Origin of the sequence: Agromyces sp. NPDC127015, from assembly GCF_042725165.1 — a bacterium.
Taxonomy (GTDB): Bacteria; Actinomycetota; Actinomycetes; order Actinomycetales; family Microbacteriaceae; genus Agromyces; species Agromyces chromiiresistens.
In genome coordinates this window covers 359530-415231 of the sequence record NZ_JBHXDI010000003.1, presented here as the reverse complement: position 1 = coordinate 415231, position 55702 = coordinate 359530, and the positions used below count along the sequence as shown (strand labels likewise).

Below are 55702 nucleotides of genomic sequence, written 5' to 3'. Positions count from 1 at the left end.
ACGACCCGCTCATGCGACCGCCGCGCCGGTTCGCCGGCGCCGCGGTGCTCGTCACCGAGTCGACGTACGGCAACCGACGACACGCGCCGATCGATCCCGAGGCGCCGCTCGGCGAGATCATCCGCCGGGTGAGCGCCCGGGGCGGGGTCACGCTCATTCCGGCCTTCGCCGTCGGACGGACGGAGAGCATCCTCCTGCACCTCTCCCGCCTTCGCGATCGAGGCGAGCTCCCCGACGTGCCGATCTACCTCAACAGCCCGATGGCGGTCGACGTCAGCGCGGTCTACCAGCGCCATGCAGAGGAGCACCGGATGCCGCCCGACGAACTCGCGAGGATGTACGCGATCGCCACGCCGGTGCACGAGGTCGACGACTCGAAGCTGCTCAACCTGCGCGGCGGCCCGATGGTCATCATCTCGGCGAGCGGCATGCTGACCGGCGGCCGGATCCTGCACCACCTCGTCGCGTACGGCCCGGACCCCCGCAACGCCGTCGTGCTGACCGGCTTCCAGGCCGGCGGCACGCGCGGCGCCGCACTCGTCGCCGGCGAACGCTCGCTGCGGATCTTCGGCGAGGACGTCCCGATCCGGGCCGAGGTCGTGAACATCGACACGATGTCGGCCCACGCCGACGCCGATGGTGTGATCGCGTGGATGCGCCGGGGGCCGGCGGCCCCCGAGCAGGTGTACGTCACCCACGGCGAGCCGGCTGCGGCCGATGCACTGCGAGTGCGCATCGAGCGCGAACTCGGGTGGCCCGCCCGTGTGCCGGAGCACGGCGAGCTCGTCGGGCTCTGATCCGTGCGCCGACCGGTTCACCGTAACGGGGGCGCCGTGGCCGTTCACTCGACGCGGTGCGTCGTCTCGCCGCGCGCGAGCTGGTAGACGGCGGCCTGGGTGCGTCGCTCGAAGCCGAGCTTGCGCAGCAGCCCCGAGACGTAGTTCTTCACCGTCTTCTCGGCGAGCGACAGCCGGTCGCCGATCTGCCGGTTGGTGAGGCCCTCGGCGATGAGGCCCAGGACCTGGCGCTCGCGGAGGTTGAGCGAGCCGAATCGGGGGTCGTTCCGGTCGTCGGCTTCGACGGGAGGGCGCAGCCGGGCGGCGACGGTCGGGTGGATGAGCGACCTGCCGGCGGCAACCGCCCGGACGGCATCGACGAGGCCGGAGCCGGCGATCGTCTTCAGCACGTAGCCCGAGGCACCGGCCATCACGGCCGCCGCCGCCGCGGCGTCGTCGTCGTACGCCGTCAGCATGAGGCACTGGACCTCGGGATGCCTCGACCGGATCTCGCGGCAGAGCGCGATCCCGTCGTCGTCCTGGAGGCGCACGTCGAGGACTGCGACGTCGGGCAGGAGCGCGGCGATCCGCACGAGCGCCCGATCCGCGCTCGGCGCTTCGCCCACCACTTCGAGGTCGTGCTCGCGCTCGAGCAGCTGCGCCACCCCTCGGCGGACGATCTCGTGGTCGTCGACGAGGAACACCCGGGTCATGGGGCCTCCCGTTCGAAGGGCGCCCGCCAGGCGGCCGTCGTCCGTCCGGCGATCGAATCGATCGCGAATGTGCCCCCGCGTGCCCTCGCCCGGGCCGCGATGTTCTCGATGCCGCTTCGACGCCCGCCTTCCGGCAGGCCCACCCCGTCGTCCTCCACTTTCACGCCGACCCCGAGGTCGTCGGCCGCGACGGCGACGCTCACGCGATGGGCGGACGCGTGCCTGACCGCGTTCGTGAGCAGCTCGCGCACCGTGGCGGTGACGTCGTCGGCGAGCGCCCCGTCGACCGTCAGGTCGACCGGCCCGTCGAAACTCACGGTGATCGGCTGCGACAGCCCGGGCGAGCACTCGGAGGCGATGTCGAGGACTCGGTGCCGCAGCGACTCGTCCTGCCCGGGCCGCGGGGTCATCGCGAAGACGATCGTCCGGATCTGCATGATGTCCTCGTCCAGCGTCGCCACCGCCTTGCGGATGCGCTCGGAGAGACGGGCGTCGTTGATGGTCTCGGCGATCGACTGGAGCTCGAGCCCGGTGCCGAACAGCTGCTGGATCACGTGGTCGTGCAGGTCGCGCGCGATCCGCGAACGGTCCTCGACGAGGAGGGCGCGCTGCTGCCGCTCGCGAGCCCTGGCGAGTTCGAGCGCGAGGGCGACCCGGTCGACGAGGTCGGCGGCGATGTCGAGTTCCGCGGCGCTGAACGCCGGGCGGCTCGGATGCCTCGCGACCGCGAGCACGCCCCAGGTGCCGGAATCGCTGCGGAGCGGCAGGAACATGACGGCGCCCGCGCTCGAGCCGTCGAGGATGGCGAGCGCGTCGGGGGCGGGATCGTGCCGGCCGCCCGGTCGGACCGCCGGCTCGCCGCGTTCGAACACCTCGCCGGCGCCGGTGGTCGCGGCGGGGACGACCCGCCCGGTGACCTCCGCTGCGCCGTCGCCCCGTGCCTCCGCGACCCGAACCGTCGGCGGCTCGTCTCCATCGGGCAGGATGACGCAGACGCGGTTCGCCGTGGTGCGCGTGATGAGCTCGTCGGCGAGCATCGCCGGCGCCGACCCGTCGACGGACTCGAGGAGTGCAGCAGTGATGTGCGCCGACGCGGCCATCCACCGCTGCCGCTGGCGGGTCTCCTCGAGCAGGCGGGCATTCGCGATGACGAAGCCCGCTGTGGCTGCGAGCGCGGTCACGAGCTGCTCGTCCTCCTCGGTGAAGAGTCCGCGCCGCGGGTTCGAGAGATAGAGGTTGCCGTACACCTCCGCTCGCACGCGGATCGGCACACCGAGGAAGGCGTCCATGCTCGGATGCCCCGCCGGGAACCCGACCGACCGCGGGTGATCGGAGATGTGCTGCAGGCGGATCGGGCGCGGGTCGTCGATCAGGGCCCCGAGCACGCCCCGGCCTTCGGGGAGGTGCCCGATGGCCGCCGCCGCGTCGTCCGAGATCCCGACATGGATGAACGCCTCGAGCCCGTCGCCGTCGGCGGCGATCACGCCGAGCGCGCCGTACTCCGCGTCGACCAGCTCGACGGCCGACTGGGCGATGCGCTCGAGCACCACCGGGAGCTCGGCATGTTCGACGACGGCCTGCGTGGCACGGAGCAGCGCTTGGAGACGGCCCTGGGTGTGGACCATGGCATCGGCCCGCTCGGCCAACTCGCGCATGGCGCGATCCAACTCCGACCGCGGCCGGTCGGCGAAGGGCAACGACGACCGGTCCGACATGGCTCCTCCGTACGGATGGCGGCAGGTTACCACTCGGGCCCGACGACGGACACCGCGCGACGGGACCAATGGCCCGGCCGCGTACGACTCCCGTCCGCGAACCTGAGAGGGCCGGTCCCGGATGTGCGGGGCCGAGGAAGGGGCGGAGCGGGTGAAGCCGGTGCTGGTCGGAGTCGACGGCTCGATCGCGAGCCGGGCGGCCGTGAGCTGGGCCGTCGAACGCGCCCGCGCGGACGGCCGCGAGGTGGAGTTGCGCTTCGTCGTCGACGACGAATGGGGCGTCGTCGGGGCTCCTGCGCGCGATGAGCTGCGTGCGGGCGCCGAGGCCCTGGTCCAGCGCGAGCTGGCGTTCGCACGCGGCCCCGCCGGCGCGGTCCCCGTGCGGGCCGGATTCTCCGTCGGGCCGCCCATCCTCACCCTCGCCGATGCCGCTCGCGACGCCGACGTCGTCGTCGTCGGCACGCACAAGGTCGGTGTCTTCCACGGAATGGCGCTCGGATCCCGCTCACTGCAGCTCGCCGCGATCTCACCGGTGCCGGTCGCCATCGTGCCCGCACCGTCCGGCGAGTCCCGGAGCGGCATCGTCATGGGCGTCGGCGGCGGCATCGACGAAGACGTGGTCGTTCGAGCGGCGGTCGCCGAGTCGAATCGGTCGGGCGAGCCGTTGGTGCTCGTGCGCTCCTTCACCGACCGCGTGGCCCTCGGCGAGCAGGCGCTCGACCACGCGACGCGGCTCGCCGAGACGCTCGCACCGTCGGCGGGAGTGTCCCGGCGACGGTCGAGCACATCGGCCGGGGAAGCCCTCGCGGTCATGTCCGGCCAAGCGGTGCTCACGGTGGTCGGGCGGCCGACCGCACCGGGCCAGCACGGGTACCGGCCGCTCGGACGCGCCGTCTCCGACCTGCTCATGAACCTCCGCGGCCCCGCCCTCGTCGTCCCGTTCCCGCACACCGACGAACGGCGCGAGCGATCGACTTTCTCAGCGCACCACGATGAACGGAGACCCCATGCGATCCCTGGTCCTGTATGAATCGATGTTCGGCGTCACCCGTCGCGTCGGAGAGGCCATCGCCGACGGGCTGCGGGCCTTCGGCGACGCCGACGCCGTGCCCGTGTCGACGGGCGCCGGCGAGGCGGACGACGCGGATCTGGTCGTGATCGGGGTGCCGACCCATGCGCACTCCATCCCCGGGCCGAGATCGCGCGCGGAAGCCGCCGAGTGGGCGGCAGATCCCGAACGCGGTCTCGCACTCGAGCCCGGTGCGACCGGGCCGGGCGTCCGCGAATGGATCAAGGCGCTGGACGCACCGCCGCGGCACTGGGCCGCGTTCGCCACGCGCGCCGATCTCCCGCGGATCCTGGCCGGCGACGGTGCGGTCGGGATCGAGCGGCGCATGCGGCGCTTGGGCGTTCCCCCGCTGCACGACGGCGAGTGCTTCATCGTGTCCGTCGACAACGCGCTGCTGCCGGGCGAACTCGACCGCGCCCGAGCGTGGGGCGGCACCCTCGGTCGCGCGGCGGCCGAGGCGGATCGTGATCGCCGGACCGACGCCGGCTGAGCGGAAGGAAGAACGACATGTTCGACCGAATCGTGGTCGGTGCCGACGGCTCCCCCGCCTCGGCGGCGGCGGTCGACTGGGCGGCCGCCCGAGCCGGCGAGGCCCAGCTCGTCCTCGTCCACGTCGAACGCGACCGCGAGCGGGGCAGCGAGTACCTGAGCGCCACCTCGGAGCGCGCGGGAGCGAGAGTCCGGCTGATCGACGAGGCGGAACGCGTGCGCGAGGCCCACCCGGGCCTGCACGTCGTGACGTCGACCGAGACCGGACCGGTCGTCGACGTGCTGCGATCGTTCCTGCGACGAGGAACCCTCGTCGTGGTCGGCCGCGACTCCGATCGGCCCGGGCGCTGGTCGGCCGGCGTCCGACTCGCGGGCTCGCACGGCGGCGGCGGCGTCGCCGTCATCCCGCCCGGAGGTCGGCCCGGCGGCGGCGAGCTCGGCGTGGTCGTCGGCATCGACGGCTCCGCGCTCGGCGACGCGGTCGTCCGCGTCGCCGCCGACCTCGCGGCGATGACCGGCGAGCCGTTGACGCTCCTGCACGCGTGGACTGCACCGGCGATGTGGGAGGCGGACCTGAAGCAGTTCGCCGGCGAGTTCGGCGAGTACGAGCAGATGCATCGCGACACGCTCGCGGCCGCGATCGATGCGAGCATCGCCTCGGGCGCACAGCCGCATGGCCGGCTCGTGCACGGACGTCCCACCGACGAACTGCTCGAGGCGGCCGAGCGCGCATCACTGCTCGTCGTGGGCAGCCACAGCGGATCTTCGGTGGCCCGCTTCCTCCTGGGGTCGGTCAGTCACGAGCTCCTGCTCCGAGCCACGATCCCCGTGCTCGTCGTGCTCCCCGAATGACGTCTGCGCCACGCGCTCACGTGATGCATGCATCACGTGAGCGCACCGTCATGCGTCGTGCTCCGTTGCGGCAGTCGGCTCCGACTCCGCCGACGGAACGACCTCCGTCACGACGAGGACCGGGCACGGCGGGTCCAGCAGCAGCATCACGCTCACGGACCCGAGGAAGAAGCGCCGGATGCGTCCATAGCCGTGGCTCGCGACGACGACGGCCGATGCAGAAGCCCCGAGTTCGTCGAGCAGCTGCGCCGCATCGGCGCGGTGCAGGCGACCGCTGCACTCCGCACCGAGTTCTCGGGCGCGCCCGACCGCCTCGTCGAGCGCACGCCGATGCATCGACTCGAAGACCTCGAGGTCGTCGGTGACCTCGCCGAAGACCGGCGTCCACGTCGACGGCGGGTGCCAGGCATGGACGATCTCGAGGGGCGCTCCGCGCAGACGGGCCTCATCGGCGGCGACCTCGACCGCGGCGAGCGCCGCCGCCGACCCGTCGATGCCGATCACGACCGGTCGCCCGTCCTCGGGCGGCGGTCCGGGCGGCACGACCGCCACCGTCCCTCCCCCATGACGGCCCGCCAGCCGGGCGGCGAGGCTCCAGCGCGATCCGCGCTTGTGCGCAGGCGCTCCGACGACGACGAGCGACCCGGGTCGCACCTGTTCGGCGAGCACCTGCTCGGGCGCCCCTTCGACGACCCGCGTCTCGACGTTCCAGCGCTCGCGGGAGCCATGGCGGGCGAGGACCGCTTCGACGCGCTCCTCGTTGAATCGCGAGTCGGGGTCTTCGAGCACGTGGAGGAGCACGATCGGAAGCCGGTCTCCACGACGCAGCGCCCAGTCCAATGCCGCTTCGGCCTCGGGCGCCCCGTTCCAGCCGACGATGATCCTGGTGAACATGTGCCACAGCTTCGCGCGTCGCCGCGAGCGACGGCGGGTCGAAAGTCACATCGGATCAGGGACCGTTCCTCGCCGCGGGCGGTGCGGCGTGCTTTGATTCGGCTCATGGACGACATCGAGGGTGGCGGCCCCGCTCGGGCCGAACGCCCGCTCACGAACTGGCACGAAGAGAACGCCCGAGGGCTGTCGCGCGGGCAGCGGTCGGCCGACCTCCTCCGCAACGGCATGGGAAGCTGGCCGTTCGTCGCCGGCTTCCTGGCGTTCATGGGGGTGTGGGCGCTGCTCAACATCACGGCAGCGGCCTGGGATCCGTACCCCTACATCCTGCTCAACCTCTTCCTCAGCATGCTCGCCGGCCTGCAGGGCGCGATCCTGCTCATCGCCGCGAAACGGCAGGACGCCGTGGCGGCCGCGCTCGCCCAGCACGACTACGAGACCAATCTCGCCGCGAAGACCGAGATCGAGGAGCTCATGGCCCTCAACCGCACCCAGCTCGCGCTGATCGAGGAACTGCGCGAGCTCTCGCAGGAGCGCGTGGTGCCGGCGTCCCCCCGCCGTCGTCTCCGCCGGTCGCGCGGCTGATCCCGCGGGACCAAGGTCCCCGCGGTCGCCGGTCGGGTCGCCGCACGCTGGGCTCATGGAAGACCACCCTCGGATCCGTCTCGCTCTGGTGTGGACGCAGGTGTTCGTCGCCGTGACCGCGGTCGCGGGCGGCGTCGCCCTCGCGATCGGTTCGCTCTCCACCGAGCTCATGACGTTGTTGAGCCCACCCGCCGAGTACCTCGCCGGCTCGCCCTTCGGCAGCTATCTCGTCCCCGGTCTGATCCTCGCCGTCGTCCTGGGCGGCGTTCACGTCGCCGCATTCGTCGCCGTGCTGCGGCGCAGCGGCTCGGCGCTCGTGCTGTCGGCCGCCGCAGGCTACGCGACGCTCATCTGGATCTTCGTGCAGATGATGTTCATCCCGTTCAGCCCGTTGCAGCTCCTGTATTTCGCGGTCGGTTCGTTCGAGCTCGGCCTGGTGATGCTCCTGCTCGGCCTCCTCCCCACCCGTGGGACCCTCCATCGCGCGGCGGATGCCCGGGCGGACCGCGGACTCGGAGGGTCGGCCGCGTTCGAGCGGTAGGAACCGCGGGTCCGGCGTGTCGCCGCGACGATGCGGCGTTCTCCCAGCCGCATGCATTCGTATTGGTATCGGCGCCGGCGCACGGCACCGCCCCCGACGACCCCATCGAGAGAGGCCCCGCGTGAGCGCGACCCCGCCCGTTCCCCCGAAGGCGAAGCAGCAGGCACAGCAGCAGAGCGCGAAGCAGCAGCGCGCGGCCGAGCGGCAACGGCAGCTCAAGGAGTTCAAGAAGCGCGAGGCGCGCTCGAAGCGCAACCGCCGCATCCTCACCTGGGCGGGCGTCGCCGTCGGCGTCGCCGCGGTCGCGCTGCTCATCACCGCGATCGTGGTCGCCCCGAAGGACACGTCGCCCGCGGCGGGCGGTGAGGGCGGCTCCGGCACGGGCGCGATCGAAGGCGTGCAGACCTTCTCGTACCAGGGCGGCGGGCACGTCGAGGGCGAGGTCGACTACGCCGAGACGCCGCCGGCGGGCGGCGACCACAACGCGGTGTGGCTCAACTGCGGCGTGTACGGCGAGCCGGTGCCGAACGAGAACGCCGTGCACTCGCTCGAGCACGGCGCCGTGTGGGTGACGGTCGACCCCGACCTGCCGGCCGACGAGCTCGGCAAGCTCACCGCCGAACTTCCGACGTCGTACGTCGTGCTGTCGCCGTACGACGGCCTGCCCTCCCCCATCGTGCTCAGCGCCTGGAACGCGCAGCTGCAGGTCGACGACGCCGCCGACCCGCGCATCGCGCAGTTCATCGAGCAGTACTGGCAGAGCTCGGCGGCCCCCGAACCGGGCGCTCCCTGCTCGGGCGCCTACGACGCGCCCGGCAAGCTGTCGTGAGCGCGCCGGCCGACGCTCCCGCCGGCTCGGTCGCGTCGGCCGACGCCTTTCCCTCGGCCGACCGTGCCGGGCTCGACGGCGAGCGACGCGGCAGCCGGATCGCGGCGGTGGTCGCGGCATCCGTCGCCGTCGTGGTGGTCGCGATCGCCGCGTTCTCGATCGGGCGGCTCTCGGCCCTCGGCGACCCGACGCCGACCGGCACGAGCGCCGAAGCCGGCTTCGCGCGCGACATGCAGGTGCACCACCAGCAGGGCGTCGAGCTCGCGATGATCGTTCGCGACGCGACCGACGACGACGAGGTGCGCCTGCTCGCGTACGACATGGCGACGACGCAGGCGCAGCAGGCCGGCCAGATGTACGGCTGGCTGAGCGCGTGGGGCCTCCCGCAGGCGGGCGACGAGCCGTCGATGACGTGGATGACGCGTGCCGCGCCCGGCGGCGTGCACGACGGGCACTCGGCCGGGGCGGACCACGAGCCGGGCGCGCCGATGCCCGGCCTCGCGACGAGCGAGCAGGTGGCCGAACTCCGTACGCTGTCCGGCGCGGCGGCGGAGCGGCGGTTCCTCGAACTCATGATCGCGCACCATCAGGGCGCCGTCGAGATGGCCGACGCGCTGCTCGAGCGATCGTCGAACGAGGCGGCGACCGCACTCGCGCGCTCGATCGTCACGAGCCAGACGAGCGAGATCGAACTCATGCAGCAGATGCTCGCCGACCGCTCCTGACCCTCAACCCGCTCGCGTCGCGCGGCGCTTCGCCGAACCCTTCGGCGGGAACAGGGTCTCGGACTGCTCGAGCGACATGCCGTTCGTCTCGGGCACCTTCGCGAGCACGAAGAAGAACGAGAGCGCGGCGAACGTCGCGTACATGCCGTAGGTGAACACGAGCGAGTAGTCGCTCAGCACGGGGAACGTGACCGTCACGAGGAAGTTCGCGATCCATTGCGCGGCCGCGGCCAGCCCGAGGGCGCGCGCCCGGATGCTGTTCGGGAAGATCTCGCCGAGCAGCACCCACACGAGCGGACCCCACGAGAACCCGAAGGCGACGACGAACACGTTCGCCGCGACGAGCGCCGTCGGACCCCACCCGCCCGGCAGCGACAACGCCCCGTCGACCGTCACGGCGTTGCCGAACGCGACGGCCATGACTGCGAGCGCGACCGTCATGCCGACCGAGCCGGCGAGCAGCAGCGGCCGCCGCCCCACCCGGTCGACGAGCGCGATCGCCACGAACGTGACGGCGATGTTCGTCACCGAGGTGAGCACGCTGATCAGCAGCGAGTTCGACTCGTCGAAGCCGACGGCGCTCCACAGCGTCGTCGAGTAGTAGAAGATCACGTTGATGCCGACGAACTGCTGGAACACCGACAGCAGGATGCCGATCCACACGATCGGCCGGAGCCCGAGCACTGGGCCGCGGAGCGCGCCCTTGCGGGTCGAGAGCTTGTCGTTCGCGATCGAGTCGTGGATCTCGCGAACCGACCGGTCGATCTCATCGGCGGGCTGGATCTGCGCGAGCACGCCGCGCGCGACCTCCTCCTTGCCCTGCTTCACCAGGAACCGGGGCGACTCGGGCAATCGCAGCGCGAGCAGTCCGTAGACGACCGACGGCACGATGCACGCGAGGAACATCCAGCGCCACGCCTCGAGCCCGAACCAGAACGGCTCGCTCGCTCCGCCCGCGGCGGTCGCGAAGAGCGCGTCCGACAGCAGCGCCGCGAAGATGCCGAAGACGATCGCGAGCTGCTGCAGGGAGGCGAGCCGCCCGCGCACCTTGCGCGGCGAGATCTCGGCGATGTAGGCGGGCGCCACGACCGAGGCGATGCCGATGCCGACACCGCCGATGATCCGCCAGATCGTGAGGTCCCAGCCCGAGAACGCGAAGCCCGAGCCGATCGACGAGATGAAGAACAGCGCCGCCCCGAGCAGCATCACGGGGATACGGCCGAACCGGTCGGCGAGCCGACCGGCGAGCTCCGACCCGAGCGCGCAGCCGAGCAGCGCGCTCGCGATCGCGAAGCCGGTCGCCGCCGCCGAGAGCCCGAACTGCTGCTCGATCGCGTCCACCGCGCCGTTGACGACCGACGAGTCGAATCCGAAGAGGAACCCGCCGACGGCTCCCGACGCCGCGAGTGCGACGACCCTGCGGTTCAGGGCCCGTGCGGTCGGAGAGGTCGCGGTCGCCGACCCCGTCGCGGTGCTCGCCGCGGCATCCATGCCCGTGCTCTCGGCCCCGGTCGGCTGGCGCCCTCCGGTGCTCGAATTCTGCTCCGCCCGATCGTCCATGATCTCCCCCTCGGCGTCGTGCGACCACGCTACTGCGCGGGTCGACCGACGGTCGAGAGGCGGTGAGGTCAGTCGGCGGCCTCGCCGACCTGCACCGGCCGCTCCTCCTGCTGCCGGTAGAGCGATGCGTAGACGCCGCCCGCCTCGACGAGCTCGGCGTGCGTCCCGCGCTCGACGACGCGGCCCGCGACGACGACGAAGATGACGTCGGCGGCGACCACGGTCGAGAGCCGGTGCGCGATCGCGATCGTCGTGCGGCCGCGCGCGGCATCGTCGAGCGCCTGCTGCACGACCCGCTCGGAGATCGTGTCGAGCGCGCTCGTCGCCTCGTCGAGCACGAGCACCGCCGGGTCCTTCAGCAGCACCCGCGCGATGGCGATGCGCTGCTTCTCGCCGCCCGAGAGCCGGTACCCCCGCTCGCCGACGACGGTGTCGTACCCCTCGGGGAAGGAGGCGATCGTCTCGTGGATGTTGGCGGCCCGGGCCGCGGCCTCGAGCTCGGCGTCCGAGGCATCGGGGTTCGCGTACCGCAGGTTGTCGGCGATGGAGGCGTGGAAGAGGTAGGTCTCCTGGCTGACGATGCCGATGTGCGACATCAGGGAGTCGCGGCGGAGGTCGCGCACGTCGACGCCCGCGAACCGCACCGCACCGCTCGTCGCCTCGTAGAGCCGTGGCACGAGGTACGACACCGTCGTCTTGCCGGCGCCGCTCGGCCCGACGAACGCCGCGAACTGGCCCGGCTCGATCGTGAAGCTCACTCCGTCGAGCGTGGGACGGGGCTCGTCGCCCTCCGTGCGCACGGCATCGGGGTAGTGGAACGAGACGTCGTCGAACTCGACCCGGCCGAGCGCCCCGTCGGTCGGCACGTCGCGCGCATCGGGCGCGTCGGTGATCGCCGGTCGCAGGTCGAGGTACTCGAAGATACGGGCGAACAGTGCGCTCGAGGTCTGCAGGTCGAGCGCGACGCGCATGAGCCCCATGAGCGGGAACAGGAGGCGAGCCTGCACCGTCGTGAAGGCGACGATCGTGCCCGCGGTGACGTCGGTGTTGCCGCCCGCGATGAGCCAGCCCGAGACGAGGTAGACGATCGCGGGGATCGACGACATGAAGATGTTCACCATCGCGAAGAACCACTGGCCGGTCATCTGCTGCCTGACCTGCAGGCCGATCTGGTTGCGGTTCTCGTCGGAGTACCGCTCGATCTCGCTCTGCTGGCGGCTGAAGCTCTTCGACAGCAGGATGCCCGAGACCGAGAGCGTCTCCTGCGTGATCGCCGTCATCTCCGACAGCGACTCCTGCGTCCGCCCGGCCAGCCGCGCCCGCACCTGGCCGACCCGCCGCTGCGCGATGACCATGAACGGCATGAGCACGAGGGCGACCACCGTGAGCTGCCAGTTGAGCAGCAGCATCGCGACGAACGCGCTGATCACGGTGACCGTGTTGCCGAGCACGCTCGACACCGTGTTCGTCAGCACGCCGGCGACGCCGCCGACGTCGTTCTGCAGGCGCGACTGGATGATGCCCGTCTTCGTGCGGGTGAAGAAGCTCAGCTCCATCGCCTGCAGGTGGCTGAACAGCCGCACCCGCAGCGCGCCCATGACCTTGTTGCCGATGGTCGAGGTGAGCCAGGTCTGCCAGACGCCGAGCAGGGCGGCGACGACGAAGACCGCGATCATGGCGAGCACGAGGGTCGTCAGCACGGGCAGGTTCGGCGGGGATGCCTCGCCGCCGGCGCCCGTCGGGAAGAGGCCGTCGTCGAAGGCCCGCTGGGTGAGCAGCGGGGGGATGACGCTGAGCGCGGCGCCGATGAGCACGAGCACGACCGTCGTCACGAGGGCCGCCTTGTGCGGGGCGAACAGTTCGGAGATGCGGCGCAGGAGGTGCGGGATCTTCGGAGCGTCGGCGTTCTCGGCCCGCTGGGCCGCCTCGTCGGCCGAGGCGATGCGCGTGCGCGCCTTGCCGTAGCGGCCGACCTGCGCGCCGCCGCCTCCCCCGCCGTGCATGGTCATGGGTTCACCCTACGGCGGCGCGCCGACGAGCCCGCGGGCGTTCGCCCCGGGCGCATCGGGTACTGCGCGCCGGTCAGCCCTTCGTCGAGCCGGCGAGCAGGCCGCGAACGAAGTACCGCTGCAGGCTGAAGAAGACGATCAACGGGACGATGAGCGAGATGAACGCGGCCGCGGTCAGCCGCTGCCACGTCTGTCCGCGCTGGCCCGCGAGTTCTGCGAGGCGCTGCGTGAGCGGCGCGACGTCGGCGGTGCCGCCCGAGAACACGAGGGCGACGAGCAGGTCGTTCCACACCCAGAGGAACTCGAAGATCGCGAACGAGGCGAGGATCGGCACCGAGAGCGGCACGACGATGCGCATGAAGATCTGCCCGTGCGTCGCCCCGTCGACGCGCGCCGCCTCCATGAGCTCACGCGGAATCTCGGAGATGAAGTTGTGCAGCAGGAAGATCGCGAGCGGCAGGCCGAAGATCACGTGGGCGATCCAGACCTGCACGTACGTCTCGTCGGGGATGATCGGCACGAGGCCGTGGACCCATTCCTGCGCCGGCTTGAGGGTCGAGGTGAAGATCTGCAGCAGCGGGATGAGCGCCATCTGCAGCGGCACGATCTGCAGCGCGAAGATGCCGATGAACACCCAGTCGACGAAGGGGAACTTGATCCACGCGAGCGCGTAGGCCGCCATGGCCGCGAGCACCGTGCAGAACACGACGACGGGGATGGTGATCGCGAGGGAGTTCACGAAGTACGACCCGAGCTGCGGTGCGCTGGACGACGCCGAGAGCAGCACCTCGCTGTAGTTGTCGAGGGTCCAGCCCCAGTTCTGGAAGACCGTCCACCAACCGGTGGTGTTGATGAGCTCGGCCGGCCGGAACGAGGAGATGAGCAGCCCGAAGGTCGGGAGCGTCCACAACACGGCGATGAGCAGCGCGAAGACCGTCGCCGGGCGCGAGGTCAGGCGCCGTTTGACCCTCATCGCCTTGGTGCCGTCGAGGTTGTAGCCGCGACGCGCGGCCGCGTCGAGCTCTTTCACGATCGCCTTGTCGGTCGAGCCGGTGGCCTGGCTCATCGGATCTCCCTCTGCTTGCGGAGCACGCGGATGTTGTAGACCACGATCGGCACGACGAGCAGGAACAGCACGAGCGCGAGCGCGGCGCCGCGCCCCGCCTCGGCGGCTCGGAAGGCCTGCGTGTACATCTCGTTGGCGATCACGCTCGTGTTGAAGTTGCCGCCGGTCATGACGCGCACGATGTCGAACACCTTGAGCGTCGCGATCGTGATCGTCGTGACGACGACGACCAGACCGCCTCGGATGCCGGGCAGCGTCACGTTGCGGAACCGCTGCCAGTTCGTCGCGCCGTCGAGCTCGGCGGCCTCGAGCTGCTCGGACGGGATGCCCTTGATCGACGCGGAGAGCACGACGACGGCGAACCCGACCTGCACCCAGATCATCACGACGATGAGCAGCAGGGTGTTGATGAACGGCTCCTGCAGCCAGAGCACGGGCTCGCCGCCGAACCAGACCACGATCTGGTTGAGCAGGCCGATCTGGGGGCGGCTCGCCGGGCGGTACTCGTAGATGAACTTCCAGATGATGCCGGCCCCGACGAACGAGATCGCGACGGGCATGAAGACGAGCGACTTGTAGATGCGTTCACCACGCGAGCGGTCGATGAACACCGCGTACGCGAGCCCGATGCCGGTCGAGATCGTCGGCACGAGCACGACCCAGAGGATGGTGTTGCCGAGCGTCAGCAGCGCCTCGGGCTGGGTGAACATCCAGACGTAGTTGTCGATTCCGACGAACTCGCCCGCCCGGTTGGTGAACGAGGTGAAGGCGGTGCGCACCGCCGGGTAGAGCAGCCCCACCGCCAGCAGGATGCAGGCGGGCGCGAGGAACAGCACGAGCTGGTACCACTCTCGGCCGCGCTTCGGCGCGCGGTCGATGAGGAACAGGATCAACCCGATCACGGCCGCGAAGATCGCGAGCCCGAGCAGGATCTGGAAGATCTTGCCGATGAGGTCGGCGGTGGTCACGTCGATGGCCTCCGATCGCAGGGGATACAGACGGGCCGGCGCACGGCGCGGCAGGGGTGGGGAGCGGGAAGCCTCGGGGCCGCGCGCGGCGCGGCCCCGAGGCATCCATCACTCCTGCGGCCAGCTCGCCTCGATGAAGTCGAGCGTGTCAGCCGTGCTCTTGCCGCCGATCCAGTCGACCATCCCCGTCCAGAACGTGCCCGAGCCCACCGCGGCGGGCATCACGTCGGAACCGTCGAAACGGAACGTCGTGTTCGGGTCCTGCAGCAGGGCGACCGACGCCTTCAGCAGTTCGCTGCCGGCGTTCTCGGGGTCGAGCCCGGTGTTGGCGCTGATGACGCCGCCGAGGCTGACGCGCGAGTTCGCCCACTCGGGGCTCGACAGGTACGTCTGCGTGGCCACGACCTCGTCGCTGTCGGCGAACGCGGCGACGATCTCACCGCCGCCCGTGACCGCGTTGGCCCCGGCCTCGGTGCCCGGCAGCATGAACGCCCAGACGTCGCCGTCCTCTGCGACCGTCGTGCCCTCGGGCCAGAAGCCCTCGTAGAACGAGGCCTGGTGGTGCAGCGCGCACGCGCCGTCGAGGATCGGCAGGCCCGCGTCACCGAAGTCGGTCGTCGCGATCGAGCGCACGTCGCCGAGCCCGCCGTTGACGTTGTCGTCGGCGCGGATGTAGTCGCCGACCGAGTCGAACGCCTCGGCGATCTTCGGGTCGTTGAACGGGATGTCGTGCGCGACCCACTCGTCGTACACGTCGGCGCCCTGCTGGCGGAGCACGAAGTCCTCCACCCAGTCGGTACCGGGCCATCCGGTTGCGACGCCCGAGGCGAAGCCGACGCACCAGGGCTTGTCGACCGCGCCCGATTCGCGGATGTCGTCGGTCAGCGTCGCCAGCTCGTCGAGCGTCGTTGGCACCTCCCAGCCGTTCTCCTCGAACATCGACGGCGAGTACCAGACCCAGCCCTTGATGTTCGCCATCAGTGGCGCACCGTAGAGCGTGTCGTCGACGGTGCCGTAGGCGGCCCAGTCTTCGGACCAGTACTCGGCGACGTTGTCGGCCACCGCCTTCGGCGCCGGCAGCAGGTCGCCCTGCTGGGCGAGACGGGCGATGAGGCCCGGCTGCGGCGTGATGCCGAGGTCGGGCGGGTTGCCGCCCTCGATGCGCACGTTCAGCTGTTCTTCGTACTGGTCGGAGCCCTCGTAGACGATGTCGATGCCGGTGCAGTTCTCGAAGTCGACCCACGACTCGTTCAGGAGGTCGGCCTCGGCGTCGAGGATCGTGCCGTAGACGTTGACCTCGGTGCCGTCGTCGAAGGTGCCGTAGGTCTCGTACGGGCCGCAGTCGCCCGTGGCGGAGTCGTCGTTCGCGATGTCGCCCGTGCAGGCCGTGAGCGTGAGGCCGACCGCCGCGGCCACCACGACGGGGGCCATCAAACGGCGATGCCGTGTGAATCTCATGTCTTCTCCTCGTTGAGTGTGGTGCAGGGCGGAGCCGGAACCGGTTCCAGATTCCACGCTATGGCAGGGCGAGCGGCTCCCACAAGGGGGCGGCCGGTCACGATCCGGCACCGATCGCACCGCCTGCGAACATTGCGAGAGAGCGCTCCCCTGCGGCTCGAGACGGATGCCTCGGGGCGGGCGCCGAGGCATCCGCAATCGGTTCCAATCACGGGTCGGCCCGCAGTATGCTCGGCACCGGGACTGCCCGACGGAGGGGGTTGCTGATGGCGGCGATCGGCGATGTCGCCCGCCTGGCCGGAGTGTCGAAGGCGACCGCGTCGCGAGCACTCTCGGGCCGCGGTCACGTCGCGGTCGCCACGCGCCGGCGGGTCGAGGCGGCTGCAGCCGAGATCGGCTACATCGCCTCGCCCGATGCGGCGAGCCTCGTCACCGGCCGCACGAAGAACGTCGGCGTCGTCATCCCGTTCGTCAACCGCTGGTTCTTCGGCGAGGTGCTCGAGGGCATCGAGCGGGCGCTCCTGGCCGCCGGCTACGACCTCACGCTCTACAACGTCGGCGACACGGGGCCGGTGCGCGACCGCGTGTTCGAGTTCTTCCTCGCGCGCAAGCGCGTCGACGCGGTCATCGCCGTCGGCGTCGACCTCACGAGTCGCGAGGCGGAAGGGCTCGAGCAGCGGGGCAAGCCGCTCGTGCGCCTCGGCGGCGGCGAGCCGGGCGGCGCCAGGCTCTCGATCGACGACCGGGCGGTCGGCGCGCTCGCGACCGAGCACCTGCTGCACCTCGGCCACACCCGCGTCGCGCATCTCGCCGGCGCGGGCGCGGCCGCAGCGCCGTGGAGCGTGCACGGCCAGCGTCGGCTGGGCTATCTCGACGCCATCGCGGCGGCCGGGCTCGGCGATGCGGTCGCCGGGAGCGCCGCGGCGGGCGCCGGGTCGGGCGCCGCGGCGACGCTCCTCGAAGGCGAGATGACCATGCCGGGGGGTTACACGGCCGCGCTGCAGCTGCTCGGCAGGCCCGGGCCGCGCGCGACGGCGGTGTTCGCCGCCTCCGACGAGATGGCGTTCGGGGTGATCCGCGCCGCCGAGCGGCTCGGCCTCTCGGTGCCGCGCGACCTCTCGGTGATCGGCGTCGACGGCCACGAGTACGGCGAGATGTTCGGTCTCACGACGATCTCGCAGTCGCCGGGCGACCAGGGCCGGCTGGCCGTCGACGTCGTGCTGCGGCTGCTCGGCGAGGGCGAGCACGCCGACCCGCTGCCCGATTCGGGTGCCCCGCTGCCGACGCGCCTCGTCGTGCGCGCGAGCACGACCGCCCCGGGGCGCTGACACCGGCCGGCTCTCCGCGCCTCGTCACGGACGGGATCGGGTCGTGGCGCGGTTCACGCCGCGTCGCCGACCGAGATCGCCTCGGCCTCGACGAGGGATGACTCGGGTTCGGACTCGACCCGGTCGACCCGGCGCAGCGCGCGGTGCCCGGCGACGACGATCACGAGCGCGACGCCGACCGAGATCGCCGCCGCGTAGTACGGCGCGTCGGGCGAGATGAGGTGGGCGAGCTCGGCCGCCGCGGGCGGGGCGACCGCACCGCCCAGGAACCGCACCGCCGAGTAGGCGCTCGACGCGACCGAGCGCTGCAGGTCGGTCGCCTCCATGACGCACTCGGTGAGCACGGTGTTGAGCACGCCGAGCACGAGACCGCCGACGACGATGCAGACGACGAGCGCCGCGGGGTCGGAGATGAACAGGCCCGCCGCGACGAGGTCGAGCGAGAGCAGCGGCAACGCGATCCAGAGCACGCGGGTGCGCGGCATCCTCGCCGTGAGCAGGGGCGCCACGAAGACCGAGGTGATCGCGAGCGCGAGGCCCCAGCCGAAGAACGTGAAGCCGAGGCCGAGCGCGTCGAAGCCGAGCGGGAACGGCGAGTACGCGAGCAGCACGAAGAAGCCGATGTTGTAGAACAGCGCGGCGGCGGCGAGCACGGCCAGTGCGGGCTGGCGCAGCGCCCTGATGGGCGCCGACAGCCTGGTGGGCTCGGGCCCGGCGGTGGCACCCGCGTCGTCCTTCAGGAACGCGACGATCGCGATGAAGCCGACCGCCATCAGCGCGGCGGTGCCGAAGAACGGGCCCCGCCAGCTGACGTGCCCGAGCAGTCCGCCGAGCAGCGGGCCGATCGCGATGCCGAGACCGAGCGCCGCCTCGTAGAGGATGATCGCCGAGCCGGTGCCGCCCGCTGCGGCGCCGACGATCGTCGCGAGCGCCGTCGAGATGAACAGTGCGTTGCCGAGTCCCCACCCGGCGCGGAACCCGATGACCTCCTCGACGTTCTGCGAGAGGCCGGCCGCCGCGGCGAACACGATGATGAGGCCGAGCCCGATGAGCAGCGTCTTCTTCGCGCCGATGCGGCTCGACAGCCAGCTCGTGCCGAGCATCGCGAGCCCCGTGATGAGCAGGTAGCTCGTGAAGAGCATCTCGGTCTCGGTCGGGGTCGCCTTGAGGCTCTCGGCGATCGCGGGCAGGATCGGGTCGACGAGGCCGATGCCCATGAACGCGATCACGCACGCGAACGCGACGGCCCAGACGGCCTTCGGCTGCTTCAGGATCGATGCGGATGTCTCGTGGCTGGCGTGGCTGGTCACGCGGTCGCTGCTCCATTCCGCGCGGTGTCGTCCGCGCGCTCGATTCGGGTACGGATGACGGCGACCGCTCGGGCGAGCGTCTCGCGCTCGTCGATCGAGAGGTCGTCGAAGTAGGGGGCCATCGCGCCGACGAGCTCGTCGCGCCACGCGTCGAGCGCCTCGAGGCCCGACGGGTCGGCCGAGATGAGCCACGCGCGAGCGTCGTTCGCGTCGGCGATACGGCGGATCCACCCCCGGTCGTCGAGGGTGTGCACGAGCTTCGTCATGGTCGGCTGGCTGACCCGGCTGACGCGGGCGAGTTCGCCGAGGCGCATGGGGCCGAGGTCGCGCAGCACCGCGATGGTGCGCCAGACGGCGGGTGACTCGGCGGACGCCGTCGACGCGGCGGCGAGGCGGGTGAGGCGGTGGTTCACCGAGACGAGATCGCCGATGAGCGCGGTCAGGCTCGACGTGTCGGCGGAAGAATGCATAGCCCAACTATATAGCTAGGCTAAGCAATTGTCGAATGCGTTGCTCCCCGATTGGGCCCGAGAACGACGGATGCCCCGTGGTCGATGATCGACCACGGGGCATCCGTGTGTTCAGGTGACGCGGTCACCTCAAGCAGCGCGCCCGAAGCGGGCGCCCTGATTACTTGAGGGTGACGGTTGCGCCGGCTTCCTCGAGGGCAGCCTTCGCCTTCTCGGCGGTCTCCTTGTTCGCGCCCTCGAGCACGGCCTTGGGAGCACCGTCGACGACGGCCTTGGCCTCGCCGAGACCGAGCGAGGTGAGCTCGCGGACGGTCTTGATGACCTGGATCTTCTTGTCGCCGGCAGCTTCGAGGATGACGTCGAACGAGTCCTTCTCCTCCTCGGCCTCAGCGGCACCGGCGCCACCGGCAGCGCCGGCGACGGCGACCGGGGCGGCCGCGGTGACTTCGAACTTCTCCTCGAACGCCTTCACGAACTCGCTGAGCTCGACAAGCGTGAGACCAGCGAACTGCTCGAGCAGCTCTTCGGTGGTGAGCTTCGCCATGATGTTTCTCCTAATGGGTGGGGTTTGTAGAACGAGATCGTCGGGCGCTTACGCGGCCTCGGCGGTCTCCAGCTTTTCGCGAAGCGCGTCGATGGTGGCGGCAGCCTTGCCCATCGTCGCCTTCATCATTCCCGCAGCCTTCGCAAGCAGAACCTCACGGCTCTCGAGCGAGGCGTACTTGTTGACCTCGTCGGCGCTGAGGGTCTTGCCCTCGAAGACGCCGCTCTTGATCACGAGATGCGGGTTCGCCTTGGCGAAGTCACGCACGGCCTTGGCGGTGGCGACGAAGTCGCCGTGCACGAAGGCGACGGCGGACGGACCGTTGAGGTCGTCGTCCAGCGTCGTGATCCCCGCGTTGTTGGCGGCGATCTTGGTCAGCGTGTTCTTCACCACGGCGTAGTTCGCGTCCTGACGGATGCTGTTGCGCAGCTCCTTGAGCTGTGCAACCGTCAGGCCGCGGTATTCGGTCAGCAGAACGGCAGTCGAGCTCTCGAACAGGTTCGTGAGTTCGGCAACCGAGGCTTCCTTGTTCGCCATGGCCACTCCTTGTGTACTCAACGCGCATCGCGGAGGCGATGCACGGCCTGGGAGCGCTGGAAGCATGGGGAGAAAGAAAAAAGCTCCGGCGCAGTTGCGCGGAGCTCGGCCGATCACTCGGAAGTCTTCGTCACACCTGCGCGGGCCCTTGCTTTCGCAAGACTTCGGTCGCATGCGCCCGCTTTCACGAGCGCGCACGACAACCAGCGGTCTTCGGCTTCGTCAAGATTAGCGGATGCCTCGGCCCTCGCCAAATCGGCGGGGCGCACCGGCGCACGCGGAAGGGGCACCCGGGGCCCTTCGGCCCCGGGTGCCCCTGCGCGATCATCCGGACGAGGATGCGCCGATGCGGCGCGTCAGCCCGTTCAGGGGCGCACCTCGACGGTGAACGCCTCGACCGGACCGATGTTGCCCGCGGCATCCGTCGACCGGTACTCGACGCGGTGCTCGCCGTAACCCGGCTCGCGCGCCTGGAACGGCGAGAGCGACATGCCGCCCGTGCCGAGGTTGCCGTAGATGAGGTCGTCGACGTTCGTGCCGGTCGGCGTGAACAGGAACGGCGCATCCGCGTCGGTCGGCCAGCCGTAGTAGTTGTGCCACCCGTCTCCGTCGAGGCGGAACTCGGTCACGAGCGCGCCGGCCTGGTCGTCGCTCGCCGTCAGCTTCATCGTGAACGACTCGTCGACGACGTAGTGCGGCTCGCCGTTCGCGCCGGTCGAGGTCTCGACCGGGGTTCCGACGACCGCCTCGACGGTCGGACCGGTCGCGTCGACCGTCCAGGCGCGGGTCTCGGTCGCCGCGGCGGCCCGCTTCGAGTCGCCGACGGACGCGGTGACCGTGTGCGTACCGGCGGAGAGGTCGAGGTCTGCGAGCTCGAGGGTGCGCGCGTTGTGCGGATTCGGCTGACGCTCGCCGTCGACCGTCCAGATCACGTCGAACACCCGGTCGGGGCGATGCGTGGTCTCGACGTAGAGCACGTCGTCGGAGCCGACGGGGCGCTCGGTCTGGGTCGACTCGGTGAACGCCGGCTCGACGTCGGTCGCCGCTGCGCGGCCGGTGCCCACGGTCCACGAACGCGTCTGGGTCATCGACGCCGAGTCGCGCAGCGCGGGGTCGCGCACGAACGGCGTGTTGTCGACGACGGTGACGGTCACCGTGTCGCCGGGCTTCGCCCTGGTCTTCGCGAGCTCGAGCTGCGTCGTGTTGTGCGGGTTCGGCACCGCCTTGCCGTTGATCGCCCAGGCGACGTCGAGCTCGTGGTAGACGGGGTGGGCGACATCGATCGAGATCACTTCGTCGGCCGCGACCGGCGTCGCCTCGTCGGGCGCGTCCGCGATGAGCGGGATCTTCGACGAGATGCGCTCGGTCATGATCTCGCGGGAGACCTGGTCCATCTGGTATCCGAGGGTCTTCATCATCGAGTGGCGGCTCGGACGGAAGATGCCGGTCGAGTAGTACTGGCCGCCCTCGTAGGCGCCGATGATGCCGCCGGCCTCGCTCGGCTCGCCGAGCCACCGCCACCACTTGGCCTGCTGCGCGGCCATCTCCTCGACGGTCATGATCGTGTGGTGCTTCGAGCGGGGCTCGCCGCCCGTGTAGTCGCCGGTCGTGATGCCGCGCGTGTAGTAGTCGTACTCGTCGGCGAGGCCGCCGAGCGAGTGCCCGATCTCGTGCGGCGAGATGAGGGCCGAGAGCGAGTTGCCGCCGCTCGCCGTCGCATAGCTGCCGCCCGCGCCGCCGTAGGTGTCGCTGTTCGCGAGGGCGAGCACCTGGTCGACCTTGGGCGCGGCCTTCGCGTACTCGCGGGCCTTCGCGCCGTCCATCGTGATCAGCCGCTGCACGCTGTTCGGGTTGCAGCCGCCCCAGAACGACATCTTGAGCGGAGTGTTCCGTCGGGGCGAGTCGAGCGACGAGTCGCAGCTGATGCCGGACTCGCCCGAGATGATCTCGACCGCGTAGACGTTGAAGTAGTTGCGGTAGCTCTTGTACGGTTCGATGCTCCACATCGTCTCGAGGTGCTTCTCGACCTGCTCGCGGAAGAGCGGCTGCTCGTCGGCGGTGTAGCCGTCGCCGAGGATCACGAGCGAGAACCGCTCGGAGGGGTCGCCCGTCACCTGGATCGGGACGAGCGTCGAGCTGCCGACGGCGGGCTCGTCGGCGTTCGCGGACTGGGCCGTGGCGACGGTCAGGCCGGTGGCGAGCACTGCGGCGAGCGCGAGGGCGCCGGCGCGACGACGCGCCGGGCGCGACGTGACGGCTCGCGGCAAGGCCGGCGGGGCGAGCGGTTGGGCGTTCATGCGATGGTTCCCTTCATCTGGATGTCCCGCGGCGCGACGTTGCGTCGCGGTCGGAAGATCGGCGCATGGGTGGCGCGACGAACCGCTCCCCCGCCGCGGTGACGGCGGGTGGTGCTCTCCTCGTCGGGCGACGCGGCCGGCCTTCAGCCCGTGCTGGATCCGCCGCGTGCCCGTTCTTGCCCGTGTCAGGTGACTCACAGCCTAGGAACCCCTCGGCGCCCGGTCATCGATCAACTGTCGAGCAACCACGAGCTCCGGTGCGACGATCGTCGTACGAGACCGGCGACGGATCCCGTCAGGCCGTGAGGTTCGGCTCGATGGCCGCCGCGACCTCGATGCGGCGCAGGAGCAGCGCGAGATGGAGCCCGAGGTGCTCGAGCCCGTCATGCAGGTCGATGCCGAGGATGCGCTCGACGCGGGCGAGCCGGTGGTAGACCGTCGCCCGGTGCACGTTCAGCCGTCCCGCGACGTCGCGGAGCCGACCTCCGTGCCGGAAGTACGCCTCGAGCGTCTCGAGGAGCACGTCTCCGTCGCGCTCGTCGAGAAGGCTCGCGAGTCCGGTCGAGAAGTCCGCCGAGCGCACGCCCAGCGCGGCCGCGGACTGCAGGCCGCGGTACACGCCGAGCTCGTCCCAGGCGACGGCGGGCCCCCGCAGTCGGAAGGCCGTGGCGATCGCGAGCGCGCGCTGCGCCTCGCGGTGGCTCCGGGCCGAGTCGGGCAGGTGCACGACGGCGCCGCCGATCGCGACGAGCGGGTCGCCCAGGGGGCCGCCGCCGCGCGCGGCGGCCGACCGCAGTCGCTCGACGACGGCGTCCACGGCCGGGTGCAGCCGCCCGCCGTCGTCCGGCACGATGAGCACCACGCCGCCGGCGGTCACGAGGGTGAGCGGGCCGAGGTCCGCGAGCGCCCGGCGGATGCGGCGCTCGGCAGCCTCGAGGTCCTCGCGGCTGAGCGCGCCGGGATCGCGGGTGGTCAGGAGGTAGGCGCGGAGGGCGCCCGAGGCGTCGATGTCGCCCGACGCGACCAGCTCGTCGGCCGCGAGGAGGCGCTCGCGCGCCTCGCCCATGAGAAGCACGCGAGTGCGCTCCGCCCTGCGGGCCGACTCGTCGTCGCGCAACGAGAGCACGCGGGCCCATTCCTCGGCCAGGCGCACGGCGAGCTCACCGGCTCGAGCGACCTCCTCCGGCGACATCGCGTCGGGCTCCTCGATGAGCCAGAGATGCGCGCGCGCACCGTCCTGGGTGCGGATCGGGACGTAGAGCCGCTGCAGCATGCCGAGGCCGGGATTGCGCGGCACGTGCATGGCCTCCTCGGAGCGGTAGACCCCGAGTCCCGCGAGCCAGGAATGCACGCCCGGACCGGCGTGGTGCTCGAGGATCGAGCGGCGCCGCACCTCGTCGATGACCTCGGACTGCGGGCTGAAGGCGACGACGCGATACCGGCCGTCCTCGAGGAGCGCCGGCCGGCCGAGTTCGCGGGCGATGAGATTGACGAGCTGACTGACGGTCACCGGCTGCCTCCGAGGTGCACCGCGCAGGGGGATTCCCACGGGGGTACGCGACGCATCTGGGATCTCAGGATACCGGCCGGATCCTGAGGAATAGTTGACCTGAGTCGATAGTTGATAAAGATCAACGAAACGCATATAGTTGACCGTAATCAACTTTCTGTGAGGATCTCCCCTTGACTGCAACACTCCCGAACGACACCGAGGCGCAGCGCTCGCCGCGCGAGGTGTTCACGGCCCTCTCGGGCCTCATCATGGGCATGTTCGTCGCCGTGCTCTCGGGCACGGTCGTCTCGACCTCGATGCCCGTCATCATCGCCGACCTCGGCGGCGACCAGGCCGCCTACACCTGGGTCATCACGGCGAGCCTGCTCGCCACCGCCGTCTCGACCCCGATCTGGGGCAAGCTCGCCGACCTCGTCGACCGCAAGATGCTGCTGCAGCTCGCGCTCGGCCTCTTCGTCGCGGGCACCGTCATCGCCGGCTTCTCGCAGGACACGGGCATGCTCATCGCCGTGCGCGTCGTACAGGGCCTCGGCGCCGGCGGCCTGATGTCGCTCGTCATGATCGCCGTCGCGCTCATCATCTCGCCGCGCGAGCGCGGCAAGTACATGGGTGTCGTCGGCGGCATCATGGCGCTCGCCACGATCGGCGGGCCGCTGCTCGGCGGCGTCATCACCGACGCGTTCGGCTGGCGCGCCAACTTCTTCATCGGCGTGCCCTTCGCCGTGCTCGCGATCATTCTCATCCAGCGCACGCTGCACCTGCCGAAGCCGAACCGCGAGCGGGTCAAGATCGACTACCTCGGCGCCATCCTGCTCACCGTCGGCGTCTCGCTGCTGCTCATCTGGGTGTCGATGGGCGGCAACCAGTTCGACTGGGACTCGGTCGAGAGCTTCGTCGTCATCGGCATCTCCGCCGCCGCGATCATCGGCTTCGTCATCGCCGAGTTCTTCGTCGAGGAGCCCATCGTGCCGATGAGCCTCTTCGCGAACCGCACCTTCACCCTCGCCGTGATCGCGTCGATCTCGGTCGGCGTCGCGATGTTCGCGACGAGCGTCTTCCTCGCGCAGTACTTCCAGCTGGCGCGCGGCGCCACCCCGACCGAGTCGGGCCTCATGACCATCCCGATGATCGTCGGCCAGATGGGCGCCTCGATCGGCATCGGCGCGCTCGTGAGCCGCTTCGGCAAGTGGAAGGGCTGGATGCTGCTGGGCTCCGTGCTCGTGACCGCCGGCGTGACCGCCATGGCGACCCTGCAGTACGACACCGAGTTCGCGCTCGTCTCGGTCTACATGTTCGTGCTCGGCGCCGGCCTCGGCATGGTCATGCAGAACCTGACCCTGATCGTGCAGAACGACACGCCCGCCTCGCAGCTCGGCGCCGCGAGCTCGAACGTGAACTTCTTCCGCTCGATCGCCGGCACCATCGGCGTGACGGTCATGGGCTCGGTGCTCGCCACCCAGGTGACGACGCACATCACGAGCAGCCTCGCGAAGTTCACGCCGACCTCGCCCGACGAGATCGACGCGCTCAAGTCGCTCGCGACCGGCGACCTGCCCAAGGTCTCGGAGCTGCCCGACACGATCCGCGTGATCGTGGAGAGCTCGTACGGCCAGGGCATCGCCGACGTGTTCATCATCGCGATCCCCCTCGCCGTGCTGAGCCTCATCGCGATCGCGTTCCTGCCGAACAAGCCGCTGTCGACGAAGAATGCCGCGCAGACCCTCGCCGAGGAGGCGGAGCAGGTCGCCATCGACCTCGCCGAGGCCGAGATCGGCGCGCCGGTCACCTCGTCGCTGCAGGTCGTCGAGGGCTCGGATGCCGCGACCGTCGCCGACCGCGAGGCATCCGCCCGCTCGTCGGCGACGGCCACGGCGCAGGAGGCGCGCAAGTAGCATGATCGCCATGACCTCCCCCTCCCTCGACGAGGCCATCGCCCGCGTCGAAGAGCAACTCGGCCTCGTCTTCAACCGTGCCCGCACGGTCTGGAAGGAGGCGGCGCAGCAGATCCACCCCGAGCTGAACCCGGCCGGGTACAAGCTGCTCTCGACGATCGTGCGACTGGGCTCGTCGAACGCGCATCAGCTCGCGGAGCTCTTCGACATGGACAAGAGCGTCGTGAGCCGCCAGGTGCGCATCCTCGAGGAGGACGGGCTGGTCGTGAGCCGCCCCGACGAGCGAGACGGCCGGGTGCGGGTGCTCGAGCCCACCCCGTTCGCGGTCGAGCGGGTCGCGGCCCTGCGGGTGAAGAACCAGGCACGGCTGCACGAAGCGCTCAGCGAGCGCTCCGTGTCCGAGCTCGAGACCTTCGCCGAGATGCTGAAGGTGCTGTCGGAGGCCTGAACCTCCGGGCGGACCTCCCCCCGCCGCCCGGACCGCGCCGGACGGACTCCCCCGCCGTTCCGGCCGCGACGAAGGAGCGTATCGAGACCCGCCGGGGTCCCGATACGCTCCTTCTGCGTCTCCGTCGCGCTCAGCCCGCGTGCAGCGACGCCTGCAGGGCCTCCATGCCGCCGACGAGCGGCAGGTGCACGGTCGACTTCGACGGGTCGAGCGTGAGCGTCGTGCCCGGCGCCGGGCGCACCGTGTACTCCTGGTCGCTCGAGAGCACGACGACGCCGATCTGCGAGCCCGCCGAGAACACGTAGTCCTTCGGCTGCAGGTCGAACGCGAAGTCGTACGCCACCCCGGGAGCGACGGGCGTCGTCACCGCGTCGGAGTCGCGGTTCTCGACGTCCATCCAGCCCCGCGTGATGATCTTCGGGGCTCCCGTCAGCGGGTACTCGACGAGGAGGGCGGTGAGGTTCGCCTTCGGCCGGTCGACCGCGATCCGCAGCGAGACCGTCGGCGTGCCCGAGAGCCGCAGCGGCTCGCCGAGCGCCGCCGTGCGGTACGCGAGCCGGTTCGGCGACGATGCGGCGGCGGCCAGGTCGGCGGCGCGGATGCCCGCGTCGTCGACGAGGTCCTCGGTCGCCTTCGATCCGTTGCGCGACGCGGCGAGCGCGCCGACGCCGTCGGCCTCGACGGCGGGCGCGAGCTTGAGCTTCACGTCCTCCGTCGCCGGGTCGGGCCACTCGGGGTACTCGGTGAGGGTGCGGTCCTCGCGCACGACGTACGCCTTCGGCAACTGCTCGACGCCGTTCTCGACGTCGTACAGGTACCGCGTGAACCAGCGGTTGAGCAGCGTGTCGTTCGGGTTGCCGCCGTGGCCGCCCTGGTGCAGGTAGATCTGGTGCGGCACGCCGTTCGCCTTGAGCTCCTCGTAGAGCGCGGAGGCGTTCTTCGTCATGACGTTCCAGTCGTTGAGCCCGTGCGCGACGAGGGTCGCCGCGCTGATGCGGTCGGCGTTCGCGAGGTAGTTCCGCTCCTCCCAGAACGCGCTGCGGTCGCCGGTCGCGCGGTCCTGGTTCGCCCGCAGCTCGTCGATGACCGGCTGGCAGATCTCCTGGTCGAACCGGGTGTACACGTAGTCGGCGAGCACGTCGAGGTCCTCGCCCTGGTATCCGCCCGGTGCGCGGACCGCGCCGTTCGCGCGGTAGTAGTCGTACCAGTCGGAGATCGCCGAGACGGGCACGATCGCGTCGAGTCCCTCGACGCCCGTCGACGCGACGCCGATCGGCAGCGTGCCGTTGTACGACGTTCCGATCATGCCGACGCTGCCGGTCGTCCAGTCGGCCGCGACCTCGGTTGCGCGGTCGGGCTTCGTGTACGCCTTCGCGCGGCCGTTCAGCCAGTCGACGACGGCCTTGCCGGCGAGCGACTCGTTCACCCCGCCCGAGGTGGGGCAGCCCTCCGACCAGCCGCTGCCGAAGCCCTCGGCGTGCACGACGGCGAAGCCGCGGGGCACCCACGTGTTCTCGAGCGAGCGAGAGATGGTCGGGCTCGTGCGGTTCGTCGGCTGGTACGCGGGCCACGGGTCCTTCGTCGAGGGCGGATCTCCGATCTCGTGGTCGACCGACCAGTTCGTCACCTGCGAGCCGCCTGCGTAGTACGGGCTCAGCTCCATGATGACCGGCACGTCGAGGCCGTCGGTCTCGGTCTCGGGCACTCGGCTGACGTCGATGTGCACGAGGTCGGGCCGCCCGTCGCGGTCGGAGTCGACCTCGCTCTCGACCCAGGCCTCCTCGTTGACCCACTCGGCCGAGTTCTTCGTGAAGACGGCTTGCGAGAGTCCGTCGACGAAGGTCGGATCAGTCGGGTCGGGGCTCGCGTACGCGGGCGAGGCGGCCGCGAGGCCGGCGCCGGCGATCACGGCGGTGAGCAGGGCTGCGGTGCGGATGGTGCGTCGTCGTGCGGTGGTGGGTACCGCTGAAGACATGCGGATGCTCCTTCGGTCATGCCGGGGCCACGGCCTCCACCCGCGTCTCTGCGCGGTGCCACGACCCCGTGGCTCCTCCACACGCTAGGGGTGCGGGCGCGCGACACGCCAGAGATGGTCGGATGTCTGTCCGGCGGCCGCACCCGTCGCCTCCGGTCCTCGTGTCGCGACGGGCACGTGCGCACGACACCCGTCGCACGGCGCCCGCACGCCGTGTTCCGGTGAGGACTGCCGGTCGTTCGATCGGGCTACGACGCGGGCGTCGCCCCGGCGAGCGGCAGATCGACCGTGAAGACCGTGCGGCCGGGCTTCGACTCGACCGACACCGTGCCGTGCTGCGCCTCGACCACCGCGCGCACGATCGCGAGCCCGAGGCCGGTCGACCCGGCGCGGCGCGAGCGCGAGGCATCCCCTCGTGCGAAGCGCTCGAACAGGCGGTCGCGCAGCCCCTCGTCGATGCCTGGGCCGTCGTCGGCGATCTGGAGCCTCGCGCGCCCGTCGACCTCGGTGAGGGTCGCCGACACGGCGGTGCCGGCGGGCGTGTGCACGCGCGCGTTCGCGAGCAGGTTGGCCAGCACCTGGCGCAGTCGTGCGTCGTCGCCCGAGACCTCGACGGGCGACTCCCCCGCGTCGACCGACCAGTCGTGATCGGGTCCTGCGGCCTGGGCGTCGCCGACGGCGTCGACGACGATCGCCCGCAGGTCGACGGTCGAGTGCACGAGTTCGCGCCCCTCGTCGAGCCGGGCGAGCAGCAGCAGGTCCTCGACGAGCTCGGTCATGCGCACCGACTCCGACTCGATGCGCGAGAGCGCATGCATCACGTCCTCGGGCAGCTGGCCGCCGTGCAGCCGCGTGAGCTCGGCGTACCCGCGGATCGATGCGAGCGGCGTGCGCAGCTCGTGCGAGGCGTCGGCGACGAAGCGGCGCACCTTCTGCTCGCTCTGCTCGCGCGCCGTCAGGGCGGATGCCACGTGCCCCAGCATGCGGTTGAAGGCGGCGCCGAGCCGGCCGACCTCGGTGCGCTCGTCGCCGACGTCGACCCGCTCGGCGAGCGCGACGTCGCCGCGGTCGAGCGGCAGCTCCGACACTCGCTGGGCGGTCTCGGTGACGCGCGCGAGCGGGCTGAGGGCACGGGTGACGATGAGCGAGCCGAGCGCGAGCGCGGCGGCGAGCCCCGCGAGCGCGACGATCGTGATCGTGATCGCGAGCTGCGAGGTCGCGGCGCCGACCTCGGCGAGGGGCAGTGCGAGGACGATAGAGACGCCGTCCCACTCGGCCTCCTCGACGGCGAGCGCACGGTAGTCGCCGTACTCGCCGACCTTGATCGAATGGGGCTGCCCGTCGGCCGGCACCGCCGCGAGGGCGTTCGCCACGTGGTCGGGAAGGTCGAGCACGCGACCGCCCTCGGTGATGTAACCGGCCCGTGCCTCGCCCTCGCGCGGCACGAGGGCGGCGAGCGTGCCGGCCTCCTGGCCGGGAACGTTCAGCACGAGTCCCGGTGCGGCGTCGGGGTCGCCGGGGAACCCGGGCGGCTGCCCGGCGATGGCGACGTTCGCGCGCGAGATCGCCGAGTCGAGGTTCGCGTCGAGCCGGGCGACCGACGAGCTGTGGAACACCGCGACGCTCACGACGCCGACGACGGCGCTCACCGCGACGAGCAGCGATGCGACGATGACGAGGAGCCGGCGACGCAGGGTCCAGGGGCGGCGGTGCGCGGCATCCGCGTCGTTCGTCGCCGTGTCGTCGCCCTGGCCGGCCGACCCGCCGGCGCCGTGGTCGCGGGCGGTGGCCTCCCGGCGAGCCGCCGCCGCGTATCCGGGATCGCCGGGGCGCGTCATCCCGCCGCCTTCAGCATGTAGCCGGCGCCGCGAACCGTGTGGATCATGGGTGCCCGGCCCGCGTCGATCTTCTTGCGCAGGTACGAGATGTAGAGCTCGACCACCGTCTCCTTGCCGCCGAAGTCGTACGACCACACGCGATCGAGGATCTGCGCCTTCGAGAGCACGCGGCGGGGATTGCGCATGAGGTAGCGCAGCAGCTCGAACTCGGTCGCGGTGAGCTCGATCGGCTCTCCCGCGCGGGCGACCTCGTAGGAGTCCTCGTCGAGGGTGAGGTCGCCGACGGTCAGCACCGGGTCCTTCGCCTGCGCGAGGGTGAGCGTCGAGCGGCGGATGAGCCCGCGCAGCCGGGCGACGACCTCTTCGAGGCTGAACGGCTTCGTGACGTAGTCGTCGCCGCCCGCGGTGAGCCCGGCGATGCGGTCGTCGAGCGAGTCCTTCGCGGTGAGGAACAGCACGGGGGTCTCGGTGCCGTCGGCGCGCACCCGCTGCAGCACCTCGAGCCCGTCGATGTCGGGCAGCATGATGTCGAGCACGATCGCATCGGGACGGAACTCGCGCGCGATCCGCACGGCGCTCTGGCCGTCGGCGGCGGTGCGCACGTCCCAGCCCTCGTACTTGAGCGCCATCCTGAGCAGCTCGGTGAGCGAGTGCTCGTCGTCGACGACGAGAACCCGCACCATCGACCCGTCGCCCTTGGCGATCGCGGGGGCACGGTGCGGGGCGGCGGGCGTCGAGCTCATGGTTCCAGTATCCGCACCGAGCTATGCGATTCCTATGGCTCGCCTGTGCGATTCCGGATGCCTCGGCCCCGGCCGATGCATGGCCGACGCATAGCGGCGCCAAAGCGACGCCACAGCGCGCGCTCCTAGCGTCGGTCCCGACCCCATCGACGAGAGGACCCCCATGTTCTTCACCTACCTCCGGCGCGAGCTCGCGGGCCGCCGCAGGCAGACCGCGATCATCGCGATCGGCATGGCGCTCGCCATCGCCCTCGTCATGATCGTGAATGCCGTCTCGACGGGCGTGCGCGATGCGCAGGCCCAGGTGCTGCAGTCGGTCTACGGCGTCGGCACCGACCTCACGGTGACGGCGACCCCCGCCGCACCGGGCGAGGGGGACGGGCCGCAGCGCTTCGAGTTCGGCGCCGACGACGGCGAGACCGCCGACGGCTCGACCTCGATCAGCCAGTCGCGCCTCACCTCGGGCCCGGGCTCGCAGACATTCGACGCGTCGTCGCTCGACACCGTGCAGGGCCTCGGCGGCGTCTCGGCGGCCGCGGCGACGCTCGCGCTCGAGAACGTCACGTTCTCGGGCGAGCTGCCCGACTTCTCGGCGCAGCAGGACGGCACCGACCGGGTGGCACCGGGCGACGGCACCGGCGAGCAGCCCCCGCAGGGCGGGTTCGACGGCGCCGGCGGCAGCGCCTTCGACGTCGACCGGGTCAGCGTGCTCGGCGTCGATCCGGCCGGCGCCGCGGTCGGCCCGCTGTCGTCGGTCGAACTGGCCGACGGCCGCGGCCTCGAGTCGGGCGACACCGGTCAGGCCGTCGTCGTGCTCGACGCGACCTACGCGACGAGCGCCGAACTCGCGGTCGGCGACACGATCGACCTCGGGGGCACGGACTTCGAGGTGGTCGGCACGGTCGCCTCGACGTCGGCCGACGCGACGACCGCGTCGAACGCGTACATCCCGCTCGACCTCGCCCAGTCGATCTCGGGCCAGGACGGCATGATCAGCGACCTCTACGTGCAGGCGGACTCGTCGGATCGGATCGACGCCGTGCAGGCCGAGATCGAGGAGGCGCTGCCCGACGCCACGGTGTCGACGCAGGCCGACCTCGCCTCGCAGGTCTCGGGATCGCTGTCGACCGCGTCGAGCCTCATCTCGAACCTCGGCCTGTGGGTCTCGCTCGCCGTGCTGGTCGCCGCGTTCCTCATCGCGATCCTCTTCACGATCCAGGGGGTCACCCGGCGCACCCGCGAGTTCGGCACGCTCAAGGCGATCGGCTGGCGAAACGGCCGGATCGTCGGGCAGGTCGCGGGCGAGTCGCTCGTGCAGGGCCTCATCGGCGGGGCAGCGGGCCTCGTCATCGGCCTCGCCGGCATCTGGATCGTGAACCTCATGGGGCTCACGCTCGGCGGCAGCGCCGGCGGCATCACGGCCGGAGGCCCGGGCGGTGCGGCGATGCAGGGGGCGGATGCCTCGGGCGCGATGCCCGGCGGCATGGCCGGCGGCCCGTTCGGCGCCGCCGCGGCGACCCAGACGACCACCGAGGTCGTGCTGAACGCGCCGGTGACGGTGGGCGTCATCGCGATCGCGATCGGCCTCGCCGTGCTCGGGGGCCTCGCCGCCGGCGCGATCGGCGGCTGGCGGGCCTCGCGCCTGCGCCCGGCGGAAGCGCTGCGGAGCGTCGCATGACCGCCGTCGAGACCGGGGCCGTGCACGCCGCCGGCGCCGAGGCATCCACCGAAACCGGGCCGGCGACGCCCGCCCGACCGAAGGGAACCCACATGTACGTGCTCGAGAACGTCACGAAGCAGTACCCCGGCAAGCGCACGGTCACCGCGCTGCAGGACGTCAGCCTCGAGATCGCGGCCGGCCAGATGGTCGCGATCCAGGGGCCGACGGGCGGCGGCAAGTCCACGCTGCTGCAGATGCTCGGCGCGCTCGACCGGCCGACCTCCGGCCGGGTGCGGCTCGGCGAGTCCGACATCTCGCACCTGCCCGACGCGAAGCTCGCCCGGGTTCGCGCGAAGGAGGTGGGCTTCGTCTTCCAGGGGTTCAACCTCATTCCGACGCTCACGGCGCAGGAGAACGTCGAGACCGCCCTCGAGCCGCTCGGCGTGCCGGGGCCGGAGCGGCGCCGGCGCGCCGCCGAGGCGCTCGCCGCCGTGGGGCTCGCCGACCGCGCGACGCACGTGCCCGGTGAGCTCTCGGGCGGGCAGCAGCAGCGGGTCGCGATCGCCCGCGCCCTGGTGAAGGAGCCCGACGTGCTGCTCGCCGACGAGCCGACGGGCGCGCTCGACGAGGAGACCCGCGACGAGATCCTGGGCCTGCTCGAGGGGCTGTGGCGCGACCGCGGGCTCACGCTCGTCATCGTCACGCACGACTCGGCCGTCGCGCGGCGGGCCGAGCGGCGCCTGCACATCAAGCACGGCACGGTCACCGAGCGCTGATGCGACGTCCGTCGAAGCGCGGATGCCTCGCCGGGAGCACTCCCGGCGAGGCATCCGCGCACTCGTCCGTTCGGATGGAACGCGGAGGAAGACCGCCTACGGTCGAATCGATGTCGCAGCCACCGCACCCCCGCGCCCTCCCCCGCCGAGCCGTGCTGATCGGCGGCGGCGTCGCCGCCGTCGCGGCCACCGGCGGCGCCCTCGCCTGGCTCTTCGGGCAGTCGCCCGCCCCCTCGGCCGTGTCGGCCGACTCGATCGACGCCGCGACCGCCCGGCCGACGCCGGGCGCCGACGCGAGGGCCGACTCGACGGTCGCCGCGGCCGCGGTGAGCCCCGCGGTCGCGGCCCAGCTCGCCTACCTGCGCGCCCACTGGCAGGACACGTCGAGCGAGGAGTTCGGCTACATCGACGAGAACGACTGCGTGAACTTCGCGAGCCAGGGGCTGCTCGCCCGCGGCTGGACCGAGGACGACGAGTGGTGGTACTCGGCCGACGGCGACCCGTGGGCCTCGAGCGACGCCTGGATCAGCTCGACCGTGCTGCGCGACTACCTCGAGCTGCACCCCGAGCGGGCGACCGCCCTCGACGACACGCAACGTTCCCTCGTGAAGCCCGGCGACCTCGTGCAGTTCGACTGGGACGGCACCGGCGACCGCGATCACACGGGCACCGTGACGGCCGTCGTCGTCGGCGCCGACGGCGCGGTCTCGATCGAGTACGCCGGCCACACCGACGCCACCTGGGACCGCACGGTCGACGAGGCGATCACCGAGATCCATCCCGGCGGCGTCGCGTACTACTGGAGCATCCCCGAGTAACGCCCGACGATGCGCGTGCCCTCCGGCCGACCGTCGACGCACGACGTAGCGTGGAACCGATGAGCCAGCCGACCCCGCGACCCTCTCCCGGCGTGTACCTGCGCCGGCGCCTCGTCGTGGGCGGCGCGCTGCTCGTCGCCGTCGGGCTCGTCGTGTGGCTCGTGGTGGCGATCGTGACCGCGGCGGTCGCCGCCGCCACGCCGCCCGGCCCGACCGGGCCGGGAACGCAGGGCGGCCACGGCAGCCGTCCGAACGCGGCGGCGCTCGAGCTCGACCCCGAGCTGCCGGCCCCCGTGCTGCGCCAGCTCGAGTACGTGCGCGAGCACTGGGACGGCGCGAACGAGCAGTACGGCGTGCTCGGCGACGACGACTGCGTGAACTTCGCCTCGCAGTCGCTCGTCGAGCGCGGCTGGCAGCCCGACGCCGAGTGGTGGTACTCGGCGGACGGCGACCCGTACGCGTCGAGCGACGCGTGGCGATCGTCGACCGTGTTCCGCGACTACCTCGCGGCGCACCCCGAGCGGGCGACGCCGCTCTCCGACGCGCAGCGAGCGAAGGTGAAGCCCGGCGACATCGTGCAGTTCGACTGGGACGCCTCGGGCGATCGCGACCACACCGCCATCGTCACGGCCGTCATCGAGGACGAGGACGGCGACGTGCACGTCTACTACGCGGGGCACACCGACGCGACGTGGGATCGGTCGGTCGACGACCACCCGAAGCACCCCGAGACGAAGGTGTACTTCTGGAGCGTGACGGGCTGACGCCCGCCGGCGGTCGCGACCGCCGGTCAGGCCGGTTCGAAGTCGAACTCCTGGAAGTCGGCGACCTCGGGCACCCAGCGCTCCTCCACGAAGCCGACGTGAGCGGGATGGCGGTTGTAGGCGTCATACGCCGCGGCATCCGCGAACACCATGCGGAACTGGTGGGTGAACGGGCTCCCGGGGCTGACCTGACGCATGACCGCGAAGCCCGTCACCCCGGGGATCGCCGTCAGCGTGTCGCGGCCGGCGCGCAGGAACGCCGACTCCTCGTCGGAGCCGGCCTCGTGCACGAGGCGGAAGACGACGGTGTGCTCGATCGGCATGCGAGCCCCTACTGGTTCGAGAACGCCGCGTCGAACGAGGCGGTCGGGCGCGGGAAGAGCTTCGAGCGGATGAACCCGACCGCCTCGGCGGCACCGTGCAGCCGGTCCATGCCGGCGTCCTCCCACTCGACCGAGATCGGGCCCGTGTAGCCGATCGCGTCGAGCGCGCGGAACGCGTCCTCCCACGGCACGTCGCCGTGCCCCGTCGAGACGAAGTCCCAGCCGCGCCGCGGGTCGCCCCACGGCAGGTGCGAGCCGAGGATTCCCGGCCGGCCGGTCGCGGGCCGCATCCTCGTGTCCTTGCAGTCGACGTGGTAGATCCGGTCCTGGAAGTCCCAGATGAAGCCGACGGGGTCGATGCCCTGCCACATCATGTGCGAGGGGTCCCAGTTGAAGCCGAACGCGGCGCGGCGGTCGATCGCCTCGAGCGTGCGCACGCTCGTCCAGTAATCGTAGGCGATCTCGGAGGGGTGGACCTCGTGGGCGAAGCGCACGCCCTCGGCGTCGAACACGTCGAGGATGGGGTTCCAGCGGTTCGCGAAGTCCTCGTAGCCGGCGTCGATGACGCTCGCCGGCACGGGCGGGAACATGGCCACGTACGGCCAGATCGCCGAGCCCGTGAACCCGACGACGGTGTCGACGCCGAGCGCGCGGGCGACCCGCGCCGCCCGCTTCATGTCGTCGGCGGCACGCTGCCGCACCCCCTCGGGGTCGCCGTCGCCCCACGTGTACGGGCGCACGATCGCCTCGTGGCGGAAGTCGATCGGATCGTCGCAGACGGCCTGGCCCGTCAGGTGGTTCGAGATCGCGTGGACCTCGAGCCCGTGCCGCTTCAGGATCTCCTGCCGCTCGGCGAGGTAACCGGGCTCCTCCTCCGCCAGTTTCAGGTCGAGGTGGTCGCCCGAGCAGGCGATCTCGAGCCCGTCGTAGCCCCAATCGGCGGCGAGGCGCGCCACCTCGGCGAACGGCAGGTCGGCCCACTGGCCGGTGAACAGCGTGACGGGATGGGTTGCGGCGGTCATGCGGGGTACCTTTCGTCGTTCAGGGCGGTCAGGTAGCGGATGCTTCGTGCCGCCAGCTCGTCCTGCGAGGGCGCGAGCGGCCGCCAGACCGAGGCGGCCACCGCGATCGTGGCGTTCTCGCCCGTGAAGCTCTCGAGCCCGAGCGCCCCGGCGTACCCGACCTCGTCGAGTGCGTCGAGGAACGCCGGCCAGTCGAGGTGGTCGTCGCCGACGGCGCCGCGGTCGTTGCCGCAGACCTGCACGTAGGCGAGGTTCGGGCCGGCCGCACGGATCGCGTCGCCGATCGACTTCTCCTCGATGTTGAGGTGGTAGCTGTCGAGCGCGAGCCCGAGGCCGGGGCCGAGCAGCGGCCCGAGCGCCTCGAGCGCCTGCTCGACCGTGTTCACGAGGCTCGTCTCGTACCGGTTGAGCGGTTCGATCGCGAGCCGGATGCCACGAGCCTCGGCCTGTCGCACGAGCGGCGCGAGCGCCGTGCGGAGCTCGCGGTACCGGGCCTCGCGCTCCTCGGCGTCCATGCGCCAGGCGCGGCCGGTGGCCGCGGTGAAGGGGCCGGCCACGACCGGGGAGCCGAGGCGCTCGGCGACGCCGAGGCAGTGCACGAGGTAGTTCTGGGTCGCCACGATCTCGGAGCCGGGCGCGGCGACGAGGTTGCGGCCGGGGCCCATCGCCCCGATCACGATCGGGGCGAGGCGGTGCTCGCGCAGGATCTCCGCCGCGGCATCCGCCGACCAGTCGCCGGGGTTCTCGACCGGCAGCTCGATCGCCCCGAAGCCGAGCGCCGCCGCCTTCGCGGCGAGCGCGGGCAGGTTCTCGTCGGTGAGGGGCGAAGCCCACACCCAGGTGTTCACGCCGATGGTGCGGCGCATGCTGCCTCCTTGCAGAACTCCGTCGGTCGAGTAGGGAGCGAAGCGAGCGTATCGAGACCCGCCGCCGGTCGACGAGCGCAGCGTATCGAGACCACGATCGTGCGTGTGGTCCCGATACGCGCTCCGCGCTCCTCGACCGACGGATCAGGGTTTACGGGATGATCCGGTCCTCCCAGACCTGCGGGTAGCCGGGCAGGTCCTCGCCGCCGAACTTGGCGTAGTGGCCGTCGGGCATGTTCTCGTTGAGCGCGAGGTACTCGTCGACCTCCTCCGCGGTGATCGGCGACTGCGGCAGCACCCACTCCTGGGGCACCTCCTCGCCGGCGAAGATCTTCTGCGCGGCGAGCAGCGGCGTGCGCCACTGGAAGTTCGAGTACACCGGCGCGAGGCCCGTGAGCCCGGTCTCCTTCCACTTGCGGAGGAAGCTCATCTCGTCCTCGCCCGTCATCACCGGGTAGTCGGCGCCGGCATCCTCGAACGCCTCGATGGCGGCGACGGCGCCGTCGCCGGCGTCCATCCAGATGCCCTGGACGTCGCCCTTGGCGAGCTCGTCGGAGATGATCTTCTTGATCTCGGCGGGGTCGGCGCCCGTGAAGTAGTCGACGGCCTCGATGCCGGCCTCGTCGAACAGCTTCTCGGCCGCGGCCCAGCGCTGCTCGAGCACGTCGACGCCCGGCAGGATGCGGAGTGCCACGACCTTGTCGCCCTCGTCGAGCTCGTCGATGAGGAACTCGGCCGTGTCGATGCCCCACGCGAATCCGCCGATGGGGTGGATGAACGTGACGGGGCAGTCGGTCTGCACGCCGCGGTCGAACACGACGACGGGCTTGCCCGTGTCGCAGGCGCGCTCGACGGCCGGGGTCATCGCCGCCGTCGAGTTCGGCGAGATGAGGAAGATGTCGCAGTTGCCCTCGTTGATGAAGTAGTCGATGTCGGCGATCTGCGTGTCGTCGGAGTCCTGCGCGTCGCGGGTCTCCATCTCGCTGATCACACCGGCGTCCTGCAGCACCTTCAGCTGCTGGTTCATCGTGATCCAGCCGGTCTGGCGCCACGGGTTCGAGATCGAGGCGTTGGCGAAGCACGCCTTCTTCGCCCCCTCGCTCGCGAACTCCGAGGTGTCGACCATCTCGGCGTTGATGTACTGCAGCCACGGCTGCCCTTCGGGGCCCTCGGGCACGACGTCGCGTTCGGCGTCCTGCTTGTCGAAGAGCTCCTGGTCGAACCACTCGACCGCTTCCTCCGTGGCGCCGGCGTCTTCCGTCGGCGCGGCCACGTTGGGGTCGGTGGTACAGCCGGCCATCGTCAGCAGCGCGAGGGCGCCGACCATTGCGGATGCCACCGCATACTTGCGTCGCATCACGAACCTCCCTTGGTTTCGTTGTCAGCCCTCGACGTCGAGGGAATGGATGCAGGGCGAGCGGATGCCTCGGCATCGCGCTCCTCCGCCGGTGCCGGCGAAGTCTGGGTCGCCGTGTCCGGCGAGGTCTGGGTGGCGGTCCCGGGCGAGCCGCCCGATGCCGCGTCGGATGCCTCGGCCGAGGCATCCGGAATCGTCGTCGATGCCGCGGGTGCCGGGTCGATGCCCTTGCCGCGGCGTCGTGCGCGGAAGGTGGTCGCCGAGTAGGCGACCGCGATGATGATGATCGCGCCCTGCACCGCGTCGCGGTAGGTCGAGGGCACGCCGGCGAAGTTGAGCAGGGTGAACAGGGCCTCGAGCGCGAACGCGCCCGCCGCCGCCGCGACGACCCAGCCGCGCCCGCCGCCGAGCACCACGCCGCCGAGCACGACCGCGGTGATCGCGATGAACTCGTAGCCGCGACCGACCGACGGGTGGACACCGGCGTAGCCCACGAGCAGCACGCCCGCGATCGTCGCGGAGAGCGAGGAGATCATGAAGGTCGACGTCTTCACCCACCAGCTGCGGGCGCCCGCGAACCGCGCGGTCGTCGGGTTGTCGCCGAGCGCGATGATCGTGCGGCCGAACGGGCGCTTCGAGAACCAGATCGCGACGGCGAGCACGACGGCGAGCACGAGGACCGACCACGGCAGGATGTCGATGACGGGGATGCCGCGGATGCCGCCGCGCCCGATCTCGCGGAACCCGTCGGCGGGGTTGCCGGTCGCGGCGCCGCCCGTCCAGTAGAGGGTGCCGCCGAGCAGCGCGAGCATCATGCCGAGGGTGACGATGAAGCTCGGCACCTTGAGGAACGAGACGATGAGTCCGTTGACCAGCCCGATGAGGGCGCCGAACGCGAGCATGAGCGCGAGCACGGGCAGCGACTTCGCCTCGTCCTGGCCGATGAGGTTGCCGGCGATCACGACCTGGGCCGTGACGACCGATCCCATCGACAGGTCGAACTCGCCGCCGACGATGACGAAGTACTGGCCGATCGCGACGATCGCGATGGGCGCCACGCGCTGGATGAAGCGGATGAACTGGCTCGGTTCGGCGAACGACGGGTTCAGGACGGTGATCGCGACCAGCAGCACGATGAGCAGCAGGAACACGGCGCCGCGCGGGCTCACGAGGGTGCGGCCGAGGTCGGCCAGGCGGCTGCCCAGGTCGCGGCGGTCGGTGCTGACGGCGGTCATGCGCGGGCCTCCTCTCGTGCGTCGTTCCCGTCGGCGTCGCCTCCGGCGCCGTCGGGGCCGGTCGGCGGTGCCGAGGCGTTCGCGAACCTCGGCCTGCGCCGGTCGACCGACCGGCTCGTGTAGACCGCGACGGCCGCGACGATGACGACGCCGCGCACGACGTCCTTCAGGAAGGGGTTCACCTGCATGACGCTCATCACGTTGTCGACGACGGCGAAGATCGCGACGCCGCCGATCGTGCCCCAGATCGAGCCGCGGCCGCCCATGAGCAAGGTGCCGCCGAGCACGACTGCGGCGATCGAGAGCAGGTCGTAGCCGCCCTGGGTGCCGACGACCGGACTGCCGACGCCGAGCCGGCTCGCGAGCAGCAGCCCGGCGAGCGCCGCCGTGATCGAGCACAGCATGTGCGCGACGATGAGCGGTCGTGCGGTGCGGATGCCCGACAGGCGCGCGACCTGCTCGTTGCCGCCGACCGCGAACATGTGGTTGCCGGTGCGCGTGCGGGCGAGGAAGAACGCCCCGGCGAGCGCGACGAGCAGCATGAGCAGCGTCGAGACGGGGATCGGTCCGATGCCCGTGGCGCCGATGAGCTGGAACTCCCACGGCACCTGGCCGCTCGTGCCCTTGTAGTTCGTGTCGAGGTAGCCCTTGATGATGAGGCCGGTGCCGAGCGTCGCGATGAAGCCGTTGACCTTGAGCTTCGTGACGATGAGCCCGTTCGCGAGCCCGATGACCGCGGCGACGACGATCACGGCGACGACGGCCATCGGGATGTTCGCGGGGTTGCCGGCCATGAGGTCGGCCGCGATGAGGCTCGACAGGCTCACGACGTAGGGCACCGACAGGTCGAGGGACGCGCACAGGATGACGAGGGTCTGGCCGATGGCGACGAAGCCGAGCACGCTCATTCCGGTGAGGATGTCGCGGATGTTGCCGGCGCTGAAGAAGTTGCGGCCGACGGAGGCGACGAGGACGGCGCCGATCGCGATGACCGCGACCAGCGCGATGCCGACGATGAGGCTCGAGTCGAGCCGGCGACGGCGCGGTGTCGCGCGCCGGGCGGTGGGGGTCGTCGCGCTCATCGCAGCTCCTCCCCGCCGACGCGCAGGGTTCCCGTCGCGGCGCCGAGGATCGTCGCCTCGTCGCTGCGAGCCGGCAGTTCGGCCGAGGCCCGGCCGTCGTGCATGACGATGATGCGATCGGACATGCCGATCACCTCGGGCAGTTCGGACGAGATCATCAGGATGGCGACCCCTTCTTTCGCGAGTCGGCGCATGAGCGTGTAGACGGCGACCTTCGCGCCGACGTCGATGCCGCGGGTCGGTTCGTCGAGGAGCACGACGCGGGGCTTGGTCGCGAGCCATTTCGCGAGGACGACCTTCTGCTGGTTGCCGCCCGAGAGGAACTGCACCTCCTGGTCGAGGCCGCGCGACGACAGCTCGAGCGAGGAGAGCACGCCCGGCAGCTCTCGCCGCGTCTCGCGGGTGCGCCGTGAGAACACCGAGCGGATCACGAGGAGCGCGTTGTCGGCGATCGACTGGTTGAGCGCGAGGCCCTGGGCCTTGCGGTCCTCGGTGATGAGGGCGACGCCCCGCCTCACCGCCTGCCGGGCCGAGGAGATCTGCACCGGCCGGCCGTCGAGGCGCAGCTCGCCGCGCGTGAACGGCGCGATGCCGAACACGGCCTCGACGAGTTCGGTGCGACCCGAGCCCTGCAGGCCCGCGACACCGACGATCTCACCGGCGCGCAGCTCGAGGTCGACCCCGTCGACGTAGGCGTTGCCGGCGGCGCGGAGCTCGAGCCTGGGCTCGCCCCTCACGGTGCCCGGCTCGGGGTCGGGGAAGTACGCGGAGATCGGCCGGCCGACCATCCGCCGCACGAGCTCGTCGGTGTCGAGCTCGGACGCGGGCCCGCTCGAGACGAGCGCACCGTCTTTCAGCACCGTGATCGTGTCGCAGAGGTCGAAGATCTCCTTCAGCCGGTGCGAGACGTAGATGATCGCGACGCCGCGCGCCTGCAGGCGCCGGACGATCGCGTAGAGCAGTTCGACCTCGTGATCGGCGAGCGCGGCGGTCGGCTCGTCCATCTGGATGACCCGGGCGTCGACCGAGAGCGCCTTGACGATCTCGACGATCTGCTGCTCGGCGACGGTCAGGGTGCGGACCGGCGCGTCGGCGTCGATCGAGTCGATGCCGAGCTCGGCGAGCAGCGCCCGCGTCTCGGCGAGCATCGCCTTGCGGTCGACGAGGCCGCGCCGCTTCGGCTCGCGACCGAGGAAGACGTTCTGCGCGACCGTGCGCTCGGGCAGCAGGTTGAACTCCTGGAAGACCGTCGCGAGGCCGGCCCGCGCGGCCTGCACGGGGTGGCTGAACGCGACCTCCTCGCCGCCGAGCCGCACACTGCCCGCGTCGCGCTCGTAGACGCCCGCGAGGATCTTCATGAAGGTCGACTTGCCGGCGCCGTTCTCGCCGACCAGGCCGTGGACCTCGCCGGCGCGCAGGGTCAGCCCCACGCCGCGCAGCACGGTCACGCCGAAGAACGACTTCTCGAGCCCCTCGGCGACGAGCACCGGCTCGCCGGCCGCTGCGACTGCGCCGGGCGACGACGATGCGGGGGTCGCGGCGCTCATGCGGGCACCTCCGTCCAGTCGCGGCGTTCGGCCGAGGCGAGCACGGCCTCGGTGACCTGTGCGGCGCGCAGCCCGTCGGCGAAGACCGGGAGCCCGTCGGGCCGCGCGCCGTCGATCGCCGCGTAGGCGTCGGCGACGAAGGCGTTGAACGCGTCCTGGTAGCCCATCGGGTGCCCGGCGGGCACGAGCGAGAGCCGGGCCGCGTCGGCGTCGAGCCGCGCCGGATCGCGCTCGATGATGCTCGAGGCCGCGGTGCGGCCCACCCAGAGGGTGTCGGGGCGCTCCTGCTCGAACCGGATGCTCGCCTCGGTGCCCGCGAGCTCGATCGAGAGGGCGTTCTTGCGACCCGGAGCGACCTGCGAGACGAGCAGCGTGCCGAGTGCGCCGGAGGCGAACTCGACGACGAGCGCCACGAGGTCTTCGGTCTCGACGGCGACGTGGTCGGCGCGCTCGGCGTACGCGGTGCTGGTCGAGGCGGTGAGCCTCGCGATGCGCTCGCCCGCGACGAACTCGACGAGGTCGACGAGGTGGGAGCCGATGTCGGCGAACGCCCGCGACGGCCCTCCGAGCGCGGGGTCGACGCGCCAGTCGTCGTCACCCGGCGTCGAGAGCCAGTCCTGCAGGTAGGCCCCGTGCACGCTGAGCAGCCGGCCGGTCTCCCCGGCGGCGACCCGGGCCCGCGCCTCGCGGACCATCGGGTGGAAGCGGTAGACGAACGGCACCGCGGCGACGAGGCCGCGCTCGTCGGCGAGCCGCACGAGTTCGACGGCGTCGGCCGCGGTCGTCGCGAGCGGCTTCTCGCAGACGACGTGCTTGCCGGCCTCGAGCGCGGCCCTCGCGAAGCGGGCGTGCGTCGTGTTCGGCGTGCAGATGTGCACCACGTCGATGTCGGGGTCGGCGAGCAGGGCTTCGAACGAGTCGTAGGCGGCACCGAGACCGAGGCGCTCGGCCGCCGCGGCGGCACGACCCGAGGTCGACGAGGCGGCGCCGACGAGCTCGGCTCGGGCGGCGCGGGCGGCACGCGAGTGCACCGCGGCCATGAAGCCGCCACCGATGAAGCCGGCACGTCGTGTGCGGGTCGGGGCGATGACGTCCGTTGTCATGGGGACATCGTGACACACTCATGGCAACTTTTGCTAGCACTCCGTCAAAAGTTGTTCTCCGGACAACAGGTAGTGGCTGTGCCATACGTCGAAGACCTTGTGCTTTACTCAGTTGCATGGTGGACATCAGCCGAGGATCCGCGCTCGGCACATCGGGTGCCAGTGAGCTGTTCCAGCTCCTGCGCGACGGCGTGCCGCGCACGCGCGCGTCGCTCGCGCAATCGACCGGGCTCGCCCGTTCGACGATCGCGGCGCGGGTCGACGAGCTCATGCGGCTCGGACTCGTCACACCGGTCGCCGACGCCGCCTCGACCGGGGGGCGCCCGCCGTCGCAGTTCGCGCTCAACCCCGCCGCGCGCATCGTGCTCGCGGCCGACCTCGGCGCGTCGCACGCGACGCTCGCCGTCACCGACCTCTCCGGCACGGTGCTCGTCGAGCGCTCCGAGCCGAAGGACATCGCCCTCGGCCCCGAGGCCGTGCTCGGCTGGATGGTCGAGCAGGGACTCGCACTCATCGAGGGGCTCGGCCGCGACCGCCGCGAGCTCGTCGCCATCGGCATCGGCGTTCCCGGCCCGGTCGAGCACTCGACGGGGCGGCCGGTGAACCCGCCGATCATGCCCGGCTGGGACCGCTTCGACGTGCCCGGCTGGGTGCAGCAGCACCTCGAGGTGCCGGTGCTGGTCGACAACGACGTGAACATCATGGCCCTCGGCGAGCAGGCGCTCGCCTGGCCGCAGATCGAGCACCTCATGTTCGTGAAGGTCGCGACCGGCATCGGCTCGGGCATCATCTCGGGCGGGCGGCTGCAGCGCGGCGCGCAGGGCATCGCGGGCGACATCGGCCACGTGCGGGTGGCGCGCGGCAGCGACGTGCCCTGCCACTGCGGCAACCGCGGATGCCTCGAGGCGCTCGCCTCGGGGCCGGCGATCGCCCGCGCGCTGCGCGAGCAGGGCGTCGACGCGGCGACCGGCGGCGATGTCGTCGAGCTCGTGAAGCGCGGCGACATCGACGCCATCCAGGCGGTGCGCCAGGCCGGTCGCGACATCGGCGAGGTGCTGACCGCGTGCGTCAGCCTCGTGAATCCCTCGGTCATCGCCATCGGCGGCTCGATGGCGCGAGCCGGCGAGCACCTCATCGCCGGCGTGCGCGAGGTCGTCTACACGCGCTCGATGCCGCTCGCGACCGAGCACCTCGCGATCGTGCAGTCGGCCGCGGCCGAGAACGCGGCCGTGCTCGGCGCGAGCATGCTCGCGATCCACCACGTGCTCTCGCCCGAGGGCATCGACGCGCTCGCCGCGCGCTGACCGCGAGGCATCCCCGGCGGTACCGGTGTCCCTGAGGTGCGGCAGCCGGGGGCGCGCCTGCCACGACGCGCCCCCGACCGCGACACCGTCAGAACCGCAGCTCGCGGAGGTAGTCGTACCCGACCTCCGCGGTCTGCAGCGGGGTGACGTCGGGAGTGTCGTTCTCGACGATGTACTCCTCGACGGCGTGCGCCCGGAAGATCCGCGCGAAGTCGATCGTGCCGGTGCCGAGGTCGGCCATGTCGCCTCCCACGTGACGGTCCTTGACGTGGAACTGCCGCACCCGCTGCGGCGCCGCGTCGATCACGTCGATCGCGAACTGCTCGGGGTCGGCGGCGCCGTCACCGCTCTGGATGCCGCCGGTGACGGCCCAGTAGAGGTCGACCTCGAGGTGCACGAGGGCGGGGTCGAGCCGCTCGGTGAGCACCTGCCACGGGGTGAGCCCGCCGCCCAGGTCGGTCGTGAACTCGTGCGCGTGGTTGTGGTAGCCGTAGGCGATGCCGTACGAGGCCGCGGCCTGCGCCTCGGCGTTCATCGTGTCGGCGAGCTGCTGCCACTCGGCGAGCGCACCCGAGGCGAAGTACGGCACGTTGAGATAGCGCTGGCCGAGCGTCGCCGCGTTCTCGAGCTTCTGCTCGAGGGCGGCCGCGTCGGACGAGGGGCCGTCGTGCGACGACGACGCCCAGACGCCGATCTCGTCGTAGAACGCGCGCAGTTCGGCGGCGGTGCGGCCGAAGTAGCCGAGCGCCTGCTCGACGCGCGGGTAGCCCATGTCCGCGATCGCGCCCAGCGTCGTGTCGTAGTCGCCGGGACCCCATGGTGCTCCGAGCGCCTCGCGCACCGTCCACAGCTGGATGCTGATCTTGCCGGGCGGCACCCGCTTCCACGGCTTCGTCGCGACGTCCGCCGCGGCGGGGATCGCCCCGGCGGAGAACGTCGCGGCCGCGGCCGTCGCGCCCAGTGCTCCGAGGAGGAGGCCGCGTCGGCTCACCCCGCGCCCGGCGAGCGATTCGCGCAGCGCCCCTCGTCCGTCACGTCCGTAACACATGCTGGTTCCTTCCGTCTCGTCGTCGAGAGTCCGTGCGGAACACTGTCGCCTACTTTTGTCGTCGCGTCAATCGAAAGTTGTTTGTGATGGTCACAGAAGTCGCAACCACGTCACCTGAACGGTGCGGCGCCGGTCATACGGCGGCCGTGCGGGCGGGGCGACCGCCCGCACCCGTCAGACGAGTGCGATCGTCGCGCACAGCAGCAGGATCGACAGGCCGAGCAGCACCGCACGGAGCACGATGATCGACTCCCATCGCGACTGCAGCGCGCGAGCGTCGGCCGGCACGTCGCCGGCCAGGGCCGCCGCGGTGAGCACCTTGTTGATCGGCGCCGAGATGCGGGCGAAGAGTCCGAGCCAGGCGAGCAGCAGGGCGAGCGCGATCGCCGAGAGCGTCGTGGTGACGGCCGTTCCCCAGCCGACCGCGAGCGCGACCGTGATCGCCGCCAGCACCGTGCCGAGGATGCCGACGACCGGCAGACGCCGATCGCCGTAGTAGTGGCCCCGGCCGACCACCTGCACCATGGTGCGGTCGTCGACCTCGGCATAGACGGGACGCAGCACGACCGCCACGACCACGTCGGTGCCGAAGATCACGGCGAGGTTCAGCACTGCAAGGGCCGCGGCTGCGGCGATGACGATCGACATCTCGACTCCTTCGATTGGTGTTAGCGCTGCTAACTGTTACCGCTGCTAACATAGCGACATGGCACGCACCCCGCAAGAGGCGGAACGCTTCCGCGAACGCGAACGCCTCATCCTCGACACCACGCGTCGGATCGCCGAGGACGAGGGCTGGGCCGCAGTCACGGTGCGCCGGCTCGCCGACGAGATCGGGTTCAGCCAGCCGATCCTCTACCGTCACTTCCCCGGGGGGCGCGACGAGATCATCGAGCGACTCGTCGTCACCGGCTATACCGAACTCGCCACCCGGATGGCGTCGCCCGACGACGACCTGCGCCACCTGATCACGGCGTACCTCGACTACGCACGCACGAATCCCGCCCTCTACGAGGCGATGGCGTCAGCACGCACGAGCTTCGCCTTCGCCTCCGGCGAGACGCCCGAGGTCCTCGTCTCGGGCTTCGCCGTCGTCGAACGCGCCGCGGGCGGACGCGACGCGCACGATCGAACGGTCAGGGCCGAACTGCTCTGGAGCCTGCTGCACGGGGTCAGCGGGCTCTCGGCCGGCGGGCGACTCGACGACGCGCTCGGCGCCGACCGCGAACGGCTCATCGCGACGCTCTTCGCGACGCCAGTCGACGGGTGACGCCTACCGTGCGAGCCAGGCGAGGAGCGCGCCGAGCGCGAGCACGTTGACGACGACGCCGACCCAGAACACGCGGCGGAAGCTGCGCTTGCGCGTCTTGTGCCGCAGCCGCTGCTGCGCGACGATCGCACCGGGCCAGCCGCCGACGATGTCGAGGAGGTGCAGCGTGCGTTCGGGCACCCGCTGCGAGCCGCGCCTCGCGGCGAGCTTGTCGAGCCCGTAGGCCGCGAACGCGACGAGCGACACCGCGCCGTACCACGCTGCGATCCACCACGGCGCGACCCCGGCCACCACCGTCGCGGCGACGAGCAGTGCGAAGGCCGCGAGGACGCCCCAGCTCAGCGCGGCGGGCAGCGGGCGCGACAGGTCCCTCCCGGCGGGCGACGTCGGCGCGGTGGCGGGGCGACCGTTCGGACGGGATGCCGCGGGGCGGGCGCCGCGCGCGGCGGTCGTCGAATCACGGGCCATGCCGTCGATCGTACGATGCGCGGGTCTCGAGACGCTCGCTCGACAACCCGCTCGACGACCGCACGCCGCGCCGCATCCGACGGTGGCGGCGGGTACGCTCGGAACGTGCCAGAACCGTTCGCCCTCTTCGACCTCGAGGGCGACACGTGGGCTCCTCCGCCCGAACCCCGGCCGAGGCATCCGCACGAGACCCGCGTCGTCGCCGACTCGAGCGACCGCGTCGCCTGGCTGCGCGCCCGGTCGCAGGGCATCACGGCGACCGACGCGGCGAAGCTCGCGACGCGCGAGTCGGTGCGCACCGCCGCCCAAGAGAAGCTGCACGGGTCGCGGCACAGCTTCGGCGGCAGTCGCTACACCGACCACGGCCGCGCCCGTGAGCCCGTCATCGCCGAGTGGGCGAAGCAGACGCACGGCCTCGAAGGCTCGACGCTGCTGTTCCACGCCGAGACCGAGCGGCGGCACCTCGCGACGCCCGACGGGCTGCGTGTGGCGCCGAACGGCGCACTCGAGCTGTGCGAGATCAAGACGACATCGAAGCCCTGGCGCGGCATCCCGCGCGGGTACCTCAGACAGGTCTGGTGGCAGCAGTACGTGCTCGGCGCCGAGCGCACCCTCGTCGTGTGGGAGGAGCACGCCGACTTCGTGCCCGTCGACGACGAGCCGAAGTGCCGCTGGGTCGACCGCGACGACGACCAGATCGCGATCCTCGTCGGGCTCGCGAACGAGCTGCTGGCCGCGATCCGGCCGAATCCGCGCGCCGCCGACCCGCGCGCGTTCTACCGTCCGGGCGCCCTCGCGTGACCACGCTCCTGCTGCACGGGCTCGGCGCCGACCGCCGCCAGCCGCTCGAGCTGTTCGCCCCGGCGGTGCGCGCCGCCGCCGGCGACGACGAGCTCGTCATCGCCCCCGACGTCCGCGCCCACGGCGGCTACCTCACCGTCGGCGAGCCGGCCGACTTCGCGATCGACCGACTGGCTGCCGAGATCGCGGCGACGACGCGGGCGCAGGTCGAGAAGACGACCGGGCGACCGGTCGACGACGACGGGCCGCTGACGGTCATCGGGCTCTCGATGGGCGCCGCGATCGCGATGCGGCTTCTGCTCGGCGGCATGCTGCCCATCGACCGGGCCGTGTTCGTGCGCCCGGCCTTCGACGACCGCTCGCTGCCCGACAACCTGCGGGCGTTCCCCGTGATCGGACAGCTCCTCATCGACGCCGGCCCGGCGGGCGCCCAGGAGTTCCGCGAGCGGGAGCTCTACCAGCGGGTCGCCGACGAGTCGCCCGCCGCGGCGAAGGGGCTGCTCTCGCAGTTCACCTCCCCCGACGCGGCGCGGCGGGCCATGCGCCTCGTCGAGATCCCCCGCAACCGGGCGTTCGCGAACGACGCCGAGCTCGCCGCCCTCGGCGGACGCGGCGTCAGCACCTTCGTCATCGCGGCGCCCCGCGACCCGGTGCACCCCGTGCCCACCGCCGAGCACTGGGCCGGAGCGCTCGGCGCACCGCTGGCGATGCTCACCGAGCGCGACGCCGGCCAGGCCCGGCAGAACGCGGTGCTCGCCGAGCACCTCGCGCGGTGGCTCGAACGCGCGCCCCGCACCTGACCGGCACGAGCCCCGCTCAGCGTGCGTCGACGCGGTCTGCGTCGGAGGCGGCCTCCGGCGCCACGACCGGGGATGCCTCGGCTGCGCCGCCGCGGTACGGCCACGCCGTTCGGCTGATCGCGATGACCCCGGCACCGACGAGCAGGATGAAGGCGGCGATCGCGACGACGTACACGAGCACGCCGTCGTAGCCGACGCCGGGCTTCACGGCGGGGTCGAGGAACGGGTACGGGTACCAGCCGACGATCGCGCCGCGGAGCATCGTGTACGCGGCCCAGGCGAGCGGGAAGAGCGCGACGGTCCAGAGGCGCCGCCACGGCACCGGACGACGACCGGGCGCGAGCACCCAGTCGGCGAGCAGATAGAGCGGCGCCCAGACGTGCAGGATCTCGTTCGACCAGGGCACCGTCGTCGCCTGGTCGAGCGAGATGTCGCGCAGCAGCGTGTTGTAGACCACGAGGGTGGTGGTCATGTAGGCCGTGGCGCAGACCCGCACGACCGTGAACCCGGGGCTGTCGGTCTCGCTCCGGAACGCGAACCACGCGGCCGCGAGCAGCACGACGGCCGCGAGCGCGTTCGAGAGGATCGTGAAGAAGCTGAAGAAGTTCACCACGAAGGACCCCGGGTCCTCGACCATCGAGAGGCTCTTCACGAACTGGCCGACGATCGCGGTGATGATCAGCGCGGCGGCCAGCACCCGCAGTACCCCGAAGACCCGTCGCATCGCGCTCCCCTCGTGCCGTCGTGCGGCGCAGTCGGGCCGAGCCCGTCGCGACGCTGAGTGCAGCCTAGCGATGACGGCATGATGGAGGTGGGAGGACGACGCATGACGCAGACGACGCAGGCCCCGACGATGCACGCACTCGTGATCGACCGCACGGGCGACCCCGACGAGTTCCACCTCGCCGAGGTGCCGCGGCCACTGCGGGTGAGCGACGAGGTGCTCGTGCGGGTCGTCGCCGCGAGCCTCAACCCGATCGACGTGAAGACGCGTGCCGGCCGCGGCACCGCGGCGGCGATCACGGGCTTCCCCGTCGTGCTCGGCCACGACTTCGCGGGAATCGTCGAGCAGGTGCCCTACGCGGCGCATCCGCTGCAGCCGGGAGACCGGGTCTACGGCATGGGCCGGGTGCCCCGCACCGGCGGCAGCTTCGCCGAGCTCATCAGCGTGAGCTCGATGAGCGTCGCGCGGATGCCCGCCTCACTCGACTTCGCGCACGCCGCCGCCGTCCCGCTCGCCGCGCTCACGGCGTGGGGCGCGGTGGTCGACACGGCGCGGGTGCACGACGGCCAGCGCATGCTCGTGCATGCGGGCGCCGGCGGCGTCGGCCATTTCGCCGTACAGTTCGCGGCGTATTTCGGCGCGAACGTCACCGCGACCGCATCGGCCCGCAACGCCGAGTTCGTCCGCGACCTCGGCGCCCGCCGCGTCGTGGACTACACGACCGAGCGCTTCGAGGAGGTCGCCCGCGACCAGGACGTCGTGATCGACCTGATCGGCAACGTGAAGGACGACACGGGCGTGCGCTCGCTCGACGCGCTGCGCCCGGGCGGACTGGTCGTGAACGTGCCGACCGGCTCGTGGCCGACCATGGGGGAGGACGCGGAGGCCCGCGGCCTGCGCGCCACCGGGTACTCGGTGTCGCCCGACGCCCGCACGCTCGCGGTCATCACCCGCCTCATCGACGACGGGGCCGTGCGCGTGCACGTCGACCGCGAGCTGCCGCTCGCCGACGGCGCCGAGGCGAGCCGGCTCGTCGAAGCCGGGCACGTGCGCGGCAAGATCGTGCTGCGGGTCGCGCCCGATCCCGCCTGACCGGCGGGAGGTCGCTCACCGCCCGGCGGCGAGCAGCGACGAGCCGAGTTCGCTGCGCAGGTAGAGCATGCTGTGACCGTACCGGGTCGAGACGACGAGCCCCGCGTCGCGGAGCACCCGCAGGTGCTGGTTCACCGCCGACGCGGTGACGCCGAACCGCACCCCGAGCTCGGTCGACGAGGCGGGGTCGCCGAGCGCCGAGAGCAGGCGGGCGCGCGTCTCGCCGAGCACCGCGGCGACGGCCGCCGGGTTCGCGACGTCCTCGGCCTCCCACAGGGCGCCCTGGCCGCGGGCCGGGTACATGAGCATCGGCGGGCCGTCGCCGACCGGCGCCGAGGCGCGACGCGTGAACATCGTCGGCACGAGCGTGAGCCCCGAGCCGCCGACGGCCCGGGTGCGCTCGATCGGATGCCGCAGTCGCACCGCGAGCACCCCGTCGGCGAACTCGACCGTGCTGGTCAGGCCGTTCAGCATCGTCGCGACGCCCGACTGCGCGATCTGACGGCCCCGGTGCACGACGTCGGCCTCGAGCACCGCGCGCATGCGCGGCCAGTACGGTGCGAACGACGACTCCCAGAGTTCGTCGAGCGCGGCGACGATGCGCCGCAGCGCCGCCCGGTGCGAGCCCGCGAACACCGCGGGCACCGCGCCGTGCACCGCTTCGAGGTCGCGGCGGAACACCTCGGCCGGCGTCTCGAGCAGCGCCTCGAGCTCGTCGTCGAGGCGGGTGAGCGGCGACTCCGGCCTCGGGTTCAGGAAGTCGGGCGTCCACAGGCGATCGTCGATGAGCGCCGCGAGCACGGCGTGGTCGAGACCCGCCCGTGCCGTCTCGGTGCGGGCGACCCAGGGCAGCTGCAGCGGAAACCGCGACGGGTCGCGCACGGCGCGCAACGAGAGGCCGAGCTCCGAGAGCGGCGAGATGCCGAAGCGCACGGCTGCGACATCGTTCTCGTTCAGCACGTAGCGCAACATGAAGGCATACGCTACATCAATTTCGTGGCGCCTCGGCCTCTGCCAGAACTGAACCGTGAGCCCTACCTCCCCGACCGACACCGACCCCGCTCCCGGCACCGGCTCGACGCCGGCCGTCGGCTCCGAGGCATCCCCGCCTCTCGAGACGCCGGGCGCACGCCCCACCTGGCGCGCCCGCCTCGCCGCCTCGGTCGCCGACCCGGTGCTGCGCATCCTCGTCGGCGCGACCCTCATCTCGCGGATCGGCCGCGGCATCTTCCTCGCCGTCACGGTGCTGTACTTCACCCTGATCGTCGGCCTCGCGCCGGGAGAGGTCGCGATCGTGCTCGCCTCGGCGAGCGCGGCCGGGGTCGTCGCGTCGTTCGCCGGCGGATGGCTCGCCGACCGGTTCAGCGCGAAGCGGCTGCTCATCCTCTTCACCGCGGTCGAGGGCGTGGCGCTCATCGCGTACGTCTTCGCGGGCGACTTCGCGACGGCACTCGTGATCGCCGTGGTCTGCGGGTTCTTCGAGCAGGGCGCGAACTCGACCCGCTCCGCGATCATCGCGCGCGCCTTCGAGGGCGAGTCGCGCGTGCACGCCAGGGCGGTGCTGCGCACCGTCACGAACGTCTCGATCGCGGTCGGCTCGGGCCTCGGCGCCCTCGCCCTCGCGCTCGGCACCGCCGAGGCGTACCGGGGGCTCATCATCGGCGCGGGCGTGCTCTACCTGCTCGGCCTGTTCCAGCTCGTGCGGCTGCCCGCGCGCGTCGATGCACCGGCACGGCCGACGGTCGCCGACGTGGTCACCGCCACGGGTTCCGTGGATGCCGCGGCCACCGCCGACGCGATCGCCGAGGAGCGCCGCAACTGGCGCGCCCACTCGCCGTGGCGCGACCCGCGCTACCTCGCCCTCACGGTGCTCAGCGCGATCTTCGGCATACAGTTCGGCGTCGGCGAGCTCGGCGTGCCGTTGTGGATCACCCGCGACACGTCCGCGCCCGAGGTGCTCATCGCCGCCCTGCTCATCCTCAACACGGCGATCGTCGTCGTCTTCCAGGTGCCGATGTCGCGCGGCACGCACGACCTGCGGGTCGCGGGTCGCGTCTCGGCGATCGCCGCGTGGCTCATGGCCGGGGCGTGCCTCGTGTACGCCGCGGCCGCAGGGCTGCCGACCGGGTTCGCCGTCACCGTGCTCGTGATCGCCGCACTGGCGCACGCCTTCGCGGAGGTGCTCTCGCAGGCGGGCGGCTGGGGCCTCAGCTTCGAGCTCGCCGACCCCGTGCGCGCCGGCACCTACCAGGGCGTGTTCGGCATGGGCTACTCGGTCGGTGCGCTCGCGGCACCCCTCGTGGTGAACGCCACCGCGATCTCGAACGGGCTCTGGGGCTGGACGGTGCTCGCCGTGATCTTCCTCGTCTCGGGCCTCGGCACGGCCTGGATCGCCCGGCGCGCGGCTCGCGCCGCGGCATCCCCCTCGCCCGCCTGAACTCCCGGTGACCGCTCGCGGCGCGGCGGCTCAGCCGAGCGGCTGCGCGAGCACCCAGTCGTTCTCGAGGCGGCCGCCGACGGTGAAGTGCTTGCGGCCGGCCTTCGCGAAGCCGTGCTTCTCGTAGAAGCGGATCGCCCGGGCGTTCTGCTCGTTCACGCCGAGCCAGCACGCGATCGCACCGGTCGCCCCGGCGGCGTCGAGGGTCGCCGCCATGAGCGGCGCGGCGATGCCGCCGCCGTGCTCGTCGGCACGCGTGTAGAACTTGCTGAGCTCGATCGCCGGGCGGGCGGCGACCGCGGCGGCGGCATCCGCGTCGCCTGGCTCGCCGCCCACGAGCATGCTGTATCCGACGAGCCGGGCCGACGTCCCGTCGCTGCGCTCGGCCACGAGCACGATGCGATCGGGGTCGGCCAGGTGGCTCGCGAAGTGCTCGGGCAGGAAGTTGCGCGCGACGAAGTCGGCGACGGCCTCCGCCGTCGTGTGCGGCGGGCACGCGAGCGGGAAGGTCTCGGCGGCGAGCTCCGCGAGCGGCTCGACATCGGTCGCGGCCGCCGGGCGGATGAGGAGTTCGGTCACGGCGCTCACGCCGCGATTCTGCCAGAGCACGACCCGCAGCGCGCCGAACGTGACGTCGGCGATCGCCCGCAGCGCGCCGAACGTGACGTCGGCGATCGCCCGCGACGCCGCGGTGCGCACGGCGGCCATGCCGGCGCGTCGCCGGGAAGTCCTGTCGCCGGTCGGACCCGCCGTGCCATGATCGGCGCATGGCCGACCGCAGCTCGCCGCTCCTCGCCCGCTCCGACGACGGGCGATCGTTCACGATCGCGGATGCCTCCGGCACGCCGTTCACCGCCGGCACCCTGCTGCTCGTCACGGCCGACGACCGGCGGCACCTCGCGATCGTCGAGGAGCGCGGAGCGGCCGGCGGCGAGCCCGACGCCGTGCTCGGTCGCCTGATCGGCATCATCGACGGCACCCGGTTCGACCCTCGGGGCGGCTCGCCGTTCTCCGACGCCGTGGTCGAGATCGCCGACGCCGACACCATCGACCTCGTGCACGCGGCGATGGGCGCGACGCTCGAGATCGGCGTGAACCTCAGCCCGCCGATCCGCCCGGCGCGACTGCTCAGCCATCGCTTCAACCGGCACACCTTCTGGTGCGGGCAGAGCGGGTCGGGCAAGACGTACGCCCTCGGCGTCGTGCTCGAGCAGCTCGTCGCGCACACCGCGCTGCCCGTCGTGGTCTTCGACCCGAACTCCGACTTCGTGCGGCTCGGCGAGCTCAACCCCGGCGCGAGCGGGCCAACGGCCGAACTGCTGGGCCAACGCGACATCCGCGTGCTGCGCCCGAGCACGCCGGGCGCCGAGCCGTTGCGCGCCCGCTTCCCCGCCCTGAGCCTCGAGGCGAAGGCCGCGGTGCTCCGCCTCGACCCGGTCGCCGACCGCGAGGAGTTCAACGCGGTCGTGCATCTCGGCGACACGCTCAGCGCCGACGAGCCCGACGAGGTGCTGCCCGAGCTGCTCGGCTCCGACGATTCCGTGCGTCGTGCGCTCGGCCTTCGCATCGAGAACATGGGCCTGCTGAACTGGGAGGTGTGGGCGGGCCACGACCGCGAGGCGACGCTCGTCATCGACGAACGCGCCGACGCGACCGTGCTCGACCTGGGCGGGTTCTCGACGCCCGACCAGCACCTCGTCGTCGCGCTGTCGGTGCTCGAGGAGCTCTGGGAGCGGCGCGAGGAGCGGCGGCCCACCCTGCTCGTGATCGACGAGGCGCACAACCTCTGCTCCCCCGCGCTCACGTCGCCCCTCGCGATCGCGGTGCGCGACCGCATCGAGCAGATCGCCGCAGAGGGCCGCAAGTACGGCCTCTGGCTGCTCATCTCGACGCAGCGACCGTCGAAGGTGCACCCCGGCATCGTCTCCCAGTGCGACAACCTCGCCCTCATGAAGATGAGCTCGCCGATCGATCTCGCGGGCATCGCCGAGTACTTCGGGTATGCGCCGGCCGCGCTCGTCGCGCGCTCGCCGTGGTTCCGCCAGGGCGAGGCGCTCTTCGCCG

53 protein-coding genes (2 of these 53 running past the window's edge) are annotated in these 55702 nt (G+C 71.7%); 22 read left to right on the top strand and 31 right to left on the bottom strand.

Translation table 11 applies throughout. From position 1 onward, the window contains the following. A protein-coding gene (locus tag ACFWGP_RS11320) for an MBL fold metallo-hydrolase RNA specificity domain-containing protein (protein ID WP_376930943.1) crosses the window boundary here: on the top strand, nt 1–797 show its 3' portion. Its footprint begins 565 nt before the window's first position; the window shows 797 of its 1362 coding nt (coding positions 566–1362); the start codon falls outside the window, past its left edge; the stop codon is at nt 795–797. 44 nt (nt 798–841) lie between these two features. On the opposite strand, the gene ACFWGP_RS11315 is transcribed toward ACFWGP_RS11320, so the two are convergent. After that, nucleotides 842–1489, bottom strand: coding sequence for a response regulator transcription factor (locus ACFWGP_RS11315; RefSeq protein WP_231432050.1), 648 nt, complete (start codon nt 1487–1489; stop codon nt 842–844). After that, nucleotides 1486–3144, bottom strand: coding sequence for a GAF domain-containing protein (locus ACFWGP_RS11310; protein WP_275506287.1), 1659 nt, complete (start codon nt 3142–3144; stop codon nt 1486–1488). The genes ACFWGP_RS11315 and ACFWGP_RS11310 overlap by 4 nt, the downstream gene beginning before the upstream one ends. 211 nt (nt 3145–3355) lie before the next feature. Between ACFWGP_RS11310 and ACFWGP_RS11305 the strand changes: the two genes are divergently transcribed. From ACFWGP_RS11305 to ACFWGP_RS11295, 3 genes are read left to right on the top strand one after another with little or no spacing between them, the layout of a single operon-like run. Continuing rightward, a complete protein-coding gene (locus ACFWGP_RS11305) occupies nt 3356–4234 on the top strand; it encodes a universal stress protein (protein ID WP_231432052.1) in 879 nt (292 codons plus the stop codon). Beyond that, nucleotides 4212–4763: a flavodoxin domain-containing protein gene (locus ACFWGP_RS11300; protein WP_231432053.1), complete on the top strand. Its 552-nt coding sequence runs from the start codon at nt 4212–4214 to the stop codon at nt 4761–4763. The genes ACFWGP_RS11305 and ACFWGP_RS11300 overlap by 23 nt, the downstream gene beginning before the upstream one ends. A gap of 17 nt (nt 4764–4780) precedes the next feature. Beyond that, entirely contained in the window at nt 4781–5614 is an 834-nt protein-coding gene (locus tag ACFWGP_RS11295) for a universal stress protein (RefSeq protein ID WP_376930942.1), read from the top strand. Between the two features lie 48 nt (nt 5615–5662). On the opposite strand, the gene ACFWGP_RS11290 is transcribed toward ACFWGP_RS11295, so the two are convergent. Further along, nucleotides 5663–6508 carry a universal stress protein gene (locus ACFWGP_RS11290; protein ID WP_231432055.1) on the bottom strand — a complete coding sequence of 282 codons (846 nt, stop codon included), beginning with the start codon at nt 6506–6508 and terminating at the stop codon, nt 5663–5665. A 105-nt stretch (nt 6509–6613) separates the two neighbouring features. Here ACFWGP_RS11290 and ACFWGP_RS11285 point away from each other — a divergent pair, with 105 nt between their 5' ends. The 4 genes from ACFWGP_RS11285 to ACFWGP_RS11270 all read left to right on the top strand — a co-directional run bounded on the left by ACFWGP_RS11285 (nt 6614) and on the right by ACFWGP_RS11270 (nt 9185). Beyond that, nucleotides 6614–7090, top strand: coding sequence for a DUF1003 domain-containing protein (locus tag ACFWGP_RS11285; RefSeq protein ID WP_231432056.1), 477 nt, complete (start codon nt 6614–6616; stop codon nt 7088–7090). Nucleotides 7091–7145: 55 nt separating this feature from the next. Then, entirely contained in the window at nt 7146–7631 is a 486-nt protein-coding gene (locus ACFWGP_RS11280) for a hypothetical protein (protein WP_275506284.1), read from the top strand. A gap of 121 nt (nt 7632–7752) precedes the next feature. Beyond that, nucleotides 7753–8460: a DUF3105 domain-containing protein gene (locus ACFWGP_RS11275; RefSeq protein ID WP_376930941.1), complete on the top strand. Its 708-nt coding sequence runs from the start codon at nt 7753–7755 to the stop codon at nt 8458–8460. Further along, a complete protein-coding gene (locus ACFWGP_RS11270; protein WP_376930940.1) occupies nt 8457–9185 on the top strand; it encodes a DUF305 domain-containing protein in 729 nt (242 codons plus the stop codon). The genes ACFWGP_RS11275 and ACFWGP_RS11270 overlap by 4 nt, the downstream gene beginning before the upstream one ends. Nucleotides 9186–9188: 3 nt before the next feature. Here the strand turns inward: ACFWGP_RS11270 and ACFWGP_RS11265 are convergent, their stop codons facing one another. The 5 genes from ACFWGP_RS11265 to ACFWGP_RS11245 all read right to left on the bottom strand — a co-directional run bounded on the left by ACFWGP_RS11265 (nt 9189) and on the right by ACFWGP_RS11245 (nt 16246). After that, entirely contained in the window at nt 9189–10745 is a 1557-nt protein-coding gene (locus tag ACFWGP_RS11265) for a sugar porter family MFS transporter (protein WP_376930939.1), read from the bottom strand. Nucleotides 10746–10813: 68 nt separating this feature from the next. Continuing rightward, on the bottom strand, nt 10814–12754 hold the full coding sequence (locus ACFWGP_RS11260) for an ABC transporter ATP-binding protein (protein ID WP_376930938.1): 1941 nt from the start codon (nt 12752–12754) through the stop codon (nt 10814–10816). Nucleotides 12755–12827: 73 nt separating this feature from the next. Then, a complete protein-coding gene (locus ACFWGP_RS11255; protein WP_231432394.1) occupies nt 12828–13727 on the bottom strand; it encodes a carbohydrate ABC transporter permease in 900 nt (299 codons plus the stop codon). 89 nt (nt 13728–13816) lie between these two features. Then, on the bottom strand, nt 13817–14788 hold the full coding sequence (locus ACFWGP_RS11250; RefSeq protein ID WP_231432060.1) for a carbohydrate ABC transporter permease: 972 nt from the start codon (nt 14786–14788) through the stop codon (nt 13817–13819). A gap of 108 nt (nt 14789–14896) precedes the next feature. Next, the gene (locus ACFWGP_RS11245; protein WP_231432061.1) at nt 14897–16246 is read right to left on the bottom strand and encodes an ABC transporter substrate-binding protein; all 1350 of its coding nucleotides are present in this window, start codon (nt 16244–16246) and stop codon (nt 14897–14899) included. Nucleotides 16247–16512: 266 nt separating this feature from the next. Here ACFWGP_RS11245 and ACFWGP_RS11240 point away from each other — a divergent pair, with 266 nt between their 5' ends. Further along, nucleotides 16513–17574: a LacI family DNA-binding transcriptional regulator gene (locus ACFWGP_RS11240; RefSeq protein WP_376930937.1), complete on the top strand. Its 1062-nt coding sequence runs from the start codon at nt 16513–16515 to the stop codon at nt 17572–17574. 53 nt (nt 17575–17627) lie between these two features. Here ACFWGP_RS11240 and ACFWGP_RS11235 read toward each other — a convergent pair whose 3' ends face one another. The 6 genes from ACFWGP_RS11235 to ACFWGP_RS11210 all read right to left on the bottom strand — a co-directional run bounded on the left by ACFWGP_RS11235 (nt 17628) and on the right by ACFWGP_RS11210 (nt 24242). Further along, on the bottom strand, nt 17628–18884 hold the full coding sequence (locus ACFWGP_RS11235; protein WP_275506280.1) for an MFS transporter: 1257 nt from the start codon (nt 18882–18884) through the stop codon (nt 17628–17630). Next, the gene (locus ACFWGP_RS11230; protein ID WP_376930936.1) at nt 18881–19354 is read right to left on the bottom strand and encodes a MarR family winged helix-turn-helix transcriptional regulator; all 474 of its coding nucleotides are present in this window, start codon (nt 19352–19354) and stop codon (nt 18881–18883) included. The genes ACFWGP_RS11235 and ACFWGP_RS11230 overlap by 4 nt, the downstream gene beginning before the upstream one ends. 160 nt (nt 19355–19514) lie before the next feature. Then, nucleotides 19515–19898 (bottom strand): 50S ribosomal protein L7/L12, encoded by a 384-nt coding sequence (gene rplL, locus ACFWGP_RS11225; RefSeq protein WP_231432065.1) that lies wholly within the window; start codon nt 19896–19898, stop codon nt 19515–19517. A 48-nt stretch (nt 19899–19946) separates the two neighbouring features. Continuing rightward, nucleotides 19947–20435, bottom strand: a complete 489-nt coding sequence (rplJ, locus tag ACFWGP_RS11220; protein WP_231432066.1) for a 50S ribosomal protein L10 — start codon at nt 20433–20435, stop codon at nt 19947–19949. 365 nt (nt 20436–20800) lie between these two features. After that, nucleotides 20801–22732 (bottom strand): M64 family metallopeptidase, encoded by a 1932-nt coding sequence (locus tag ACFWGP_RS11215; RefSeq protein ID WP_376930935.1) that lies wholly within the window; start codon nt 22730–22732, stop codon nt 20801–20803. 295 nt (nt 22733–23027) lie between these two features. Then, nucleotides 23028–24242 (bottom strand): CdaR family transcriptional regulator, encoded by a 1215-nt coding sequence (locus ACFWGP_RS11210; protein WP_231432068.1) that lies wholly within the window; start codon nt 24240–24242, stop codon nt 23028–23030. 173 nt (nt 24243–24415) lie between these two features. Here ACFWGP_RS11210 and ACFWGP_RS11205 point away from each other — a divergent pair, with 173 nt between their 5' ends. Further along, on the top strand, nt 24416–26137 hold the full coding sequence (locus ACFWGP_RS11205) for an MDR family MFS transporter (protein WP_376930934.1): 1722 nt from the start codon (nt 24416–24418) through the stop codon (nt 26135–26137). Between the two features lie 10 nt (nt 26138–26147). Further along, the gene (locus ACFWGP_RS11200; protein ID WP_231432069.1) at nt 26148–26585 is read left to right on the top strand and encodes a MarR family winged helix-turn-helix transcriptional regulator; all 438 of its coding nucleotides are present in this window, start codon (nt 26148–26150) and stop codon (nt 26583–26585) included. A 130-nt stretch (nt 26586–26715) separates the two neighbouring features. Here ACFWGP_RS11200 and ACFWGP_RS11195 read toward each other — a convergent pair whose 3' ends face one another. The 3 genes from ACFWGP_RS11195 to ACFWGP_RS11185 all read right to left on the bottom strand — a co-directional run bounded on the left by ACFWGP_RS11195 (nt 26716) and on the right by ACFWGP_RS11185 (nt 31141). Then, nucleotides 26716–28560, bottom strand: coding sequence for a Xaa-Pro dipeptidyl-peptidase (locus tag ACFWGP_RS11195; protein ID WP_275506278.1), 1845 nt, complete (start codon nt 28558–28560; stop codon nt 26716–26718). Between the two features lie 248 nt (nt 28561–28808). Further along, nucleotides 28809–30398 carry a cell wall metabolism sensor histidine kinase WalK gene (locus tag ACFWGP_RS11190; RefSeq protein WP_231432071.1) on the bottom strand — a complete coding sequence of 530 codons (1590 nt, stop codon included), beginning with the start codon at nt 30396–30398 and terminating at the stop codon, nt 28809–28811. Next, the gene (locus tag ACFWGP_RS11185) at nt 30395–31141 is read right to left on the bottom strand and encodes a response regulator transcription factor (protein ID WP_231432072.1); all 747 of its coding nucleotides are present in this window, start codon (nt 31139–31141) and stop codon (nt 30395–30397) included. The genes ACFWGP_RS11190 and ACFWGP_RS11185 overlap by 4 nt, the downstream gene beginning before the upstream one ends. A gap of 163 nt (nt 31142–31304) precedes the next feature. Here ACFWGP_RS11185 and ACFWGP_RS11180 point away from each other — a divergent pair, with 163 nt between their 5' ends. The 4 genes from ACFWGP_RS11180 to ACFWGP_RS11165 all read left to right on the top strand — a co-directional run bounded on the left by ACFWGP_RS11180 (nt 31305) and on the right by ACFWGP_RS11165 (nt 35159). Next, the gene (locus tag ACFWGP_RS11180; protein WP_231432073.1) at nt 31305–32819 is read left to right on the top strand and encodes an ABC transporter permease; all 1515 of its coding nucleotides are present in this window, start codon (nt 31305–31307) and stop codon (nt 32817–32819) included. Nucleotides 32820–32911: 92 nt separating this feature from the next. After that, nucleotides 32912–33577 carry an ABC transporter ATP-binding protein gene (locus ACFWGP_RS11175; protein ID WP_376931052.1) on the top strand — a complete coding sequence of 222 codons (666 nt, stop codon included), beginning with the start codon at nt 32912–32914 and terminating at the stop codon, nt 33575–33577. A 110-nt stretch (nt 33578–33687) separates the two neighbouring features. Then, nucleotides 33688–34395, top strand: a complete 708-nt coding sequence (locus tag ACFWGP_RS11170; protein ID WP_376930933.1) for an amidase domain-containing protein — start codon at nt 33688–33690, stop codon at nt 34393–34395. A gap of 59 nt (nt 34396–34454) precedes the next feature. Next, nucleotides 34455–35159 carry an amidase domain-containing protein gene (locus ACFWGP_RS11165; protein WP_376930932.1) on the top strand — a complete coding sequence of 235 codons (705 nt, stop codon included), beginning with the start codon at nt 34455–34457 and terminating at the stop codon, nt 35157–35159. A gap of 26 nt (nt 35160–35185) precedes the next feature. On the opposite strand, the gene ACFWGP_RS11160 is transcribed toward ACFWGP_RS11165, so the two are convergent. The 8 genes from ACFWGP_RS11160 to ACFWGP_RS11125 all read right to left on the bottom strand — a co-directional run bounded on the left by ACFWGP_RS11160 (nt 35186) and on the right by ACFWGP_RS11125 (nt 43694). Beyond that, the gene (locus ACFWGP_RS11160) at nt 35186–35482 is read right to left on the bottom strand and encodes a Dabb family protein (protein ID WP_231432076.1); all 297 of its coding nucleotides are present in this window, start codon (nt 35480–35482) and stop codon (nt 35186–35188) included. A gap of 8 nt (nt 35483–35490) precedes the next feature. Beyond that, nucleotides 35491–36504 carry a sugar phosphate isomerase/epimerase gene (locus ACFWGP_RS11155; RefSeq protein ID WP_231432077.1) on the bottom strand — a complete coding sequence of 338 codons (1014 nt, stop codon included), beginning with the start codon at nt 36502–36504 and terminating at the stop codon, nt 35491–35493. Further along, on the bottom strand, nt 36501–37370 hold the full coding sequence (locus tag ACFWGP_RS11150; protein ID WP_376930931.1) for a sugar phosphate isomerase/epimerase family protein: 870 nt from the start codon (nt 37368–37370) through the stop codon (nt 36501–36503). Before ACFWGP_RS11150 ends, ACFWGP_RS11155 begins: the two co-directional genes overlap by 4 nt. Before the next feature lie 151 nt (nt 37371–37521). Then, the gene (locus tag ACFWGP_RS11145; protein WP_275506275.1) at nt 37522–38727 is read right to left on the bottom strand and encodes a substrate-binding domain-containing protein; all 1206 of its coding nucleotides are present in this window, start codon (nt 38725–38727) and stop codon (nt 37522–37524) included. Then, the gene (locus tag ACFWGP_RS11140) at nt 38727–39962 is read right to left on the bottom strand and encodes an ABC transporter permease (protein ID WP_231432080.1); all 1236 of its coding nucleotides are present in this window, start codon (nt 39960–39962) and stop codon (nt 38727–38729) included. Before ACFWGP_RS11140 ends, ACFWGP_RS11145 begins: the two co-directional genes overlap by 1 nt. Next, a complete protein-coding gene (locus ACFWGP_RS11135) occupies nt 39959–41044 on the bottom strand; it encodes an ABC transporter permease (protein WP_376930930.1) in 1086 nt (361 codons plus the stop codon). Before ACFWGP_RS11135 ends, ACFWGP_RS11140 begins: the two co-directional genes overlap by 4 nt. Continuing rightward, nucleotides 41041–42591 (bottom strand): sugar ABC transporter ATP-binding protein, encoded by a 1551-nt coding sequence (locus tag ACFWGP_RS11130; RefSeq protein WP_231432082.1) that lies wholly within the window; start codon nt 42589–42591, stop codon nt 41041–41043. The genes ACFWGP_RS11135 and ACFWGP_RS11130 overlap by 4 nt, the downstream gene beginning before the upstream one ends. After that, nucleotides 42588–43694, bottom strand: a complete 1107-nt coding sequence (locus ACFWGP_RS11125; protein WP_376930929.1) for a Gfo/Idh/MocA family protein — start codon at nt 43692–43694, stop codon at nt 42588–42590. Before ACFWGP_RS11125 ends, ACFWGP_RS11130 begins: the two co-directional genes overlap by 4 nt. 116 nt (nt 43695–43810) lie before the next feature. Between ACFWGP_RS11125 and ACFWGP_RS11120 the strand changes: the two genes are divergently transcribed. Continuing rightward, on the top strand, nt 43811–44998 hold the full coding sequence (locus ACFWGP_RS11120) for an ROK family protein (protein WP_376930928.1): 1188 nt from the start codon (nt 43811–43813) through the stop codon (nt 44996–44998). Nucleotides 44999–45086: 88 nt separating this feature from the next. Here the strand turns inward: ACFWGP_RS11120 and ACFWGP_RS11115 are convergent, their stop codons facing one another. Together ACFWGP_RS11115 and ACFWGP_RS11110 are read right to left on the bottom strand one after the other, a co-directional pair. After that, nucleotides 45087–46046: a sugar phosphate isomerase/epimerase family protein gene (locus ACFWGP_RS11115; protein ID WP_376930927.1), complete on the bottom strand. Its 960-nt coding sequence runs from the start codon at nt 46044–46046 to the stop codon at nt 45087–45089. A gap of 174 nt (nt 46047–46220) precedes the next feature. Further along, complete coding sequence (locus ACFWGP_RS11110) at nt 46221–46694, bottom strand: DUF1772 domain-containing protein (RefSeq protein ID WP_376930926.1); 474 nt, start codon at nt 46692–46694, stop codon at nt 46221–46223. A gap of 58 nt (nt 46695–46752) precedes the next feature. On the opposite strand from ACFWGP_RS11110, the gene ACFWGP_RS11105 reads away from it, so the two are divergent. Then, nucleotides 46753–47316 (top strand): TetR/AcrR family transcriptional regulator, encoded by a 564-nt coding sequence (locus tag ACFWGP_RS11105; protein ID WP_376930925.1) that lies wholly within the window; start codon nt 46753–46755, stop codon nt 47314–47316. Nucleotides 47317–47319: 3 nt separating this feature from the next. Here the strand turns inward: ACFWGP_RS11105 and ACFWGP_RS11100 are convergent, their stop codons facing one another. After that, on the bottom strand, nt 47320–47784 hold the full coding sequence (locus ACFWGP_RS11100) for a DUF1294 domain-containing protein (protein WP_376930924.1): 465 nt from the start codon (nt 47782–47784) through the stop codon (nt 47320–47322). A 105-nt stretch (nt 47785–47889) separates the two neighbouring features. Between ACFWGP_RS11100 and ACFWGP_RS11095 the strand changes: the two genes are divergently transcribed. Further along, nucleotides 47890–48585, top strand: coding sequence for a YqaJ viral recombinase family protein (locus ACFWGP_RS11095; RefSeq protein ID WP_376930923.1), 696 nt, complete (start codon nt 47890–47892; stop codon nt 48583–48585). Continuing rightward, nucleotides 48582–49385: an alpha/beta fold hydrolase gene (locus tag ACFWGP_RS11090; RefSeq protein ID WP_231432089.1), complete on the top strand. Its 804-nt coding sequence runs from the start codon at nt 48582–48584 to the stop codon at nt 49383–49385. The genes ACFWGP_RS11095 and ACFWGP_RS11090 overlap by 4 nt, the downstream gene beginning before the upstream one ends. A gap of 16 nt (nt 49386–49401) precedes the next feature. Here the strand turns inward: ACFWGP_RS11090 and ACFWGP_RS11085 are convergent, their stop codons facing one another. Beyond that, nucleotides 49402–50109 (bottom strand): Pr6Pr family membrane protein, encoded by a 708-nt coding sequence (locus ACFWGP_RS11085; protein WP_231432090.1) that lies wholly within the window; start codon nt 50107–50109, stop codon nt 49402–49404. Nucleotides 50110–50211: 102 nt separating this feature from the next. Between ACFWGP_RS11085 and ACFWGP_RS11080 the strand changes: the two genes are divergently transcribed. Beyond that, on the top strand, nt 50212–51201 hold the full coding sequence (locus ACFWGP_RS11080; RefSeq protein WP_376930922.1) for an NADP-dependent oxidoreductase: 990 nt from the start codon (nt 50212–50214) through the stop codon (nt 51199–51201). 15 nt (nt 51202–51216) lie between these two features. On the opposite strand, the gene ACFWGP_RS11075 is transcribed toward ACFWGP_RS11080, so the two are convergent. Beyond that, entirely contained in the window at nt 51217–52173 is a 957-nt protein-coding gene (locus tag ACFWGP_RS11075) for a DUF5937 family protein (protein WP_231432092.1), read from the bottom strand. Nucleotides 52174–52228: 55 nt separating this feature from the next. Between ACFWGP_RS11075 and ACFWGP_RS11070 the strand changes: the two genes are divergently transcribed. Further along, nucleotides 52229–53638, top strand: a complete 1410-nt coding sequence (locus ACFWGP_RS11070) for an MFS transporter (protein WP_376930921.1) — start codon at nt 52229–52231, stop codon at nt 53636–53638. Nucleotides 53639–53668: 30 nt separating this feature from the next. Here the strand turns inward: ACFWGP_RS11070 and ACFWGP_RS11065 are convergent, their stop codons facing one another. Beyond that, nucleotides 53669–54346 carry a GNAT family N-acetyltransferase gene (locus tag ACFWGP_RS11065; protein WP_376930920.1) on the bottom strand — a complete coding sequence of 226 codons (678 nt, stop codon included), beginning with the start codon at nt 54344–54346 and terminating at the stop codon, nt 53669–53671. Between the two features lie 59 nt (nt 54347–54405). Here ACFWGP_RS11065 and ACFWGP_RS11060 point away from each other — a divergent pair, with 59 nt between their 5' ends. After that, a protein-coding gene (locus ACFWGP_RS11060; protein ID WP_376930919.1) for an ATP-binding protein crosses the window boundary here: on the top strand, nt 54406–55702 show its 5' portion. The gene runs 89 nt beyond the window's last position; 1297 of the gene's 1386 nt are visible here — the first part of the coding sequence; the start codon lies at nt 54406–54408; its stop codon lies off the right edge, out of view.

Bases quoted from the DNA above. Each gene is read 5' to 3' on its own strand.
- ACFWGP_RS11315 (WP_231432050.1), bottom strand. From the start codon at position 1,489: ATGACCCGGGTGTTCCTCGTCGACGACCACGAGATCGTCCGCCGAGGG.
- ACFWGP_RS11310 (WP_275506287.1), bottom strand. From the start codon at position 3,144: ATGCGCGAGTTGGCCGAGCGGGCCGATGCCATGGTCCACACCCAGGGC.
- ACFWGP_RS11300 (WP_231432053.1), top strand. From the start codon at position 4,212: ATGCGATCCCTGGTCCTGTATGAATCGATGTTCGGCGTCACCCGTCGC.
- ACFWGP_RS11295 (WP_376930942.1), top strand. From the start codon at position 4,781: ATGTTCGACCGAATCGTGGTCGGTGCCGACGGCTCCCCCGCCTCGGCG.
- ACFWGP_RS11290 (WP_231432055.1), bottom strand. From the start codon at position 6,508: ATGTTCACCAGGATCATCGTCGGCTGGAACGGGGCGCCCGAGGCCGAA.
- ACFWGP_RS11285 (WP_231432056.1), top strand. From the start codon at position 6,614: ATGGACGACATCGAGGGTGGCGGCCCCGCTCGGGCCGAACGCCCGCTC.
- ACFWGP_RS11280 (WP_275506284.1), top strand. From the start codon at position 7,146: ATGGAAGACCACCCTCGGATCCGTCTCGCTCTGGTGTGGACGCAGGTG.
- ACFWGP_RS11265 (WP_376930939.1), bottom strand. From the start codon at position 10,745: ATGGACGATCGGGCGGAGCAGAATTCGAGCACCGGAGGGCGCCAGCCG.
- ACFWGP_RS11260 (WP_376930938.1), bottom strand. From the start codon at position 12,754: ATGACCATGCACGGCGGGGGAGGCGGCGGCGCGCAGGTCGGCCGCTAC.
- ACFWGP_RS11255 (WP_231432394.1), bottom strand. From the start codon at position 13,727: ATGAGGGTCAAACGGCGCCTGACCTCGCGCCCGGCGACGGTCTTCGCG.
- ACFWGP_RS11245 (WP_231432061.1), bottom strand. From the start codon at position 16,246: ATGAGATTCACACGGCATCGCCGTTTGATGGCCCCCGTCGTGGTGGCC.
- ACFWGP_RS11240 (WP_376930937.1), top strand. From the start codon at position 16,513: ATGGCGGCGATCGGCGATGTCGCCCGCCTGGCCGGAGTGTCGAAGGCG.
- ACFWGP_RS11230 (WP_376930936.1), bottom strand. From the start codon at position 19,354: ATGCATTCTTCCGCCGACACGTCGAGCCTGACCGCGCTCATCGGCGAT.
- rplL (WP_231432065.1), bottom strand. From the start codon at position 19,898: ATGGCGAAGCTCACCACCGAAGAGCTGCTCGAGCAGTTCGCTGGTCTC.
- rplJ (WP_231432066.1), bottom strand. From the start codon at position 20,435: ATGGCGAACAAGGAAGCCTCGGTTGCCGAACTCACGAACCTGTTCGAG.
- ACFWGP_RS11215 (WP_376930935.1), bottom strand. From the start codon at position 22,732: ATGAACGCCCAACCGCTCGCCCCGCCGGCCTTGCCGCGAGCCGTCACG.
- ACFWGP_RS11200 (WP_231432069.1), top strand. From the start codon at position 26,148: ATGACCTCCCCCTCCCTCGACGAGGCCATCGCCCGCGTCGAAGAGCAA.
- ACFWGP_RS11195 (WP_275506278.1), bottom strand. From the start codon at position 28,560: ATGTCTTCAGCGGTACCCACCACCGCACGACGACGCACCATCCGCACC.
- ACFWGP_RS11190 (WP_231432071.1), bottom strand. From the start codon at position 30,398: ATGACGCGCCCCGGCGATCCCGGATACGCGGCGGCGGCTCGCCGGGAG.
- ACFWGP_RS11185 (WP_231432072.1), bottom strand. From the start codon at position 31,141: ATGAGCTCGACGCCCGCCGCCCCGCACCGTGCCCCCGCGATCGCCAAG.
- ACFWGP_RS11180 (WP_231432073.1), top strand. From the start codon at position 31,305: ATGTTCTTCACCTACCTCCGGCGCGAGCTCGCGGGCCGCCGCAGGCAG.
- ACFWGP_RS11175 (WP_376931052.1), top strand. From the start codon at position 32,912: ATGTACGTGCTCGAGAACGTCACGAAGCAGTACCCCGGCAAGCGCACG.
- ACFWGP_RS11170 (WP_376930933.1), top strand. From the start codon at position 33,688: ATGTCGCAGCCACCGCACCCCCGCGCCCTCCCCCGCCGAGCCGTGCTG.
- ACFWGP_RS11165 (WP_376930932.1), top strand. From the start codon at position 34,455: ATGAGCCAGCCGACCCCGCGACCCTCTCCCGGCGTGTACCTGCGCCGG.
- ACFWGP_RS11160 (WP_231432076.1), bottom strand. From the start codon at position 35,482: ATGCCGATCGAGCACACCGTCGTCTTCCGCCTCGTGCACGAGGCCGGC.
- ACFWGP_RS11155 (WP_231432077.1), bottom strand. From the start codon at position 36,504: ATGACCGCCGCAACCCATCCCGTCACGCTGTTCACCGGCCAGTGGGCC.
- ACFWGP_RS11150 (WP_376930931.1), bottom strand. From the start codon at position 37,370: ATGCGCCGCACCATCGGCGTGAACACCTGGGTGTGGGCTTCGCCCCTC.
- ACFWGP_RS11145 (WP_275506275.1), bottom strand. From the start codon at position 38,727: ATGCGACGCAAGTATGCGGTGGCATCCGCAATGGTCGGCGCCCTCGCG.
- ACFWGP_RS11140 (WP_231432080.1), bottom strand. From the start codon at position 39,962: ATGACCGCCGTCAGCACCGACCGCCGCGACCTGGGCAGCCGCCTGGCC.
- ACFWGP_RS11135 (WP_376930930.1), bottom strand. From the start codon at position 41,044: ATGAGCGCGACGACCCCCACCGCCCGGCGCGCGACACCGCGCCGTCGC.
- ACFWGP_RS11130 (WP_231432082.1), bottom strand. From the start codon at position 42,591: ATGAGCGCCGCGACCCCCGCATCGTCGTCGCCCGGCGCAGTCGCAGCG.
- ACFWGP_RS11125 (WP_376930929.1), bottom strand. From the start codon at position 43,694: ATGACAACGGACGTCATCGCCCCGACCCGCACACGACGTGCCGGCTTC.
- ACFWGP_RS11120 (WP_376930928.1), top strand. From the start codon at position 43,811: ATGGTGGACATCAGCCGAGGATCCGCGCTCGGCACATCGGGTGCCAGT.
- ACFWGP_RS11115 (WP_376930927.1), bottom strand. From the start codon at position 46,046: ATGTGTTACGGACGTGACGGACGAGGGGCGCTGCGCGAATCGCTCGCC.
- ACFWGP_RS11110 (WP_376930926.1), bottom strand. From the start codon at position 46,694: ATGTCGATCGTCATCGCCGCAGCCGCGGCCCTTGCAGTGCTGAACCTC.
- ACFWGP_RS11105 (WP_376930925.1), top strand. From the start codon at position 46,753: ATGGCACGCACCCCGCAAGAGGCGGAACGCTTCCGCGAACGCGAACGC.
- ACFWGP_RS11100 (WP_376930924.1), bottom strand. From the start codon at position 47,784: ATGGCCCGTGATTCGACGACCGCCGCGCGCGGCGCCCGCCCCGCGGCA.
- ACFWGP_RS11085 (WP_231432090.1), bottom strand. From the start codon at position 50,109: ATGCGACGGGTCTTCGGGGTACTGCGGGTGCTGGCCGCCGCGCTGATC.
- ACFWGP_RS11080 (WP_376930922.1), top strand. From the start codon at position 50,212: ATGACGCAGACGACGCAGGCCCCGACGATGCACGCACTCGTGATCGAC.
- ACFWGP_RS11075 (WP_231432092.1), bottom strand. From the start codon at position 52,173: ATGTTGCGCTACGTGCTGAACGAGAACGATGTCGCAGCCGTGCGCTTC.
- ACFWGP_RS11065 (WP_376930920.1), bottom strand. From the start codon at position 54,346: ATGGCCGCCGTGCGCACCGCGGCGTCGCGGGCGATCGCCGACGTCACG.